Source organism: Streptomyces prunicolor (assembly GCF_045162825.1).
Taxonomy (GTDB): Bacteria; Actinomycetota; Actinomycetes; order Streptomycetales; family Streptomycetaceae; genus Streptomyces; species Streptomyces prunicolor.
In genome coordinates, this window is sequence record NZ_CP108676.1 from 3,645,963 (window position 1) to 3,703,633 (window position 57,671).

Genomic DNA, 57,671 nt, shown 5'->3' on the forward strand with positions numbered 1-57,671 from the left:
GCCTTGAGACCCCGGTCGCCCTTCCACTGCGTGATGCAACGGGCGGCCGTCCACGGGACGATCGCGTCGACGCCGGTCTCGGTCATCGTCTCCACGGCCAGCTCGCCGCGGTCGCCCTTGGGGAGGGCCTGGACGACGGTGATGCGGGGCTGCGGCGCGGGCTCCTCACTGACCGACTCCAGGTCCATGACGACGAGCCGGTCCTTGCCTTCGGCCGCTTTGACGACGCCTTCCATCCACCGGCCGCGTCCGTCGGTGAGGACGACGTCCTCACCGGCCCGCATCCGCCGCACGGAAACCGCGTGCCGCCCTTCGGGGCCGTCGAGGACGATCTCACCGCCGCTGAAATCCGGGATCTTCAGGGGGTCGAGGATGAACACCGGCGCGGTCATCGCAGGCCGCCACCGGTCGACAACGCTGTCCGGGCGGAGGCCAGTTCGGCGACCAGGACCTCGACCAGCTGGCCGGCGGGCAGCTCGCGGGCCATGCGGTGGCCCTGGCCCGCCCACAGCGCCATGCCCTGCGGGTCGCCGGACGCGGCGGCCTTCTTGCGGAGCGGGGAGGTCAGGTGGTGGATCTCGGGGTACGCGGCGGGGGCGTAGGGGCCGTGCTCGCGCATGAAGCGGTTGACCAGGCCGCGGGCCGGGCGGCCGGAGAAGGCGCGGGTCAACTCGGTACGCGTGAACAGGGGGTTGGTGAGCGCCTGCTTGTGCAGCGCGTGGGCGCCGGACTCCGGCGCGGCCACGAACGCCGTGCCGAGCTGGGCCGCGCTCGCGCCGGCCGCGAGGGCCGCGGCGATCTGGCTGCCGCGCATCAGACCGCCGGCGGCGACGATCGGGAGGTTCACGGTCTCGCGGATCTGGGCGACGAGGGAGAGCAGGCCGAGGCCGGCCCCGTCGTTCTCCGGGAGGTCGCGGTGGGTGCCCTGGTGGCCGCCGGCCTCGACGCCCTGCGCGATCACCGCGTCGGCACCGGCCCGCTCCACGGCGAGGGCCTCCTCGACGGTGGTGACGGTGACGAGGGTGAAGGTGCCGGCCCGGCGCAGCGAGTCCAGCACCTCCGGGGTGGGGATGCCGAAGTGGAAGGAGGCGACCTTCACCGGGTTGTCGAGCAGGACGGACAGCTTGGCGTCGTAGCCGTCCTCGCGGCCGCTGTCCGGGTCGCCGAGTTCCGTCTCGTACCACGTGGCCTCGCCGGCCAGCTGGTGGGCGTAGACGTCGACGGCGGCCCGATAAGGCGGCGCGGCGACAGCCGCTCCAGTGGAGCCGGTGCTTGCACCGGGGTACTCCGGCTGCGGCATGAACAGGTTCACGCCGAAGGGGCGGGTCGTCAGACTCCGCAGCTGCTTGATCTCCTGGTACATGCCGTCGGCCGTTTTGTACCCGGCGGCGAGGAATCCCAGCCCGCCGGCCTCGGACACGGCGGCCGCGAGACGCGGGACGGAGACACCGCCCGCCATCGGGGCCTGCACGATCGGATGAGGGAAGAGATCGGTCAGTGCGGAGGACATGACGGCATGTTGTCACGTCCTCCGAACAAGTCCGAATCCGGCCTTGGCACTGGCACATGCCATTGGTTTCAGCCGGTTCGGCCGTGGAGGACGAGGCCGTTCGGACCGGAGCCGGATCAAAGAGAGGGCCCGGGGGCGGCTGCCCCCGGACCCTCTCAGCGACCGTTGAAAGCGTCCTTGAGGCGTGAGAACAGCCCCTGCTGACCCGGCTGGAACGTCCCCATGGGCCGCTCCTCGCCGCGCAGCTTCGCCAGTTCGCGCAGCAGACGTTCCTGCTCGACGTCCAGCTTGGTCGGGGTGGTGACCTCGACGTGCACGATGAGGTCGCCCCGGCCGCCGCCGCGCAGATGCGTGATGCCTCTGGTGTGCAGCGGGATCGACTGGCCGGACTGGGTGCCCGGGCGGATGTCGACCTCCTCCATGCCGTCGAGCGTCTCCAACGGCACCTTCGTGCCGAGGGCCGCCGCCGTCATCGGGAGGGTGACCGTGCAGTGCAGGTCGTCACCACGCCGCTGGAACATCGCGTGCGGCAGCTCGTGGATCTCGACGTACAGGTCACCGGCGGGGCCGCCGCCGGGGCCGACCTCGCCCTCGCCCGCGAGCTGGATCCGCGTGCCGTTGTCCACACCCGCCGGGATCTTGACCGTGAGGGTGCGCCGCGAGCGGACGCGGCCGTCACCGGCGCACTCCGGGCACGGCGTCGGCACGACCGTGCCGAAGCCCTGGCACTGGGGGCAGGGGCGGGAGGTCATGACCTGGCCCAGGAAGGACCGGGTCACCTGCGAGACCTCACCGCGACCGCGACACATGTCACAGGTCTGCGCGGAGGTGCCGGGGGCCGCGCCCTCGCCGTTGCAGGTGTTGCAGACGACGGCCGTGTCGACCTGGATGTCCTTCGTGGTGCCGAAGGCCGCCTCGTCGAGCTCGATCTCCAGCCGGATCATGGCGTCCTGGCCGCGGCGGGTGCGCGAGCGCGGTCCGCGCTGCGACGCCGTACCGAAGAACGCGTCCATGATGTCCGAGAAGTTCCCGAAGCCACCGGCTCCGAAGCCCGCGCCCGCGCCGCCCGCCTGCGAGAGGGGGTCGCCGCCGAGGTCGTAGACCTGCTTCTTCTGCGGGTCCGAGAGCACCTCGTAAGCGGCGTTGATCTCCTTGAACCGCTCCTGGGTCTTCGGATCCGGATTCACGTCCGGGTGCAGCTCGCGCGCGAGCCTACGGAAGGCCTTCTTGATCTCATCCTGCGACGCGTCGCGACGCACGCCGAGAACGGCGTAGTAGTCCGTGGCCACTTAGGACTCCGCCAGGATCTGTCCGACGTACCGTGCCACTGCGCGTACCGCTCCCATCGTTCCCGGGTAATCCATGCGGGTCGGTCCGACCACGCCGAGCTTGGCGACTGCCTCGCCGCCCGAACCGTAGCCGACCGACACCACGGAAGTGGAGTTGAGTCCCTCATAGGCGTTCTCGTGACCGATCCGTACGGTCATGCCCGAATCCCCCGCCTCACCAAGCAACTTGAGGAGGACGACCTGCTCCTCCAGTGCTTCCAGGATGGGGCGGATGGTGAGGGGAAAGTCATGTCCGAAGCGGGTGAGATTGGCGGTGCCGCCGATCATCAACCGCTCCTCGGTCTCCTCGACGAGGGTCTCCAGGAGGGTGGAGAGCACCGTCGCGACCGTGCCGCGGTCCTCGGCCTCGAAGGCCTCCGGCAGGTCCTGCACGAGCAGCGGTACGTCCGCGAAGCGGCGGGCCGCGATCCGGCTGTTGAGCCGCGCGCGTAGATCCGCGAGCGAGCTCTCCCCGAAGGGCGCCGGGCAGTCGACCATGCGCTGCTCGACCCGCCCGGTGTCGGTGATCAGCACGAGCATCACGCGCGCGGGGGCCAGCGACAGCAGCTCCACGTGGCGGACGGTCGAGCGGGTCAGGGACGGGTACTGCACGACGGCGACCTGCCGGGTGAGCTGCGCGAGCAGCCGCACCGTACGGCCCACGACGTCGTCGAGGTCCACAGCACCGTCGAGGAAGTTCTGGATCGCCTTGCGCTCCGGGCCGGTCATCGGCTTGACGCCGGCGAGCTTGTCGACGAACAGCCGATAGCCCTTGTCCGTCGGAATGCGCCCGGCGCTGGTGTGCGGCTGGGCGATGTACCCCTCGTCCTCCAGGGCCGCCATGTCGTTGCGCACCGTCGCCGGGGAGACGCCGAGGCTGTGCCGCTCGGTGAGCGCCTTGGACCCGACCGGCTCCTCGGTGCCGACGTAATCCTGGACGATGGCGCGCAGCACCTGAAGCCTGCGTTCGCTGAGCATCGCGCACACCTCCAGTTCTGGTCGCCGTTTTGATACCGGGCTGCCCTTTCCTGGCACTCTGTGCGCGTGAGTGCCAGCGTTCCCCGGCCCAGTGTACGGCCGTGAGGTACACCCCGGGCAAGGCCGGTCCTGCGATGTCACGCCCTGAGTGCCGTCACCGCTAGCGTCGCTGCATGACGGTGACTTGGGAAGAGGCGGGGTGGGAGCGGCTGGCGGCCGGGGTGGGCCGGTGCCGGCTGCCTGGCTGGGACTGCACGGTCGGGCTGGTCGTGGGGGCGGGCTCGGCGCTGATGATCGACGCGGGGTCGAGCCTGGCGGAGGGCGCACGGTTGCGCACGGAGGCGCGGGCGCTCGCCGGGCACGCTGTGACTCATCTCGCGCTCACCCACGCCCATTTCGACCACGTCTTCGGGGCGGCGGAGTTCGCGGACGCGGAGGTGTACGGCGCGACGGGCATGGAGCGGGTACTGACGGACGAGCGGGAGGAACTACGCACGGATGCGATCCGGAACGGCCTCCACGCGCGCGTGGCCGACGAGGCCGTAGCCGCCCTGACGTACCCGCGTCACCTGGTGTCGGACGAGTGGACGCTCCCCCTGGGCGACGACCGACAGGTCCTGCTCGCGAACGTCGGCCCCGGACACACGGCCCACGACCTCGCGGTCCTCGTCCCCGGCTCCCCGCCGGTCGTGTTCTGCGGCGACCTGGTCGAGGAGTCCGGCGAACCGCAGGCGGGCCCGGACGCCGTACCGTCCCACTGGCCCGCCGCCCTCGACCGTCTCCTCTCCCTGGGCGGCGAGGACGCGCTGTACGTCCCCGGTCACGGAGCGGTGGTGGACGCGGCCTTCGTGCGGGCCCAACGGGACGCGTTGGCAACGCGTTTCGGCGTGTCGTGACGACGGTCGCCCCGGTTCTCCTATCGTCATCCGAATGCGCCAGTACTCCGCCGATCTGACCCCGCCGTGGAAGAAGCCCAAGCCGGCCCCCGAGGTCCCCGCGGAGCCGGGCCTGGTGGTCGAGGAGCCGGGCACCGGTTTCTGCGGCGCGGTGATCCGCTGCGAGGCCGGCACGGTCACCCTGGAGGACCGCTTCGGCAAGCACCGGGTGTTCCCGATGGAGCCGCGCGGCTTCCTCCTGGAGGGCCGCGTGGTGACCCTGGTCAGGCCGGCGTCGCCGAGTGCGCTACGGCCCACTCGTACGGCGTCCGGTTCAGTCGCCGTCCCCGGTGCACGCGCGCGTGTGGCTCGCGCCGGGCGGATCTACGTGGAGGGCCGGCACGACGCCGAACTCGTCGAGCGGGTGTGGGGCGACGACCTGCGTATCGAGGGCGTGGTGGTCGAGTACCTGGAGGGCGTCGACGATCTGCCCGCCATTGTCGAGGAGTTCGCCCCGGGCCCGGACGCCCGCCTCGGCATCCTGGTCGACCACCTGCTCCCCGGCACCAAGGAGTGGCGCATCGCCCAGTCGGTCACGAGTGAGCACGCGCTGGTCGTCGGCCACCCGTACATCGACATCTGGGAGGCCGTGAAACCGTCCTCCGTGGGCATCGCCGCGTGGCCCCGCGTCCCGCACGGTCAGGACTGGAAGACGGGCGTGTGCCGGGCGCTGGGTTGGCCGGAAAACACCGGTGCGGTGTGGCAGGCGATTCTGGCCAGGGTGGGGTCTTACAAGGATCTGGAGCCGGAACTGCTGGGGCGGGTGGAGGAGTTGATCGACTTCGTCACGGCACCCGAGGGCGGCTGACGGGGGCGATCCGATCAGTCCACCAGATCCCGCACCACCGCGTCCGCCAGCAACCGCCCCCGCAACGTGAGCACCGCACTCCCCGCCTCGTACGGCCCCGCCTCCAGCAGCCCGTCCCCCAGCGCCCGGCGCGAAGCCGCGAGCCCCTCCGGTCGGAGCAGGTCCAGCGGTGCGCCCTCCCGGAGTCGTAGTTCCAGCAGGATGCGTTCCACCCGGCGGTCCTCCGCCGAGAGGATCTCCCGGCCCGCACCCGGTGAGCGGCCGGCCGCCAGCGCCCCCGCGTACGCGCCCGGGTGCTTCACGTTCCACCATCGGACCCCGCCGACGTGCGAGTGCGCTCCGGGGCCCGCGCCCCACCAGTCGGCGCCGCGCCAGTAGAGCTCGTTGTGGAGACAACGGCCGGAATTCGACGTTGCCCAGTTGGACACCTCGTACCAGTCGAAGCCCGCCGCCGACATCACCTCGTCGGCGATGAGGTAGCGGTCGGCGTGGACGTCGTCGTCCGTCATGGGGACCTCGCCGCGGCGGATGCGGCGGGCGAGCTGGGTGCCCTCCTCGACGATCAGGGCGTACGCGCTGATGTGGTCGGGGCCCGCGCCGAGGGCGGAGTCGAGGGACGCGCGCCAGTCGTCGTCGGTCTCGCCGGGGGTGCCGTAGATCAGGTCGAGGTTGACGTGGTCGAAGCCGGCCGCGCGGGCCTCGGCTACGCAGGCCTCGGGGCGGCCGGGGGTGTGGGTGCGGTCCAGGACTTTCAGTACGTGCTGTTTCGCGCTCTGCATGCCGAAGGAGACGCGGTTGAAGCCGCCGTCGCGGAGGGCCACGAGGTAGGCGGGGTCCACCGACTCCGGGTTCGCCTCGGTCGTGATCTCCGCGTCCGGTGCCAGGCCGAACTCGTCGCGGATCGCGCCCAGCATCCGTACGAGATCGCCCGCCGCCAGCAGCGTGGGAGTGCCGCCGCCGACGAAGACCGTGCGGACCTGGCGCGGGTCGTCGCCGAGAACCTTGCGGGCCAGGCGGACCTCGTCGATCAGGGTGTCCGCGTAGTTGTCGCGGGAGGCCAGCACTCCGCCCGTGCCGCGCAGCTCGGTCGCCGTGTAGGTGTTGAAGTCGCAGTAGCCGCAGCGGGTCGCGCAGTACGGGACGTGCAGGTAGAACCCGAGGGGGCGGTCGGCCGATCCGGCGAGCGCCTGTGCGGGCAGGGAGCCGTCTTCGGGGACGGGATCGCCGTCGGGGAGTGCGGAAGGCATGTCTTCCATTGTCCAGCACCCGCACGACTCTCTACTCCGCCTGTCCGCTCCGCCTATTCCGCCTATTCCGCCTGGAGGACCAGCAGCGCCATGTCGTCCTCCGGGGGACAGCCGCCGAACTCGTGCACCAGGCGTTTGATGCGCTCCGCGATCAGCTCGGCGCTCAGCCCCGCGCACCCGGCGAGCGCGGTCGCCAGCCCGTCGCCGTCGTCGAACTGGACCGCCCCGGAGCGCCGCTCGGTCACCCCGTCCGTGACGCACAACAGGCTGTCGCCGGGCCGGAGTTCGAAGGTCTCGCTGGTGTACGTCACGTCCTCTATGACCCCGAGGAGGGTCTGCGGGCGGGCTGCCGTACCGACGCTGCCGTCCGGGCCGAGAAGCAGGGGCAGCGGGTGTCCGGCGGAGGCGAGGGTGCAGCGGACGCCGCCCTCGAAGGGGACCAGCTCGCCGTAGAGGAGGGAGAGGAAGCGGGGGCCGTCGCCGACCGGGCCCGGCATGCCGCCCGCTGCCACGAGGGCGTGGGCCGCCGCGTCGGCGGCCTCGGTGGCGTCGTCGAGGAGGAGCTGGTTGAGGCGGTCGAGGACGTCGGCGACGCCGTAGCCCTCGCGGGCGAGGAGCCGTAGCCAGGGGCGGGCCAGTCCGATCACCACGGCGGCCTCGGGGCCCTTGCCCTGGACGTCGCCGAGGGCGAAGCACCAGCGGCCGTCACTGGCCGGGAAGAGGTCGTAGAAGTCGCCGCTGGGGCCGCCCTTGTCGCACGGTTCGTAGACGAGGGCGCTGTGCACGCCGGGGATCTCGGCGACGGCGCCGGGCAGCAGGCCGCGCTGGAGGACGCGGCTGATGGTGGCCTGGCGGGCGTACTGGCGGGCCGCGCCGATCGCGAGCGCGACGCGGCGGCTGAGGTCCTCGACCAGGCCGGTGACCTCGTCGGGGAAGTGCGGCAGCCCGGATCGTCCGATGACGAGTGTGCCGAGCGGACGGCCGCCCGCGATCAGGCGGTACGACAGTGCCGCGCCGTGGGTGCCGTGCGGGCCCAGCGCGTCGGCGGGCCAGGGGTAGGTCACGGGCCGCAGGGAGTCCGGTGGGCGGGGCGGGTCCTTCTCCAGGGCGCGGCGCAGCTCCTCGATGCGGTTCTCGCTGCCGTGCCAGACGCGGGCGAGCCGCGGTCCGCCGCTGGTTCCGGCGCCCTCGCCCCAGCCGCCGCCGCGGCCCATCGCCTCGTCCTCCAGCCATACGGCGCACCAGTCGGCCAGTCTCGGCACGATCAGCTGACCGGCGAGCGCGGCGACGAGATCCTCGTCGAGCTGACCGGCGAGGAGGTCGGAGGCCTCGGCGAGGAAGGAGAGGGCGCCGCGGCCGAGCCAGTCCCGGTCGCGTTCGGCGCGCTGGGGTTCGGGGGCGAGGATCTCGGCGACGCGGAGGCCGCGCTCCACGGCGTAGGTCTCCAACTCCTCGGCGGCCGGGGTGCCTTCGGCGGGCAGCCGGGCCCATACGGTCTTGGTGCCGGTGCGGTAGGTGACGCCCCAGGCCTCGGCGAGCGTGGAGACGAGCCGCAGGCCGCGCCCGAACTCCGGGGTCTCGTACGCCGGTTCGGCGCTGTTGTCGCGCGGGGCGCGGGAGGGGTGGTGGTCGGCGACCTCGACGACGATCGAGTCCGTCTCCTCCAGTCGGCACACCAGCTCGACGTCCGTGCCCGCGTGCACGACGGCGTTGGTGACGAGTTCGCTGACCACGACCATCGCGTCGTCGGCGAGCCGGTCGGTGAGGAACTCGGTGCCGGGCAGGCCGAGTTCGGCCCACTCGCGGAGCGCGGAGCGCACCAGGCCACGGGCGGAACCGGGCGCCAGGGGGCTTCCGGACAGGGTGGCGCGCACCGTCGCACGCGGGTCCACGCCGTGGTGTGCGCGGTGGTGCGCGGGCGCGTCGGGAGGACGCGAAGTGGTCTCCCGTTGCGTCGGTATGGCCCCCATGCACAGCTCCCCGAGCAGTTCGGACGATTACGCCTCGGTCGATGCGGACAGAGTGACAGACTGACCGCGGCCATAAGCGCCGAGTTACCGAAGTGGGCCGCCATGAGTGAGAACAGTGCTACGCGTGTGCTCGAAGACGGTCACAAAGACGACTGGATTCGAGCATCCGATCTCCGTCCGCTGCTCGCCGTGATGACGGCCGCCCGCGACGGCGACTTCACGAAGGCGCCGGAGACGGGCCACGGCATGGTGGCCGAACTGACCGCCGCCTTCAACCAGATCATGGACCGCAGCACCCACTTCAACTCCGAGACGCAGCGCGTCAAACGGGAGCTGATCCGCCACGGCCGCCTCGACGAACGCCTCTCGGCCAGCCCCGGCCAGGGCAGTTGGACCTCCCGTGTCAACGACGTCAACCAGCTCCTCGACGCCCTGGTCGCCCCGGCCGCCAACGCGACCCGCGTCCTGGACGCGGTGGCGGGCGGCGATCTGACCCAGCGGGTCGATCTGCACGACGGCAGCAGGCAGTTGCGCGGTGATCTACGACGGCTGGGCCGCGCGGTGAACAAGATGGTGGACCAACTCTCCCTGTTCACCGGGGAGGTGACCCGGGTCGCCCGCGAGGTCGGCACCGAGGGCAGACTGGGCGGACGCGCCAAGGTGCAGGGTCTGTCGGGCAGTTGGCGTGATGTGACCGAGGCGGTCAACACGATGGCGTCCCGGCTGACCGCGCAGGTACGGGACATCGCCCTCGTGACGACGGCGGTGGCGCGGGGTGACCTGACCCGTACGGTCACCGTCGAGGCGACCGGTGAGCTGCTCGAACTGAAGCTCACCGTGAACACGATGGTCGACCAGCTGTCCGCGTTCGCCGACGAGGTGACGCGCGTCGCCCGCGAGGTGGGCACCGAGGGGCAGTTGGGCGGGCGGGCGCAGGTGCGAGGCGTGTCCGGGGTCTGGAAGGACCTGACCGACAACGTCAACTTCATGGCCTCGAACCTGACTTCGCAGGTCCGCAATATCGCCCAGGTGACGACAGCCGTGGCCAACGGCGACCTGTCGCAGAAGATCACGGTGGACGCGCAGGGCGAGATCCTCGAACTGAAGTCGACCATCAACACGATGGTGGACCAGCTCTCCGCCTTCGCCGACGAGGTCACGCGCGTGGCCCGCGAGGTCGGCACCGAGGGCAACCTGGGCGGGCGGGCCCAGGTGCGAGGTGTCTCCGGGGTCTGGAAAGACCTCACCGACAACGTCAACTTCATGGCGGACAACCTGACTTCACAGGTCAGGAACATCGCCCTCGTGTCGACCGCCGTCGCACAGGGCGACCTCGGCAAGAAGATCACGGTGGAGGCCAAGGGCGAGATCCTGGAGCTGAAGTCCACGATCAACACGATGGTCGACCAGTTGTCGGCCTTCGCGGACGAAGTGACGCGCGTCGCCCGCGAGGTCGGCACCGAGGGCAACCTCGGTGGCCAGGCGCAGGTGCGAGGCGTCTCCGGCGTCTGGAAAGACCTCACCGACAACGTCAACTTCATGGCCCTGAACCTGACTTCGCAGGTCCGGAACATCGCCCAGGTCACCACCGCCGTGGCCAACGGCGACCTGTCGAAGAAGATCACCGTCGACGCGCGCGGCGAGATCCTCGAACTCAAGGACACCGTCAACACCATGGTGGAGCAGCTGCGCGCCTTCGCCGACGAGGTGACCCGGGTGGCCCGCGAGGTCGGCACGGATGGCCGACTCGGCGGTCGCGCCCAGGTGTTGGGCGTCTCCGGTGTCTGGCGCGACCTGACCGACAACGTCAACTACATGGCCGACAACCTGACTTCGCAGGTCCGGAACATCGCGCAGGTCGCGACCGCCGTGGCGCAGGGCGACCTGTCGAAGAAGATCGACGTGGACGCGCGCGGCGAGATCCTGGAGCTGAAGACCACCATCAACACGATGGTCGACACCCTCTCCTCCTTCTCCTCCGAGGTCACGCGCGTCGCCCGCGAGGTCGGCTCCGAGGGCCAACTCGGCGGCCAGGCACGGGTGGAGGGCGTCTACGGCACCTGGAAGCGCCTGACGACGAACGTGAACGAACTCGCGCTCAACCTGACCACACAGGTCCGCGCGATCGCCGAGGTGGCCTCGGCGGTGGCGCAGGGCGACATGTCCCGCTCGATCACGGTGGAGACCCAGGGCGAGGTCACCGAGCTCAAGGACAACATCAACCTGATGGTGGCCAACCTCCGCGAGACGACCCGCGCGAAGGACTGGCTGGAGTCCAACCTGGCCCGGCTCGCGGCCCTGATGCAGGGGCACCGGGACCTGATGGAGGTCGCCGACCTGATCCTGCGCGAGCTGACCCCGCTGGTGAACGCGCAGTACGGGGCGTTCTTCCTGGCCGATCCCGACGAGGACAGTCTGCGAACGGCCATTCCCGCCAAGGGACTCGCGTTCATCGCCGGGTACGGGTCGGCGCAGGCGGCGACGGTGGACACGGGCGGGATGCCGGTGCACGGTCTGGTGCGGCAGGCGGCGCGGGAGAAGAAGCGGATCCTGGTGGAGGAGGCACCGCCGCACTACATCAAGATCAACAGCGGGCTCGGCGAAGCCTCCCCGGCGAGCGTGGTCATCATCCCGATCATCTTCGAGGACAAGCTCCTCGGCGTGATCGAACTGGCCTCCTTCTCCCGCTTCTCCGACGTCCACCTGGCGTTCTTCGACCAGTTCGTGAACACGATCGGCGTCGCGATCAACACGATCATCGCCAACTCCCGCACGGAGTCCCTGCTCGGCGAGTCCCAGCGGCTGGCGATGCAGTTGCAGGAGCGCTCGGACGAACTCCAGAAGCAGCAGGCCGAGTTGCAGCGCTCCAACGCCGAACTGGAGGAGAAGGCCGCCCTGTTGGCGACCTCCTCGCAGTACAAGTCGGAGTTCCTGGCGAACATGAGCCATGAGCTGCGCACCCCGCTCAACTCGCTGCTGATCCTGGCCCGGCTGCTCTCCGACAACCCGGACGGTCATCTCTCCGACCAGGAAGTGCAGTTCGCGAGCACGATCCACCGCTCCGGCTCGGACCTGCTCCAGCTCATCAACGACATCCTCGACCTGTCGAAGATCGAGGCCGGCCGCATGGACGTACGCCCCAAGCGGCTCCCGCTCATCAAACTCCTCGACTACGTCCACGCCACGTTCCGCCCGCTCACCCTGGACCGGGGGCTCTCCTTCGAGGTGTCGGTCGGCGAGGACGTACCGCGCGAACTCTGGTCCGACGAACAGCGGCTCCAGCAGATCCTGCGCAACCTGCTGTCCAACGCCATCAAGTTCACCGCCACGGGCCGCGTCGAACTCCGCGTCAACCGGGTCAAGGACCCCGAACACCGCTACTCCGACACCAGCGACGAGGTCATCGTGTTCGCCGTCTCCGACACCGGGATCGGGATCGCCCCGGAGAAACTCCCGGTGATCTTCGAGGCGTTCCAACAGGCCGACGGCACGACCAACCGCAAGTACGGAGGTACCGGGCTGGGGTTGTCGATCAGCCGCGAGATCGCGGGCCTGTTGGGCGGCCGTATCGTCGCGGAGAGCGAGCCGGGGCGGGGGTCCACCTTCACTCTCTACGTCCCCGTCGTCAGCCCCAGCCACGCGGCGACCGGGCGGACCTCCGAGGACCGCGAACTGCCCGCGATCGCCGAGCAGTTGTCCGTCGAGCCGTTCACCGGGCACGAGGTGGACGACTCCTGGCCGACACCCACCAAGCTGGAGGCGTGGAAGGCCGGGCGGGCGGGTCAAGTGCTGCCGGGGCGGCGGGTGTTGATCGTGGACGACGACATCCGCAACGTCTTCGCGCTCACCCACGTGCTGGGCCGGGTCGGGATGCCGGTGCTCTATGCGGAGAACGGGCGCGAGGGCATCGAGACCCTTGAGCGCAATCCCGACGTCGAACTCGTGCTGATGGACATCATGATGCCGGAGATGGACGGGTACGAGACCATCGCCGCCATCCGCCGTGCCCCGCGCTGGACCGGTCTGCCCATCGTCGCGCTCACCGCGAAGGCGATGCCGGGCGACCGGGAGAAGTCGATCGCACGGGGCGCCAATGACTACGTACCGAAGCCGGTGGATGTCGATCAGTTGCTGACCGTCGTCTGCGCGCTGCTGGATCCCGAGGCCGCGTCCGAGGACATCGCGGTGGCGGATCCGGGTACTTCAGGTTCAGGTACTTCAGGTTCGAGTACTTCAGGTTCAGGTACTTCAGGTGAGTCGGCGGTACCGCCGACGACCGAGTGAGGCACGGTCATCATGAGCGCTGAGGCAACGACCGGCGAGCGCGCCAGCATCCTCCTGGTCGACGACATGGAGGACAACCTGGTCGCCCTGGAAGCCGTCCTGGGGTCCCTCAACGAGCCGCTGGTACGGGCTCGTTCGGGCGAGGAGGCGATGAAGGCGCTGTTGCGGCAGCGGTTCGCCGTGGTTCTCCTCGACATCCGGATGCCGGGCATGGACGGGTTCGAGACCGCCGCGAACATCAAACGGCTCGACCAGACCAAGGACGTGCCGATCATCTTCCTGACCGGCACGGACTCGGACGCGGGGTATGCGTTTCGTGGCTATGCCACGGGTGCCGCCGACTACTTGACCAAGCCGTTCGATCCTTGGGTGCTGCGGGCGAAGGTCACCGTTTTTCTCGAACTGCACCGGAAGAACCAGTTGTTGGAGCGGATGCTGGCGCGTGAGCAGGGGCAGTTCGATGAACTGGCGTTGCGGCTCAAGGAGATTGAGGCGCGGATGGCTGCGAGTTCGGTAGACGAGGTGCAGGAACTTCGATACCAGGTGCGGGAGTTGGGGCAGCTGGTGAGAGACATGCGGCGGAGTTCGGCCCAGTAGGCGCGTTGTTCCGTGCGCGTCCGGTGGGGGCTGGGCGCGCAGTTCCCGCGCCCCTGGGGAGTTGGGCCCGGCCCCCGCCGAACAGTTACGCCTCGCGCGAGCCCGCGTACATCTCGTCGATCAGGTGCTTGTACTCCCGTTCCACCACCGGGCGCTTGAGCTTGAGGCTCGGGGTGATCTCGCCGTGTTCCACGTCGAGGTCCCGCGGGAGGAGGCGGAACTTCTTGATGGTCTGCCAGCGCTGGAGACCCTCGTTGAGTTCCTTGACGTAGCCCTCGACCAGGGCGACCGTCACGGGGGCGGCGACGACCTCGGCGTAGGACTTGCCCTCCAGGCCGTTCTCCTTGGCCCATTCCAGGATGGACGGTTCGTCGAGGGAGATGAGGGCGGTGCAGAAGTTCCGGTCGGCGCCGTGGACCAGGATGTTGGAGACGTACGGGCAGACGGCCTTGAACTGGCCCTCGACCTCGGCAGGCGCGATGTACTTGCCGCCGGAGGTTTTGATCAGGTCCTTCTTGCGGTCCGTGATGCGCAGGTAGCCGTCGGGGGACAGCTCGCCGATGTCGCCGGTGTGGAACCAGCCGTCGGACTCCAGGACTTCGGCGGTCTTCTCGGGCAGCCCGTGGTAGCCCTCCATGATGCCGGGGCCGCGCAGCAGGATCTCGCCGTCGTCCGCGATGCGCACCTCCGTGCCGGGCAGCGGCTTGCCGACCGTGCCGGTGCGATAGGCCTCGCCGGGGTTCACGAAGGAGGCCGCGGAGGACTCGGTCAGGCCGTAGCCCTCAAGGATGTGGATGCCGGCGCCGGCGAAGAAGTAGCCGATGTCGGGCGCGAGCGCGGCCGATCCGGAGACGCAGGCGCGCAGCTTGCCGCCGAAGGCCTCGCGGATCTTCGCGTAGACCAGCGCGTCGGCGACCTTGTGCTTCGCGGCGAGACCGAAGGGCGCGGTGGCCGTGCCGGTGCGGCGGAAGTTGTCCTGGGTGACCTTGGCGTACTCGCGGGCGACCTCGGCGGCCCACTGGAAGACCTTGTACTTGGAGGCGCCGCCTGCGCGTGCCTTGGCGGCGACGCCGTTGTAGACCTTCTCGAAGATGCGCGGGACGGCCGCCATGTACGTCGGCTGCACGATCGGCAGGTTCTCGATGATCTTGTCGACACGGCCGTCGACTGCGGTGACGTGCCCGACCTCGATCTGGCCCGAGGTCAGCACCTTGCCGAAGACGTGCGCGAGCGGGAGCCAGAGGTACTGCACGTCCTCGGGGAAGAGCAGTCCGGTCGCCGAGATCGCCTTCGCCAGGTACGACCAGTTGTCGTGCGGGAGGCGGACGCCCTTGGGGCGGCCGGTGGTGCCGGAGGTGTAGATGATCGTCGCGAGCTGGTCCTTGGTGATGGACCCGACCCGCTCCTTGATCAGGTCCGGGTTCTTCTCCAGGTACGCGGCACCGCGCTGCTCCAGCTCGGCGAGGCTGAGCACCCAGTCGCCCTCTTCGGCTCCGGTCTCCACGCCGGTCGGGTCGATGACCACGACATGCGTCAGCTCGGGCAGGTCGGCGCGCCTCTCCCGCGCCTTGGCGAGCTGCGCCGCGTCCTCCGCGATCAGGATCCTGCTGTCGGAGTCGGCGAGGATGAACGTCGACTCGTCGGCGTTGGTCTGCGGATACACCGTGGTCGTGGCGGCACCGGCGCACAGGATGCCCAGGTCCGCGAGGATCCACTCGACGCGGGTGGCGGAGGCGAGGGCGACACGCTGCTCGGGCTCCACGCCCAGTTCGATCAGACCGGCCGCGATGGCGTAGACCCGCTCGGCGGCCTGCGCCCAGGTCAGCGACTTCCAGTCGTCGGGGCCCTCACCGGAGGCGGCCGGTACCGGGTAGCGGTAGGCCTCGGCGTCCGGCGTGGCCGCCACGCGCTCCAGGAAGAGGCCCGCCACGGACGGCGGACGGTTCTCGATCAGGGTCTGTGTGTCGCTCACGACATCCTCCGGGCCCGCGACAGTGCGGCTACTGGCTTGTTGCTGCGGCGGTCGACTCAATACTGAGGCGGTTGGCTCACTGCGGCTGGTGGCTCATGTGGCTGTTGTTTAACTCACGAGTAACTATCGAGCAGTGATCAGAGTAAGCCGCGACCGGCCGGTGCGTAAGGGGCGGTGGACGGCCACTTCGAACAGAGCCATGACCACTTCGCGCAGACCCAAGGCATAGGGCCCGCCACGCGAAAGCGCAACGGGCCCGGTGAATCGCCTGACTGTCGTCCGAAATTTCGGTGTACGGGGTCGCTACTTCCCGCGCTCGGCGCCGCCTACTTCTTGCCCTTGCCGCTGCCGGCGTTGTCATCGCTGGACAGCACCGCGATGAAGGCCTCCTGGGGAACCTCCACGGAACCCACCATCTTCATCCGCTTCTTGCCCTCCTTCTGCTTCTCCAGCAGCTTCCGCTTACGGGAGATGTCACCGCCGTAGCACTTGGCGAGGACGTCCTTGCGGATGGCGCGGATGGTCTCGCGGGCGATGACCCGGGAGCCGATGGCGGCCTGGATGGGAATCTCGAAGGCCTGCCGCTGGATCAGCTCCCGCAGCTTGGCGACCAGCCGCACGCCGTACGCGTACGCCGCGTCCTTGTGCGTGATCGCCGAGAAGGCGTCCACCTTGTCGCCGTGCAGCAGGATGTCGACCTTCACCAGGCTGGAGTCCACCTCGCCGGTGGGCTCGTAGTCGAGCGAGGCGTAGCCGCGGGTCTTGGACTTCAGCTGGTCGAAGAAGTCGAAGACGATCTCCGCGAGGGGCAGCGTGTAGCGGATCTCGACGCGGTCCTCGGAGAGGTAGTCCATGCCGAGCAGGGTGCCGCGCCGGGTCTGGCACAGCTCCATGATCGCGCCGATGAACTCCGACGGCGCGAGGATCGTCGCGCGTACGACGGGCTCGTAGACCCTGTCGATCTTCCCTTCGGGGAACTCGCTCGGGTTGGTGACGACGTGCTCGCTGCCGTCCTCCATCTCGACCCGGTACACCACGTTCGGTGCGGTCGCGATGAGGTCGAGCCCGAACTCGCGCTCCAGCCGCTCCCGGATCACGTCCAGGTGCAGCAGCCCGAGGAAGCCGACGCGGAAGCCGAAGCCCAGCGCCGCCGAGGTCTCCGGCTCGTAGACGAGCGCGGCGTCGTTGAGCTGGAGCTTGTCGAGGGCCTCGCGCAGCTCCGGGTAGTCGGACCCGTCCAGCGGATACAGGCCCGAGAAGACCATCGGCTTGGGGTCCTTGTAACCGCCGAGCGCCTCGGTCGCGCCCTTGTGCAGGGTGGTGATCGTGTCACCGACCTTGGACTGGCGGACGTCCTTCACACCGGTGATCAGATAGCCGACCTCGCCGACCCCGAGCCCGTCCGCGCCGAGCATCTCCGGCGAGTTCGTCCCGATCTCCAGCAGCTCGTGCGTGGCGTTCGTGGACATCATCCGGATCTTCTCGCGCTTGGTGAGCTGTCCGTCGATGACCCTGATGTACGTCACGACACCGCGGTAGGAGTCGTAGACGGAGTCGAAGATCATGGCGCGGGCGGGCGCGTCCGCGTTCCCGACCGGCGCCGGGACCTCCTTGACCACCTTGTTCAGCAGTACGTCGACACCGATACCGGTCTTGGCGGACACCCGCAGCACGTCGTCGGGGTCGCACCCGACGAGGTTGGCCAGCTCCTCCGCGAACTTCTCGGGCTGCGCGGCCGGCAGGTCGATCTTGTTCAGTACGGGGATGATCGTGAGGTCGTTCTCCATCGCCAGGTAGAGGTTGGCGAGGGTCTGGGCCTCGATGCCCTGGGCGGCGTCCACGAGCAGCACGGTGCCCTCGCAGGCGGCGAGCGACCGCGAGACCTCGTACGTGAAGTCGACGTGTCCCGGGGTGTCGATCATGTTGAGGATGTGCGTACTGCCCTTGTCGGCCCCCTCCGTGGGGGCCCACGGCAGACGCACCGCCTGGGACTTGATCGTGATGCCACGCTCGCGCTCGATGTCCATGCGGTCGAGGTACTGAGCACGCATCTGCCGGCTGTCGACCACTCCGGTCAGCTGGAGCATCCGGTCGGCGAGCGTGGACTTGCCGTGGTCGATGTGCGCGATGATGCAGAAATTGCGGATCAACGCCGGGTCGGTACGGCTCGGCTCGGGCACATGGCTGGGGATCGCGGGCACGCAGGGTCCTGATTCTTGAGGCGTCCGCAGTGTCTGCGGTCTCGGGTCGGATCGATACGTAGGCTCCATCGTCCCACGCGTGGGAGGTGCGGTCCGGTTTGGGCCGGTGCGGGTGGGTAACCACGGGGGTTTTCGCGGGTCGGTTCGGTGGCGGGTTCGGGGGCGGGTTCGGGGGCTCAGGGACTGCTCGGGGAGCGGGAAGAGTGGTCGGGTAGGTCTGGGGCCGCTCGGGGAGCGGGGAGCGGTTCGGGTAGGCCTGGGACTGCTCGGGAGCCGGGTCAGGGGCCTGGCCTGGGCCGACAGACGAAGGATGCGGTCCGGCTCGGGAGGGTTCGAGAGGTTCGCCGGAGGCCTTCGGGGACCGGCCGGATGCCTCTCGGGGACCGGTTTGGGTGGGCCGGTGGGCGGCTGGTAGCCTGAGTGGCTGCGCCTCATCCCTGACCGGTATCCCCGCTCGGTGCGAGGCGCACCCCAAGAAAAATCATCGGCCCGGGACCCGTGCGGCCCCGTGCCAGAACCTGCAAAGGCTCATTCGTGGCGAACATCAAGTCCCAGATCAAGCGGATCAAGACCAACGAGAAGGCTCGGCTGCGCAACAAGGCCGTCAAGTCCTCCCTGAAGACCGCGATCCGCAAGGCCCGCGAAGCCGCTGCCGCGGGTGACGTCGAGAAGGCCACCGAGTACCAGCGCGCTGCCGCGCGTCAGCTCGACAAGGCCGTCGCGAAGGGCGTCATCCACAAGAACCAGGCCGCCAACAAGAAGTCGGCGCTTGCTTCCAAGGTCACCGCGCTCCAGGGCTGATCCTTCCGCACTTGCCTCGGCCCGCGCTCGCGCGGACCGGACCAGTAGCAATCCACCGTGAGGACAACGTCGAGCCCTCTACCTCGATTCACGGACAGACATCGTGGTCGCCACGCCACGTACAGTGCCCCCGGACCCACTTCGGGGGCATTGCTGTTTCCCGGCCCTGTCGCATCCCAGCCCTGTCGCATCCGGCTCTGTCGCATCCCGGGGAGGGAGCTGATCCCCGGGGACGAAGAGCCGGGGGCAGCGTCGGCCGGGGGCAGAACTGGGGCAGCGTCGGTCAGGTCTGTCCCCGGGACCGGGCCGCCCGGGCGATCGCGACGACCGCCTTCTCCAACGCGTACTCCGGATCGTCCCCACCGCCCTTCACTCCCGCGTCCGCCTCGGCCACCGCCCGCAGCGCGACGGAGACCGCGTCCGGTGTCCACCCCCGCATCTGCTGCCGTACCCGGTCGATCTTCCACGGCGGCATCCCCAGCTCACGCGCCAGATCCGCCGGCCGTCCACCCCGCGCGGACGACAGCTTCCCGATCGCCCGCACCCCCTGCGCCAACGCGCTGGTGATCAGCACCGGCGCCACCCCGGTGGACAACGACCACCGCAACGCCTCCAGCGCCTCCGCCGCCCGCCCCTCGACGGCCCGGTCCGCGACCGTGAAGCTCGACGCCTCGGCCCGCCCGGTGTAGTACCGCCCGACGACCGCCTCGTCGATGGTCCCCTCGACGTCGGCGACCAACTGGGAGACGGCGGACGCCAGCTCCCGCAGATCACTGCCGATGGAGTCGACGAGCGCCTGGCAGGCCTCCGGCGTGGCCGATCTCCCGGTCGCCCGGAACTCACCCCGCACGAAGGCCAGCCGGTCCGCCGGCTTCGTCATCTTCGGGCAGGCCACCTCCCGCGCCCCCGCCTTGCGCGCGGCATCGAGCAACCCCTTGCCCTTGACCCCACCCGCGTGCAGCAACACCAGGGTGATCTCCTCGGCGGGCGCGTCGAGATACCCCTTCACATCCTTGATCGTGTCCGCGGACAGATCCTGCGCATTGCGTACGACCACTACCTTGCGCTCCGCGAAGAGCGACGGGCTGGTCAACTCGGCGAGCGTGCCGGGCTGCAACTGATCGGAAGTCAGGTCACGTACGTCCGTGTCGGCGTCGGAGGCCCTGGCAGCGGCCACCACCTCCCGCACGGCACGGTCGAGCAGGAGGTCCTCCTGGCCCACGGCAAGCGTCACCGGGGCGAGAGGGTCGTCATTCGCAGTCTTCCTGGACATCCCGTAAAGCATCGCACGCGCCACTGACAACGCGTCCCGGGTGGCGGGGGGTGTGGGGAGCGAGCGGCTTCTGGGTGGGGGTGGATGGGCTCTGGGTGGGGTGTGCGTGGGTGCTGGGTGAGGTGCGCGCGGACTCTGGGCGGGGGTCGCGCGGACTCTGGGCGGGGGTGCATGTCGGCGATGGGTGAGGTGCGCGCGGGCCCGAGATCGGGCGGCCGGAACCGGGATGAGGCCGGTAGTGGATTCGGGACTGCTACGGCTCCTCGCGCCAGCCGTCCCACTCCCCCGCGAACGCGTCCAGCTCCGCGGGGTCGAGCCGCCCGTCCTCGTCCCGCAGAACAAGCAGCCACTGCGCGTCCTCGGCATCGTCCTCACCGGCCAGCGCGTCCCGCACCAATCGCGGTTCCTCATCCAGCGCGAACCGCTCCCCGATCACCTCGGCCGCTTCCTGAGCCGCGTCTCGGTCGGGCAGTACCAGCACATGTCTCACATCGCTCACGGGGACATTTTCCGGTACGGCCGCGTGCTCGCGCACACTCCCCCCAGGGCTAGGCGGACTTACGCATCGTCGGCACCGCCCCCAGTTCGATCCCGAACCGTTCCCGGTACACCGCCAACACCTCCTCGTCCGTGGCCAGTTCGCGTGTGTCCCGCGTGCCGTCCGCCCCCGTCACCGTCAGACCGCGACCGCTGAGCGTGACCCGACCCCCGTCGTCGGTGAGCCGTGAGCAGACCAGTGACCGGGTGAAGTGCGACGCGGGCGAGGTGCTGTGCCACCACGCTCCGGCCACGAAGTCACCGAGCACCCGGGGCCGCGTCTCCAGGCGGTACTCGGGCTCGCCGTTCCGGAACACGTCCAGGTCCGCCGACTCCCCCGAGCTCTCTCCGGACGCCCCGCCCTGCACGTCGGCCGCAGCCGGTCCCGACGCGACAACCCTGAACGTGCCGCCGGGATCCTGCTGTTCACCCCGCTCCTCGTAGGCCAGCGGATAATGGCTGTGCGTCCCGAACCCCACGTCGGCCAACCACACACCCCCGTCCACCGTCCTCACCCGCAGCGCGAGATGGTCGTACGGAATCCCCAGCCGCCCCGCGTCCCCGTACACCCGCGCCGCGAGCAACGCGACCTCGAAGCCCAGCGCGCCGAGCAACGCGCCGAACAGTCCGTTCAGTTCGTAGCAGAACCCGCCCCTGCCCGCGCCCACCACCTTCTCCAGCAGCCGGTTCTCCTCCAGCACGATCTCCTCCCCCAGATGGATCGACAGGTTCTCGAAGGGCACGGTCTGCAGATGCCGCAGATGCAACTCGCGCAGGGCATCGGCTGTGGGCGACGCCGGGCGCTGGACTCCCAGCCGGCGGAGATAGGCATCAACCTGTGCGGGATTCATGGCCTCAGTCTCGCGCGAGTGGCGGTTCAAAGGCCGCGGCGCCGGTTGCGCGTCACCGTCAGCTGGTCGCCCCCTCTCCTTCCCGGCCCCCCCTTCCCCCCCACCCCACCCCCGCCCCGCCCCCGCCCCGCCCTCAGTCCGGTGTCACCCGGAGCTCGTCCCCCGCGCCTCCGACCGCCAACGCCCCGTCCACGTCCGTCCGCAGGACCACCGCGCCCATGGCCCGCAGCGCCGCGACCGTACTGGGGGCGGGGTGCCCGTAGACGTTGTGTTCACCGCAGGAGATCAGCGCCAGCCGCGGAGCGACCCTGCGCATCAGGTCCGGGTCTTGGTAGGCCGAGCCATGATGGGCGACTTTGAGTACGTCCACGCCTCCCAGTAGCGCGGCCGCCGGTGACCTCAACAGCTCCTGCTGGGCCGGGGGTTCGAGGTCCCCGAGCAGCAGCAGTCGTAGCCCGGCCGTCCTTACCAGCAGGGCGACGCTCGCGTCGTTCGGCCCGTCCGGGTCCGGCGCCGGGCGCGGTGGGGGCCACAGCACCTGCCAGGAGAGCGGACCGGTGCGGCGCTGTTCACCGGCCACCGCACGGGTGATCGGGATGTGTTGTTCCGCCGCCGCCCTCCGTACGAACTCGGCCTGGTCCGCGGGCTCTTCGAAGGACGTCGTCTCGATGGCGCCCACCGCGCGGCCCCGCAGCACCCCGGGCAGTCCCGCCACGTGGTCGGCGTGGAAGTGGGTCAGGACGACGAGCGGAATCCTGGTGATGCCGAGTGTGCGCAGACACTGGTCGACCAGTTTCGGATTGGGTCCGGCGTCCACGACCACGCCTGTGCCCTTGCCCGCTGCGAGCACCGTCGCGTCGCCCTGCCCGACATCACACATCGCGAACCGCCAACCCGGCGGCGGCCACCCCGTGATCACCCGGGTCAACGGCGCCGGCGCCACCACGATCAGCAGCAGCAACAACCCGCAGACCCCGCACAACCAGGGGTACTTCAACAGCCTCCGCCCGACCAGCACGAGGGCCGCGACCGCGAGCGCGAGGAGCAGTGCCCCGGTCCAGCTGCCCGGCCAGTCCACTCCCCCACCGGGCAACGCCGCGCCGGTCCGGGCAACGTCCGCGATCCACCCGGTGGGCCAACTCGCCCCCCAGGCAAGGACCTTGGCCACCGGCATCGCCACCGGCGCCGTCGCCAGCGCCGCGAAGCCCAGCACCGTGGCCGGCGCGACGGCGATCTCCGCGAGCAGATTGCACGGCACCGCCACCAGGCTCACCCGCGCCGACAGCACGGCCACGACCGGCGCGCACAACGCCTGCGCGGCGGCAGCGGCGGCCAGCGCCTCGGCCAACCGCGGCGGAACCCGGTGCCGACGCAGCGTTCCGCTCCAGCGCGGCGCGAGCGTGAGCAGGGCACCGGTGGCCAGCACGGAGAGCAGGAAGCCGTAGCTGCGGGCCAGCCAGGGGTCGTAGAGCACCAGTAGCAGTACGGCCGTCGCCAGGGCCGGGATCAGTGATCTGCGGCGCCCGGTCGCCAGCGCGAGCAGCGCGACGGCACCGCAGGCCGCGGCTCGCAGCACGCTCGGGTCGGGCCGGCACACGACGACGAACCCGAGCGTGAGTACCCCGCCGAGCAGTGCGGTCGCCCGGAGGGAGATGCCGAGACGCGGTGCCAGACCCCTGCGTTCGATGTGCTGGGCGAGGCCGGGTGGGCCGATGAGGAGGGCGAGCAGGATGGTGAGGTTGCTTCCGGAGACGGCGAGGGTGTGCGCGAGGTCCGTCGCCTTGAACGCCTCGTCCAACTCGGGTGTGATCCGCGCGGTGTCCCCGACGACCAGCCCCGGCAGCAACGCCCGCGCGTCGCCCGGCAACCCGTCGGTGGCCTCACGCAGCCCGGCCCGCAACCGCCCCGCGAACCGCTGTGCTCCGGACGGCCCCTCCACCACCTCCGGCACCGGCTGGTTCCGTACTCGCAGCACGGCCGCGACCCGGTCCCCGCTCGTCAGCGAGGGCGCCAACCGCGCGGTCACCTTCACTCGCGTGGACGGAAGCAGCCCGAGCCAGGGCGAACTCTCCGGACCACCACCAGAACCCCCCGTCGCGCGCCCTCCCTTGGCGGACGAGCCCGGGTCGACGATCAACAACACCGGCGCCCGCGTCTCCACGACCGTCCCGTCCATCTCCTCGACCCGCCGCACCTCGGCCTCGATCAGCACGGAGACCGGAGCCGCGTGATCCCCGCTGATCCGGGGCCGGGTCAACCGTGGATCGGAACCGACCTCCACCTCCGTGGTCACGGTCGCGTACTCCCGCGCCAGTTCGGGCACCGGCCCGCGCCGCAGATCGGCCCCGTGCAGCCCGGCGGAGGCGGCGGCCGCGGCGATGGCGAGGAGCAGGGCGGCGATCGAGACATGGGGCCATGCGGCCTGCCGCCATGAGGGTGCGGGGTGCACTCCCTCCGGTGAGAGGTCAGGGGGAGTGTCCCGTGAGAGGTCAGGGTGAGTGTCCCGCCGAGAAGGAGTACGACCGCCGGCCGTGCCGTCCCGCCGCCGCGTCACCAGCAGCAGCACGAGCGCCACGGTCAGCGCGGCGACGGCGACTCCTGTGACCCAGCCGGGCGACGCGTCCAGTGCCAGTGCCGCCGTCGCCCAGGCCGCGAGCGCGGGCGGTACGAGTCGTAGGTCCGTCGGTCCTTCCTGTTGGGGGTGCGCAACGCCCCGCCGGTTCCCGGAGTCGGCGTGCACGGTTCGGCGGGCCGGCGTGGGGACGTCGTCCTGTGCCGTGCGACGAGGGGGCGCGGGCTCGGGCGGATCGACGTGGGCGGAGGGCGTGGCCGCACCGGATCCCGTGGTCATGGCTGCACCAGGTCCCGCAGATCGGCGAAGCGACGGTCACCGATGCCGTTGACCTGGCGCAGCTCGTCCACCGAGCGGAAACCGCCGTGCTGGGTGCGGTAGTCGATGATGTGCTGGGCCAGCACCGGTCCCACACCGGGCAGGGTGTTGAGCTGGTCCGCGGTGGCCGTGTTGAGGGACACCGGAGCCGTCGGAGCCGCTCCCGCAGCGGAGCCCGCCGAGCCCGCGATCCCCGTGCCGTTCGCACCGCCCGCACCAGGCGCCGCCGCGGGGGCCGGACCGCCGACGACGATCTGCTCCCCGTCCACGAGGAACCGAGCCCGGTTGAGCCCGTCGGTGTTCGTGCCCGGACGCACCCCACCCGCCGCCCGCAACGCATCGGTCACCCGCGAACCGGCCGGAAGCCGATGAACCCCGGGCTCCCGGACCTTGCCGCTGACGTCCACGACGATCTCGGTACCGGCGGCCGCACCCGAAGCACCTCGCGCTCCGACCGACGAGGCACGCGGCTCGGCCCCTGTCCCCGCAGCCCCACCCCCACCGCCGCCCCTCTCCACATCTCCATAGGGAGCCGCCGCCACCACCTCCGGGGCACGCACGGGCTGGGTCCGGCCCACCCAGAAGTGCTGCACGGCGAAGACCGCGGCCACGACGAGCAGGACACCGAGCGCGACCACGTTCCGCCGCTCCAGCCCGCACCGCGTCTGCACCCACACCGGCATCCGCTCCCGCAGAGCCGCCCCAGCCCGCTCCCGCCAAGCCCCGGCCACACGATCCCGCCCGACGCCTACCTCTCCGGTGCCACTGAAATCCCCACCGTCGCCGCCCGCTCCGGCCCCTCCGGCGTACGAGAAGTCATCAGCCTCCAGGGCAACACCCACCGGCACCCCCACCCGAACCCCCCGTTGCCCCGACCCCAGCCCAGGCCCAAGCCCAGGCCCAAACTCCGGCTCCGGCTCCGGAACAGCCCACGGCCCGGCATCAACAGGCACTGGAGAACGAAGCCCCGCCGCCCTGACCACAGCCGGAGCAGCCCGCCCCCTCGTCTCGCGCACGGGCGGAACAAGCGCCTCTACGACTTCACCCGGCGGCCCGTTCCCCAACTCCCCCCGCTCCCCGGCACGTTCACCAGGTTCGCCAAAGAGCAGTTCCGCCCGTCGCCGAAGTTCCTCTGCCGAAGCCTGCCGATGTGCCCGCCCCCGTGCAGGTGTGCGGCGATGCCGAGTTCGGCCGTCGGAGGACGGGGGGCGGCCCGGGCCGCTGGTCGCAGTCGCTGTGTGTGAGCGTGATCGAAGTGCCATGCGCCGAGGATCGGACATTCCGCGACGTCGCGATGATCTTGGTCAATTCCCGGGGACGACCGCCCAGTTGTGGATAACTCCGTCACCCACACGGGCGCCGCCCGCCCAAAACACCGCTCAGGCACCGCCCCCGGCAAACCCCGTCACCGAGGCGAAACCACAGCCCCCAACAACCCAGGCCCGGTATGCGCCCCGATCACCGCCCCGACCTCGCTCACATGCAGATCGGCCAGCCCCGGTACCCGCGCCCGCAACCGATCCGCGAGCGCCGACGCCCGCTCAGGCGCCGAGAGATGGTGGACGGCGATGTCGACCTGCGCGCTTCCCGCCCGGTCCGCCGCGAGCTCCTCAAGGCGGGCGATCGCCTTCGACGCCGTCCGTACCTTCTCCAGGAGTTCGATGCGCCCGCCCTCCAGCTGGAGCAGCGGTTTCACGGCGAGCGCGGAGCCCAACAGGGCCTGCGCCGCGCCGATTCGGCCGCCCCGGCGCAGATAGTCGAGGGTGTCGACGTAGAAGTAGGCGGAGGTGCCGGCCGCCCGTTTCTCCGCGGCCGTGACCGCCTCGTCCACCGTGCCGCCGGCCTCCGCCGTCTCGGCCGCGGCGAGTGCGCAGAAGCCGAGCGCCATCGCGACCATCCCGGTGTCCACGACCCGCACCGGCACCGGTGCCTCACGCGCGGCGACGACCGCCGCGTCGTAGGTGCCCGAGAGTTCGGCGGAGAGGTGGAGGGAGACGATGCCGGTGGCGCCGGACTCGGCGACCTTGCGGTAGGTCTCGGCGAAGAGCTGGGGGCTGGGGCGCGAGGTGGTGACGGGGCGTCGCTTCTGCAGGGCCTGGGCCAGGGAGCGGGTGGAGATCTCGGTGCCCTCTTCGAGCGCTCGGTCGCCGAGGACCACGGTCAGCGGCACCGCTGTGATGCCGTGGCGCTCCATCGTCAGCGGCGGCAGGTAGGCCGTTGAATCGGTGACGATCGCGACATGGCGGGACATGAGCTGGAGGTTACCTGCCGTAGCGGCCGGGCGGCAGCCCGACCCCTTTCACCTGGGCCGGAACCGGCCGGATCACACCATGCCGCACGTTCACACCGTGCCGCGCCCTCACACCGTGCCGTCCGGTCAAGTCGTGCTCTCCGGACGGGGTTTCTTCTGCCAGGGGTAGACGGGGCGCCGTCCCGGCGGGGTGATGGCGGACGGGGCCGGTTCCTCGGCGGCGGGGCGGGAACACGGGGGTTCCGGCCAGGTCTGCCGGCCCGTCGTGGCGTCGGCGGGCGGGGCCTCGGGCCACGGAGGTGTCGTGTGCTCGGCCTTCGTCCAGTGCCGCAGGGCACCGGCCTCCATGTCTATCTGGGCGCTCAGCGTGTCCAGGTCGTCCTCCGCGAAGCGGCCGGCGCGGTCGCGGGCCGCCCAGCGCAGCGAGTCCGCCGACTTCGTGATGCGCTCGGTGCGCTCGCGCAGCGCGGGCAGCCGCTCGGCGAGCGTCCTGCAGTCCGGCTCGGACTCCAGACGCCTGAGCTCGCCGTCGAGTTCACGGCCGTGCGCGCTGAGCCGCTCGAAGAGGCCCAGGGACTCCTTGAGCGACTCGTCCTCGGTCACGCCCGCGTGCAGCGCGTCCTGGGTCGCGCGCATCGATGTGCGCAGCGCGAGCCGGAGTTGGGCCACCTGCCCCTGTGGGCCGGGCTGGGCGAAGGACTTGGCGCGCAGGGTGTGGTCCTCGACCGAGCGCCGGGCCTGCGCGACCGTGCGGTCGACGCCGCGCTTGGCCGCACCGACCGCCTTGACCGCCGCATAGCCACCTACGACCATGAACAGCAGGAAGAGAAGGGCGAAGACTGCGATCACGGCTTCCAACGCTCCTCCACCGGCTCCGGGCGGCACACGCCGCGCCGCTCTTCAACGGTAAACGCTACGGGCAGGTCCGGAGTTCCACAGGAACCCTGGACCTGCCCGTAGGGGACTACCCCGAGACACTCGCACCGACCCCGGCGAAGAACCGCATCAGAACTACGCCGGAACGATGTTCACCAGCTTCGGCGCCCGCACGATGACCTTGCGGATACCCGCGCCCTCCAGCGCGGCGACGACCTTCTCGTCGGCCAGCGCGACCTTCTCCAGTTCGGCGTCGGAGATCGTCGGCGGGACCTCCAGGCGGGCCTTGACCTTGCCCTTGATCTGCACGACGCAGGTCACGCTCTCGTCCACGACGTACGCCGGGTCGGCGACCGGGAAGTCCTGGTGGACGACCGTGTCGGTGCGGCCCAGCTTGCGCCACAGCTCCTCGGCGATATGCGGGGCCAGCGGCGCGATCAGCAGCACCAGCGACTCGGCGACCGGGCGCGGCACGGCGCCGCCCGCCTTGGTCAGGTAGTTGTTCAGCTCGGTGACCTTGGCGATCGCCGTGTTGAACCGCAGGCCCTCCAGGTCTTGGCGCACCCCGTCGATCGCCTTGTGCAGGGCGCGCAGGGTGTCCTCGCCTGGCTCGGTGTCGACGACCGTGACCTCGCCGGTCGTCTCGTCGACGACGTTGCGCCACAGCCGCTGCAGCAGCCGGTACTGGCCCACCACCGCGCGCGTGTCCCACGGCCGGGACACGTCCAGCGGGCCCATGGCCATCTCGTACAGGCGCAGGGTGTCGGCGCCGTACTCGTCGCAGATCTCGTCCGGAGTGACCGCGTTCTTCAGGGACTTGCCCATCTTGCCCAGCTGCCGGGAGACCTTCTCGCCCTGGTAGTAGTAGGCGCCGTCGCGCTCCTCCACCTCGGCGGCCGGCACCGGGAAGCCGCGGCTGTCCTGGTAGACGTAGGCCTGGATCATGCCCTGGTTGAACAGCTTGTGGAACGGCTCCGGGGACGAGATGTGCCCCAGGTCGAACAGCACCTTGGACCAGAAGCGCGCGTACAGCAGGTGCAGTACGGCGTGTTCGGCGCCGCCGACGTACAGGTCGACGCCGCCGTGCGGCATGCCCGCGCGGGGGCCCATCCAGTACTGCTCGATGGCCGGGTCGACCAGCTTCTGGTCGTTGTGCGGGTCCAGGTAGCGCAGTTCGTACCAGCAGGAACCGGCCCAGTTCGGCATGGTGTTGGTCTCGCGGCGGTACTTCTGGGGGCCGCGGCCGTCGCCCAGGTCCAGGGTGACGGCGACCCAGTCCTCGTTGCGGGACAGGGGCGTCTCCGGGGACGTGTTCGCGTCGTCCGGGTCGAAGGTGCGCGGCGAGTAGTCCTCGACCTCCGGCAGCTCCAGGGGCAGCATCGACTCGGGCAGCGAGCGCGCGATGCCGTCCTCGTCGTAGACGATCGGGAAGGGCTCGCCCCAGTAGCGCTGGCGGCTGAACAGCCAGTCGCGCAGGCGGAAGTTGACGGTGCCCTCGCCGATGCCCTTGCGGGCCAGCCACTCCGTGATGCGGGCCTTGGCCTCGGCGACCGGCAGGCCGTCCAGGGAGATGTCGCCGTTCGAGGAGTTGATGATCTTCGCGTCGTACGACCCGAAGGCGTTCTCCCATGTCGACGTGTCGGTGCCGCGGCCGTCGGTGGGCTCGACGATGCAGGTGATCGGCAGCTCGAAGGCGCGCGCGAAGTCGAAGTCGCGCTGGTCGCCGCAGGGGACGGCCATGATCGCGCCGGTGCCGTAACCCATCAGTACGTAGTCGGCGATGAAGACGGGCAGCCGCTCGCCGTTGACCGGGTTGGTCGCGAACGCGCCGGTGAAGACGCCGGTCTTCTCCTTGGCCTCGGTCTGCCGCTCCACGTCGGACTTGGTGCCGGCCTGCGCGCGGTACGCGGCGACGGCCTCCGCCGGGGTGGCGTGCCCCCCGGTCCACACGTCGTGCGTGCCCTCGGGCCAGGCGGCCGGCGTGAACTTGTCGACCAGCGGGTGTTCGGGCGCCAGCACCATGTAGGTCGCGCCGAACAGGGTGTCGGGGCGGGTGGTGAAGACGGTGATGTTCTCGCCGTCCACGGGGAAGTCGACCCGGGCGCCCTCGGAACGGCCGATCCAGTTGCGCTGCTGCAGCTTGATGGCCTCGGGCCAGTCCAGCGCGTCCAGGTCACCCAGCAGCCGGTCGGCGTAGGCCGTGATGCGCATGTTCCACTGGCGCAGCTTGGCCTTGAAGACGGGGAAGTTGCCGCGCTCGGAGCGGCCGTCGGCGGTGACCTCCTCGTTGGCCAGGACGGTGCCCAGGCCGGGGCACCAGTTGACCGGCGCGTCGGAGGCGTACGCCAGGCGGAACTCGCCCAGGACGTCGGCACGTTCGGTGGCGCTCAGCTCGGGCCACGCGCGCGTGTGCCCCGGTACGGCTCGCTCACCGGTCTCGAACTGGGCGATCAGCTCGGCGATCGGGCGGGCCCTGTCGGCCTCGTCGTCGTACCAGGAGTTGAAGATCTGGACGAAGATCCACTGGGTCCACTTGTAGTACTCGGGGTCGATCGTGGCGAACGACCGGCGCTTGTCGTGGCCCAGGCCCAGCGCGCGCAGCTGGGACGTCATGTTCGCGATGTTGGCCTCGGTGGACACGCGCGGGTGCGTGCCGGTCTGCACGGCGTACTGCTCGGCGGGGAGGCCGAAGGCGTCGAAGCCCAGGGTGTGCAGCACGTTGTGGCCGGTCATCCGCTGGTACCGGGCGAAGACATCGGTGGCGATGTAGCCCAGGGGGTGGCCGACGTGCAGGCCCGTACCGGAGGGGTACGGGAACATGTCCATGATGAACTTCTTGGGGCGGGCGGCCAGTTCGGGGTCGCCGGCCAGGTCACCGGTCGGGTTCGGCGCCTCGTAGGTGCCCTGGGCTTCCCAGAAGTCCTGCCAGCGTGCCTCGATGTCCGCGGCCATGGCGGCCGTGTAGCGGTGCGGGGCGACCACCTCGGCGGCGGCAGCGGGGTTCGTCTCGCTCATGATCCTCAAAGCTCCATCGATCGTCTCTGCCGGCGGCTGCGACATTCAGGCTGTGACATCCACCATGTGACATCCAGCAAATGAAAAATCCCCTCGCACAGGAGGGGACGCCGCGCCGATTCCGACCTCACCGTTCGCCGGTGGTCGGGACTGATCAGCGCGGCTCGCTAAGCAGAAGGCGTACAGCACGCATGGCATGAGGGTACCGCAGCCCTTGAGCACAACGCGACGCGCTTCCGTATCACCCTTGGCACCCTGTCCACAGCGGCGTGGACCGACCCCAGTTCGAGGACTACCTTCGCGTACCACCCACTACAGGACATGACTGCAAGCGCATAGTCGTTTGATAACAACGCAATAACTCAAACCTCGTACCCACCGGTATGGAGCCACTTAGAGTTCGGCAGCGGGACCGCTTTCCCGATACTGCTCGGAGTTGCCCCCATGAACCCTCGTCGTAGTACCAGTTCGCTCCCCAAGCCGGGCCGCTCGGCCTATGGCGTGGTGAGCCTCGTCGTCCTGATCTTCATACCCGTGTTCGTGCTGGCCGGAGGCAGCCAGGTACAGGACTTCCTCAACTTCGGTGCGGGCGTTCTCTCGCTCGTCTCCCTCTCCTGCTCGGTGATCTGGGGGCTCGTCGCCCAGGACCGGGTCATCCTCAACATCCGCCAGCGGATCGTGGCGCAGGGCATCCACCGGGTGACCGCCGTCGGCTCGATCGCCTTCCTCGTGATCCACATCACGGTCAAGCTGGCGCTCGACCACACCGTCCTGATCGCCGCGCTGATCCCGTTCAGCCTCGGCGTGAAGGGCAGCGCCGGGCTGATCGGCCTCGGCTCCCTCGGCGGCCTGCTGATGATCTTCGTGGGCATCACCGGCGCCCTGCGCAACCAGTTCGCGTCCCCCGCGCCGGTCGCCGCCCGCTGGCGCGCGATGCACATGCTGGCCTACCCGGCCTGGTGCGCGGCGCTGATCCACGGCCTGTTCGCGGGCCGCGCGGCGAAGCCGTTCTTCATGATCTCGTACGAGCTGTGCCTGGTCGGGGTCGCCGCCGCCCTCGCACTGCGCTCGGCGCCCCGCCCGTTCAAGCGCAGGTTCGCCGACAAGGTCGCCAGGCTCCTGGGCAACGAGGAGCGGCCGGGTCTGGACGAACTCGACGCGAGCCGCGGTCGCGTGGGCGAGTCGTCGCTGCCGGGCTTCGAGAAGCGCGAGAGCCGGCGGCCGGCGCAGCCCTCGTTCACCGAGACCGGGTCGATCCCGCGCGTGGACTCCAACGCCATGTATGAGACGAGGTCGATGACCCCGGAGGCGGCCAAGAACGATTTCGCCGCCGCCTACCGCACCGCCGACCCGTCCACCGGTCAGATGCCGTACGTCGACCAGACCTCGCGCATGAACATGCCGATGGACATGCAGAACACGCAGGCGGTCCCCCGCGCGGACAACGGCGGCAGCACCTCCGGCAGCTGGCCGGTCCCCTCGCCGCCGCCGGTCGGCGAGGCGCCCCCGTCGGCGTACGACCCGCTCCAGGACACCGGGTACAACAACATCCCGACGTACAACAACAACGCGAACACGGGCGGGTACGGCGAGGGATACGTGTACGACACCGGTGAGTCGAACGGGGCCTCCGGTACGTACAACCCCAATGACACGTACAACAGCGGTCCCGCCACTGATCAAACGCCCAACGCTTCGTACGACTTCGACGCGCAGGGCGGCTCGGGCGAACCTTGGAACACGCCTTCCGGAGGCTATAGGTGAACGAGGCCCTGCCCGACGTCCCAGAAGTCCGCGTGGTCGGCCTTCCGCAGCTCACGTCAGGCTTCGACCTTGTCGAGAGACTCGACCTGCCCATGCACCTGAAGGTGCACGGGCCGCTCGAACCAATGGGCGGGGAGCAGCTCGCGAAGCTCTCCGAGGCCATCAACCTGAAGGGCCGCGGCGGCGCGGGCTTCCCCTTCCACAAGAAGCTGCGGTCGGTCGCCGAGGCGGCGATCAAGCGCGGTGTACGACCGGTCGTCGTCGTCAATGGCAGTGAGGACGAGCCGGCCTGCCGCAAGGACACGGTGCTCATCAACCGTGCCCCGCACCTCATCCTGGACGGCGCCCTCCTGGTCGCCGAAGCTCTGGGTGCCCGCACGCTCGTGGTGGGGGTCACCCGTGAGTCGACGCAGCGCTCCATGGAGGCCGCGCTCGCGGAACGCGGCCTGAGCAACACGCGCCGCTCAGCCCTGAAGGCGTTCGTCCAGCGCAACCCGATCCGCATGGTCACCGGCGCCGCCGCGTCCCTGATCCGCTCGATCGACGGCGGCCCGGCGATCCCGCCCGGCCGCAAGGTCAGCGCCTCCCAGAACGGCGTCGGCGGCGTCCCGACCCTGCTCTCGAACGCCGAGACCTTCGCCCAACTCGCCATCGCCGCCCGCATCGGCCCCGAGCGCTACGGCAACACCGGCCTCTACGACGAGCCCGGCACCGTCATGCTCACGGTCTCCGGAGCGGTCGCCCGCCCCATGGTGATCGAGGTCCCCACGGGTGTACCGCTGCGCTACGTCCTGCAGTTGGCCGGCGCCCCGCCGGTCCCCCAGGGTGTGCTGACGGGTGGTTACCACGGCAAGTGGATCGACGCGGCGACGGTCAACGAGGCGATCGTCTCCCGCAACTCCCTGGACGCGGTGGGCGGTGCGCTCGGCGCGGGCGCCATCATGCCGATCACCCAGGAGACCTGCCCGCTGGGCGAGTCACTGCGCGTGGCCCAGTGGCTGGCCGACGAGAGCGCGGGACAGTGCGGTCCCTGCTACCTCGGTCTGCCCGCCGCCGCGCGCGGCATGGAGGACATCCTCAACGGCGGCGGCCCGGCCGCCCTGGAGGCGCTCAAGCAGGTCGCCAAGGCCGTGAAGCGGCGCGGCGCGTGCTCGCACCCGGACGGCTCCGCGATGTTCCTGGAGTCGACCATCAAGGCGTTCACGGACGACCTCGCCGCCCACGTCCTCGGGAACGGCTGCGGAAGGCCCGTGGAGGGCGTTCTGCCGCTCTTCGAGGCCGGCCAGCTCCCGGCGGGCATCACCAGCGGCGCGGAGGCCGAGGAGAGCGGTCCCAGCCGTCAGAAGATCTACGTCGACTGGACGCTGTGCCGGGGCCACGGTCTGTGCGCGGACATCCTCCCGGAGGTCTTCGAACTCGGCGCCGACGGCTTCCCCACCGTCGCGCAGGCGCAGGTGCCGCGGTACGCGGAGGCGAAGGCGCTCCGCGCGGTGCGCCGTTGCCCGGCGCTCGCCCTGCGCCTGGAGGAGGAGACCGCGCGGGACAAGGGCCCGTCCCGCAACCTGCCGGTCCTCTCCCAGGGCCGCGGCCGGCGGGCGCTGGGCCGCTGAGCACACGAACAGCGGGCCGCCCTCTTCTTAAGAAGGGGCGGCCCGCTGTTCCATGAACGGCGCCAACTCCCCCTGAACACACCGAAGGCGGGTCATCCTCTCGGATGACCCGCCTTCGACTTCTGTGGAGCTAAGGAGAATTGAACTCCTGACCTCCTGCATGCCATGCAGGCGCTCTACCAACTGAGCTATAGCCCCTCGCAGGGTGCTACCGGGTCTCCCCGGCGGCGACGCCAACATTACCGGTGGACCCGGTGCACCACCAAATCGTTTCGGTCGGCGTGACGGTGACCGTGATCGCCGGGACCTCCTCGCGGGGCCCCGGCCTCAGTCAAGCGGTGACGAACGAATAGAACCGTTTCAAAGTGCAGTGCTCTTCCAGGAGTCGACCGTAGATCGGCTCACCCTCGAGTTCGCGGTACGTCTCGATCGGGTCGCCTTTTATGATCAGCGCCCGCGCGCACTCCTCGCACCAGTACTGGTAGTCGGGATTCACCGGTTCCATGTCACGGACGATCGGCGTCCCACTGCCGCACCAGTCGCACTTTCGCCTGTGTGCACCCATCGATCAGCTCCAGCTGTGGCCGCAGGCCGTGCACACGTAGGAAACTCCGCCGTTGTCACCAAGGACTTGGGCCACGTGGGCGGAACCGCAGGAAGGGCAGCTCAGGCGGGTGATCGTATCCCGTATCAACGCCGCATCGAAGAGGTGGTCGACCTCCTCGATGATGCTCGCAGGCATCGCTACTCCCTCCCGTCGGGCCGCGCCCCCTTCCGGCCGTTTGATTCTGCCACGGCCGGACCAATACGGTCAGCGACGCCTCAGTACCAGTCCGGACACGGCACCCACCGCGGCCGTCCCCGCCAGCGCGAACACGCACGCCAAAAGCGCCTTCGCAGAGGTATACGCCCCCGGGGCCCCAAGTGACTCAAGCCGGTTCAAGAACAGTGTGCCGAAAACCGCGACCCCGATCAGCTGACCCAGCTGCGCGACCGTGGACAGCAGTCCGCTGGCGTCCGCCGCGTCCTCGGGCCGCACGGTCGACAGGGCCCGGGTCAGCGTCGGACTGAAGGCGAGCGCGAGCCCCGCCCCCACGCCGACGTACGCCACGTACAGTACGGCCCCGCCGCGGTCACCGCCTTCGAACGCCAGGCCGACTCCCAGGACGGCCGGCACCGTGATCACGAAACCGAGCGGGGTCAGCGCCCGCTGCCAGGCCGCCGGCCACCTGCCCCAGGTCAGTCCGACCGCCCCGAAGACGACCGCGGTCGGCGCGAAGGTGAGACCGGCGCGCAGCGCGCTGAAGCCGAGGCCGCCCTGGACGTGCAGAGTGAGCGCGAACAGGAAACCGGCGTTGATGGCCATCACGGCCAGGATCCGGAAGACGGCGAGACCCATACCCGGGTGACGCAGCACACGCGGTGCGATCAGCGGGGCTCCACCGCGCCGGGCGAGCCGGGACTCGTACACGCAGAACGCCGCGAAAAGCACCGCCGAAGCGATCAGCGACAGCCACGACCACAGCGGCCAGTCCTCCTCCTGCCCCAGCACCAGCGGCACCGTCAGCAGCGAGACCGCCGAGGCGAGCAGCACAAGACCCGGCACGTCGAAGGCCCGTGCGCGCTCCGGCTCCGCCCCGGCGCCCCTCGGCAGCACGCGCCTGCCGACGAACAGGAGTATGACACCCACGGGCACGTTGACGAGGAACACCGGCCGCCAGCTGGTACCGAACAGGTCGGCGCTGACGAGGACACCGCCCAGGATCTGTCCGGCCGCGGCGCCGACGGCGATGACCGCCGAGTAGACGCCGAGCGCCCGCATCCGGGCCTCGCCGACGAAGTGCCGCTGGATCAGGCTGAGCACCTGAGGAATCATCAGCGCCGAGCCGGAACCCTGGATCAGGCGGAACACGATCAGCTCGGTCGAGCCCTGGGCCAGCCCGCAGGCGAGCGAGGCGGCGGTGAACAGGGCGAGCCCGGCGAGGTGGACCCGGGCGTGACCGAGCCGGTCGCCGAGCCGGGCGCCGGTGATCAGCAGCACCGAGTACGTGATGGTGTATCCGGCGATCACGAGCTGCAAGTCGGCGCCGGACGCGTGGAGTTCGGTGCCGATGGTGGGGGCGGCGACGTTCACGATGAACACGTCGAGCAGCGCCATGAACAGGGCCGCGAGCAGCACCGCGAGCATCGGCCCACGGCGATTGTCAGTGCCAGGGTCTTTACTGGTGGCAGGAGTTGGAACGGGTGCGGAATCCGGTTCCGTCCGGGGTGATGTCGTCATGCGGTCGAGCGTGGGGGCGCTCCGGTACGGGTGCCGAGAGCCCGCTGATGCTGGTACCGGCAGCACCTGGCAGGGACCGAGTCGGGCGTCGAACATGGGGGATGTGACGATGGGGATGGGGACGACACAGCGCCGCCGGCCCGAGCTGGCCGCGTTTCTGCGCAGCAGGCGCGCCCGGGTGACACCGCACGACGTCGGTATGCCGCCGGGCTTTCGACGGCGTACGCCGGGGCTGCGCCGCGAGGAGGTCGCGCAGCTCTCCGGAGTGGGCGTCACCTGGTACACGTGGCTCGAACAGGGGCGCCCGATCAACGCGTCGGCCCAGGTGCTGGACGCCGTGGCGCGCACGCTCCGGCTCGACGCGCCGGAGCGCGAGCATCTGTACCACCTGGCCGAGGTGCCGTACGCGCATCCGCCGGAGGTGATCCCGCGGTCGGTGGGGCCGGAGATCCAGGGCATCCTCGACGCCCTCGATCCGCGCCCGGCGGTGGTCTACAACGCGCGGTACGACATCCTCGCCACCAACTCCCCCTACCGGACGGTGTTCTGGCTGGATCCCCTGCCGCCGGGCCCGATGCCGAACGCGTTGTGGAAGCTGTTCACGGTCCCGGAGGAGGAGTGTCCGCTGCTCTACCGGGAGACGGAGCTGCCGGTGATGGTGGCGACGCTGCGCTCGGCCTACGGAGTGCATACCGGCGAGCCCGTCTGGGAGGAGTTCATACGGGGGCTGTCGGCGGCGAGTCCGCTCTTCGCGCGGCTGTGGAAGAGCGGGGACGTGGCGGAGCCGGGGCGGCGGGTGAAGACGTTCCGGCATGAGGAGGTGGGCGAGATGCGGATGACCTCGGTGTCGTTGTCGGTCAACGGCATGCCGGAGTGCCGGATCGTGGTCTACACCCCGGCCGACGAGGAGACTCGGCTCCGTACTGAGGCGCTGACAGCGACGAAAAAATCCCACCCCTGAAAGGGATGGGATCTCATCGATTCGATCGTGGACGACTCTCGATCCTTGACAACTCAAGAGTGTTCATCTGTGGAGCTAAGGAGAATTGAACTCCTGACCTCCTGCATGCCATGCAGGCGCTCTACCAACTGAGCTATAGCCCCTTACGTTCTTCCCGCTCGGCGGGGCGAACAAGAAGAACTTTAGCCTGCGACCTGCCGGAAAGTGAAATCCGGGGTCGGGGCCCTGGAGGGCCGCTCAGTCGTCGTCGCCGAGCACCGGTTCCGGGAGCGTGCCGGCGTTGTGTTCCAGCAGGCGCCAGCCGCGGGCGCCCTCGCCGAGCACCGACCAGCAGCAGTTGGAGAGGCCGCCGAGACTCTCCCAGTGCTGGGACTCCAGACCGAGGAGACGTCCGATGGTGGTGCGGATCGTGCCGCCGTGGCTGACCACCACGAGGGTGCCGTCCTCGGGCAGCTTCTCGGCGTGCCGCAGCACGACGGGAGCGGCCCGGTCGGCGACCTCGCTCTCCAGCTCGCCGCCGCCGCGGCGCACCGGCTCCCCGCGCTTCCACGCGGCGTACTCCTCGCCGTGGCGGGCGATGATCTCCCGGTGCGTCAGCCCCTGCCAGACGCCCGCGTAGGTCTCCCGCAGGCCCTCGTCGTGGGTGACGTCGAGGTCGGTGAGGGCGGCCAGCTCGGCGGCCGTGTTCGCCGCCCGCTTCAGGTCGGAGGCGACGATCGCGTCCGGCTTGAGGGAGGCCAGCAGCCGGGCGGCCCGGCGGGCCTGGCCGATGCCGGTCTCGGTGAGCTCGACGTCCGTGGTGCCCTGGAAGCGGCGCTCCACGTTCCACGCGGTCTGCCCGTGCCGCCACAGGATGACGCGGCGGCCCCGGCCCGCCTTGCGGCCGTCGGCCCCGGCGCTCACCGCACCTCCCCGAACTCGGAGGCGTCCTCCTCGGCCTGCAGCTTGGCCTGCTCGGCAGCCTTGCCGCGGGTGGCCTTCGCCTCGGCGGGGAGGTCCAGCTCGGGGCAGTCCTTCCACAGCCGCTCCAGGGCGTAGAAGACGCGCTCCTCGCTGTGCTGGACGTGGACGACGATGTCGACGTAGTCGAGCAGGATCCAGCGGGCGTCACGGTCGCCCTCGCGGCGCACCGGCTTGGCGCCGAGTTCCTTGTTCAGCCGCTCCTCGATCTCGTCGACGATCGACTTGACCTGACGGTCGTTGGGAGCGGAGGCCAGCAGGAAGGCGTCCGTGATCGACAGCACATCGCTGACGTCGTAGGCGATGATGTCGTGCGCGAGCTTGTCGGCGGCCGCCTGGGCGGCGGCGGAGATGAGCTCGATGGAGCGGTCAGTGGCGGTCACTACGCGGCTTTCGGTCGGCGGTCAACAGACCTCAAGGGTCTCACGGACCGCGGACGGCCCCCCACGTGAAAAACGGAGCACGCCCCGGAGACCGGCCGGGACACCGGCTCCGGCCTCCGGGGCGTGCTCTCCGTCACGACCACACCGCTACGACGGCACGGCTACGGCGTCACGAGGACGACGACGGCTTGTAGTCGGTGCCGAGGATCACCGAGACGTCCGCGTTCGCCGAGACTGTGCCCTTGGTCACGGTGCTGGTGGGCAGGCCCAGGGTCTTGGCGACCTCGGTGGCGTTCTCCTTGTCGGCCGCGTCGGAGTACGTGATCTTGGACGTGGCCGAGGCCGTGGACGCCGTGCCGGCCTCCAGGAAGGTGAAGCCGCCGTTGAGGAGGACGACGCGGGCCTTCTCGGTGTCGTCCTTGACGCCGGTGGCGTTCTGGACGGCGACCCGGACCGCCGAACCCTCGTCGGGGCTTTTCGCGGTGCCGCCCAGGATGTCCTTGACGACGCTGGCGGAGGCCTGCGCGGTCAGGGTGCCGTCGTTCTGGACGGGCAGCAGGGCGGTCTTGTAGTCACCGCTCTTGGCGAGGTCGGCGAGCTTGGCGAGGAAGGTGCCGAGGTCCTTGTCGGTGAGCGGGGGGTCCAGGATCTGGGCCAGGGTCTGCACGGTGGTGGTCGCCGCCGTCGGGTCGGAGGTCAACTGGCGCAGCACGCCCTGCATGACCTGGCCGAACCGCTCCAGCTGGGCGTTCTGGGCCTCACCGGAGGCGCGGTAGGTGGCGTAGGCGACGGCCATCTTGCCGCTGAGGGTCTGGTCCTTGCCCTTGTGGACGAGGGGCGCGGCGTTCTTCTTCGTCGCGGCCGGGTCGGGCACGTCGGCGTTGGTGTCGAGGTCGATGTTGCCGACGAGGTCGACCAGGTTCTGCAGGTAGGGGGTGTCGAGGCGCCAGGTGCCCTCGATGTCGGTGCCGAGGACGGTGTTGAGCTGGTCGACGGTCCCTGAAGTGCCGTCGTCGTCGACCGACTTGGCCAGCGTCGTCGTGTTGCCGTCGTCGTCCGTGAGGGCCAGGGAGTTGGGCAGCAGCACGGTGGTGCCCTGCTTCAGGGTGGTGTTGTCGACGAGCAGCACCGAGGAGGTGCCGCCCTTCGAGGTGTTGTGCAGGTGGACGACGATCACGTCGCGGTTCTGGGCGCCGGCGGCCGTCGTGGTGCCCGACTTCGAGGCGGACGAGGACACTCCGGGGAGCTTCCCCGCGTACCAGAGGTAGCCGACACCGCCGGACGCGACGAGCGCGAGGACCACGACGAGGGCGACCATGCGGCCGCGGGCGCGGCGCTTGGCCTCCTCGCGGCGCTCGGTGCGGTTCTCGGTGAAGTTCAGCCAGTCGATGACGTCCTCGGAGTCGTCGGTCGGCTCCTCCACGAAGGCGAACTGCTCGGTGCGGTAGTCCCGTTCACCCGTCTCCGGGGTCTTCGGGTCTTCGGCTTCCGTGTCCTCGGCCGGACCGGCCTGTTGCGGGATGTAGGCGGTCTGCTCGGCGACCCGGGGCTGCTGTCCGCTGGTCGCGGTCTGCCCGTAGGGGTCGTAGGCCGTCGTCGTCCCGGTGGCGTACGGGTCGTAGCCGGACTGGGGCGCCTGTTGGCCGGTGTCGTAGGGCTGCTGGGTGCCCGTGTCGTACGGGGACGGCTGCTGCTGGGTGCCGGTCGCGTACAGGTCGTAGGCGTAGCCCTGTTGTTGCTGCTGCCCGTACGGGTCGTACGGCTGCTGCTGCGGGGGCTGTTGGGTCTGCTGGGCCGGGACCTGCCGGTAGACAGGCTGGTTGTACTCGTCGTAGCCGACGAGTTCGTACTGGTCGCCGCCGTACCCGGCGTCGTATCGGTCGTTCACCGGTGCCCCTCTCGGCTCACTCGCCGCGGTACAGCTCGCGCTTGTCGATATAGCGCACGACTCCGTCGGGCACCAGGTACCAGACGGGGTCTCCCTTCGCGACTCTCGCACGGCAGTCTGTTGAGGAGATGGCCAGCGCGGGAACCTCGATCAGCGAGACGCCGCCCTCCGGGAGGCCCGGGTCGGTCAGCGTGTGGCCGGGGCGGGTGACCCCGATGAAGTGCGCGAGGGAGAACAGCTCCTCCGCGTCCCGCCAGGTCAGGATCGCGCCGAGGGCGTCGGCGCCGGTGATGAAGAAGAGGTCCGCGTCCGGGTTGAGCGCCCGCAGGTCGCGCAGGGTGTCCGTGGTGTAGGTGGGACCGCCGCGGTCGATGTCGATACGGCTCACCGAGAACTGGGGGTTCTCGGCGGTCGCGATGACCGTCATCAGGTAGCGGTCCTCGGCCAGCGCGACCTTGCGGTCGGTCTTCTGCCACGGCTGACCGGTCGGGACGAAGATCACCTCGTCCAGATGGAACTGCGCGGCGACCTCACTGGCCGCCACGAGGTGCCCGTGGTGGATCGGGTCGAACGTTCCGCCCATGACGCCGAGACGGCGCTTGCCGGGGTTCGACGGGCCGTTGTTGCGCGGGCCGTTCGCCATTCGGATCTCCGTGCCGCGCGTCGTGTCGTTCGCCGGACCGGTAGGCATGTCCTGCTCTCCCATGCGTGCAGACCCTACCGGCCCGGTGTGAAGGCCCCGAGACCCGTCCGGCGGACAGAACGGGCAGAACCTAGCGGTCGCGGTTGAAGCGGGTGGTGATCCACAGCAGGAGCATGAGGAGGAGGAACGCGCCGCCACCGGTGATGATCGGCTGGAGGCTCTCGTGGTTGCCCCCGCCCTCCCCCTCGGCGGCAAGAGTGACCAACTGGGCAGCAGTGCCGTGGATGCTCATCTTCAGCAGAACCTATCCGGTGTGGGCGGGATAAAGATGTCGGCCCATGGTAAGCGGGCGCCCCGGCGGCGATCACGCCGACTCCGCCATTGGGAACGCGACATGGGCGTCGGCAGGGAACTCGACGGGCGTCTCAGTCGTCCTTCTGTTTGTACCCGCGCAGCAGGAACCACGCGGTCAGGATGCAGCCGAGGAACATCACGATCAGTACGACCCTGAGCAGATCCCCCGACCCTTGCCGGGGGGCCGCGCTCGCGGCCTCTGCGAGCCAGGCGGCTGCGGAATGGGGCTCCATGCGTTGACTCCTTCGCTGTACTGCCCGTCAACGGTATCTCCGCCTAGGCTGGGCTCTGCTTCGGGGGCACTCAGGGCACTCACACGCACATGGGGGACCACATGTCCGAAGACGGCCAAGAGCAGAACGCGCACGAGAACGTGCCGAGCAGGCAGCGCCGGCGCTTCCCGGGGATCTCCTCGCGTGCGTACGAGCACCCGGCCGACCGCTCCGCCCTGGTGGCGCTGCGCAAGCTGACCGGGTTCGACACGGTGTTCAAGGCGCTCAGCGGGCTGCTGCCCGAGCGCAGTCTGCGGCTGCTGTTCCTGTCCGACTCGGTGCGCGTGTCGGACCAGCAGTTCGCGCACCTCAACGACATGCTGCGGGACGCCTGTTACATCCTGGACCTGGAGAAGGTCCCGCCGATGTACGTCACCCAGGACCCGCAGCCCAACGCGATGTGCATCGGCCTGGACGAGCCGATCATCGTCGTCACCACCGGCCTGGTCGAGCTGCTCGACGAGGAGGAGATGCGGGCGGTCGTCGGCCACGAGGTGGGCCACGCGCTGTCCGGCCACTCCGTGTACCGCACGATCCTGCTGTTCCTGACCAACCTGGCCCTGAAGGTCGCCTGGATCCCGCTGGGCAACCTCGCGATCCTGGCGATCGTGACGGCGCTGCGCGAGTGGTTCCGCAAGTCGGAGCTGTCCGCCGACCGCGCGGGTCTGCTGGTCGGCCAGGACCTGCGGGCCTCGATGCGCGGCCTGATGAAGATCGCGGGCGGCAACCACCTGCACGAGATGAACGTGGACGCCTTCCTCAAGCAGGCCGAGGAGTTCGAGTCGGGCGGCGACCTGCGCGACTCGGTGCTGAAGATCCTGAACGTGCTGCCCCGCTCCCACCCGTTCACCACCGTGCGGGCGGCCGAGCTGAAGAAGTGGGCCGCGTCCCGCGAGTACCAGCGGATCATGGACGGGCACTACCCGCGGCGCAGCGAGGACAAGGACACCTCGGTCTCGGACTCGTTCCGCGAGTCGGCGGCGAGCTACGCGAGCAACGTCAAGAACTCCAAGGACCCGCTGATGAAGCTGGTCAGCGACTTCGCCGGCGGCGCGGGCGACCTCGGCGGCCGGGTGCGGCGCGGCTTCGGCGGCTTCGCGAGTTCGACCCCGCAGGACGAGCCGCCGACGGGCTCGGCCAACGGCACGGAGCAGCCGCCCACGGACGACACCCCGCCGCGCGACTGAGGACCGACCTCGCTCATCCATCACGTACGGCGGCCGTGCACGACCACCACCGAGCGCGGCCCCCGGCGTGGAAATTCAGGGAACTCACACCTTCGGCTGCGCGCTCGTCGCCAGTGATCCGCACAGTGCCGTCGCGCTGCCCGTCGCGTACGGGTCCGTGCCGGCCGGGCCGCCCGCCTTGGCGGTCTGGCCGGCGAGCAGCGGGCGCAGATGGGTCACTGAGTCCTCGGCGCAGGACAGCGGCCCGGCCTGGACGTAGGAGACGACGAGCTGGGCCTGGTGCATGCGCAGGTCGTCGCGGTCGAAGCGGAAGTGCAGTTCGCGGCGGACGGTGAACAGGGACACCTGGGCCTGGCCGCCGGAGCCTACCGAGGCCGCCGAGCCGGTGGACCGCAGCGCGTAGACGAAGGTTCCGTCGGCGGTGACTTCGAGGGTGGACGAGTCGATCTCGGTGGCCTGCAGGGTGCCCTGGACACGGATCTTGCTGTCGGCCAGCTGGACGCGTGAGGGGTCGAAGCGAACCAGCCATCCGGTGGGCTCGTGGCGGCCGTCGGCGGTCGGGTGCTCGAAGCTCTGGTCGAACTGGTCGAGTTGGTCCGGGTCGACGAGGACGCGCGCGGGGCGGATCTGTCCGCCGGTGAGGACGGCCGGGTAGAGCGAGGACTCCACGATGTAGTCCTTGGCGGTGCTGAGGGCGGCGATGACCTGGCTGTCCGAGAAGTGCGAGGTGCGCCGCGCGGCCGGCAGCGGTAGGCCCTCGGCGCCGACGGAGAACTGCGCGGCGGGGCTGTGCGCGTAGAGGTCCTCGGCGTCGGCCGCCCCCGGCACCTTGCCCTGGGGGGACAGCGGGATGACGGTCATCCGCAGCGGCTCGGCGGGCTGCTGGGCCGTGGGGGTCGTGTACGGATGCCGTACACCCATGTAGATCGCGGTGCCGAAGGCGACGGCGATCAGCATGACCAGGATCAGGGCCTGGCGGGAGAGACCGCGGCGCAGGGCCGGGCGGCGGCGGACGGCGGGTGCGTGGTCGGCCATGCGCTCCTGCGCGGAGAACTCCTGGAGCCGGGCAGCGCGGACGAACGACTCGTCGAAGACGACGGATCGGTACTCGTCCTCACCACCACCGGGAGCGCCCTCGGGCATCCCCTCGGGTGGGTCTCCTGGACCGCCCATACTTTCAGAGTAGGTCTCTGGAGCCTCAGGTAAACGCCCTGCTACACGACAAGTTCTGACAGGTTCTCACCGAGCCCCTCACAGATCGCTCAGGGCGTGCGCGGTACCGCGGACAGCGGTGGCTGGGAGTTGTCGGCGGAAGCGGAGGGTGCCGCCGCCGTGGCCTGCTCCACTCCGGTGGAGGCCGGTGGCGGGACGCGGTCCCGGCCGCCCGAGGACGCGCCGCGGTAGACCGCCGAGAAAGCCAGGGCGACCATGCCGATGCCCATCACGAGGGCGAGCAGCCAGGCGACGGGGCGGTGCCAGCGGACCTGTTTGCCGTAGGTGCCCGGGGCGCCGTAGCGGCCCTCGACGAGATCGGCGTCGTCCAGGTCGTCGAGTTCCGGATCATGGCCGAATTCGCGTCCGTAGGCGTCCTCGAAGGGGTCGTCGTCGCCTCGTGCGCGTCTGCCGTGCTGAGCGCGGCGGGATTCGGCCTCGGAGGCCTCGGCTCTCGCCTGCGCGGCGGCAAGGAGGCGCTCGACCGCGGTCGGCTCGTGTACTACGGCCGCCCGTATGAAGGCCTCGTCGAAGACCACGGATGCGAACTCTTCGTCCGACATTCCGCGGTCGTGGTCGTCGTCGGGCTCCCAGCCGTCAGGAAACGGCCTGCCCCCCACGTCCTCCGGCACCTCTCCAGAGTAGACCTGGGGGGTCAATTTGGGCAGCCGGTAGGGAAATTCATCCGTTGTGTGAGACGTCTCTCCCCCGACGAGGCGTTATGCCTACCGCATATGCCGAACGGCGGGGCCTCAGCGGCGGATGTGCCCGTCGCCCGTGACGATGTACTTGGTGCTCGTCAGCTCCGGCAGGCCCATCGGGCCCCGCGCGTGCAGCTTCTGGGTGGAGATGCCGATCTCCGCGCCGAAGCCGAACTGGCTGCCGTCCGTGAAGCGCGTGGAGGCGTTGACGGCGACGGTGGTGGAGTCGACCAGCTGGGTGAAGCGGCGGGCGGCCTGCTGGGAGCTGGTGACGATCGCCTCGGTGTGGCCGGAGCTCCAGAGCCGGATGTGCTGGACGGCCTTGTCGAGCGAGTCGACGACGGCGGCGGCGATGTCGTAGGAGAGGTACTCGGTGTCCCAGTCCTCCGGGGTGGCCTCGACGACCGTGGCCTCGGAGTCCTTGGCGTAGGCGAGCACGCGCTCGTCGGCGTGCACGGTGACGCCGGCCTCGGCGAGGGCGTCCAGGGCGCGCGGCAGGAACTCTGGGGCGATGTCCTGGTGGACGAGGAGGGTCTCGGCGGCGTTGCAGACGCTGGGCCGCTGGGCCTTGGAGTTGATCAGGATGTCGATCGCCATGTCGAGGTCGGCGTCGGCGTCGACGTAGACGTGGCAGTTGCCGACGCCGGTCTCGATCACGGGGACGGTCGACTCGTTGACGACGGTCTGGATCAGGGAGGCGCCACCGCGCGGGATGAGCACGTCGACGAGACCCCGGGCGCGCATCAGTTCGCGGACGCTCTCGCGGTTCTCGCCGGGCACCAACTGGACGGCGTCGGCGGGCAGTCCGGCGCCGCCGACCGCGTCGCGGATGACGCGCACGAGGGCGGTGTTGGACTCGTAGGCGGAGGCGGAGCCGCGCAGCAGCACCGCGTTGCCGGACTTCAGGCACAGGGCGGCGGCGTCCACGGTCACGTTCGGGCGGGCCTCGTAGATGATGCCGACGACGCCGAGAGGGACACGGACCTGGCGCAGGTCGATGCCGTTCGGGAGGGTCGAGCCGCGGACGACCTCGCCGACCGGGTCGGGCAGCGCGACGACGTCCCGTACGTCCGAGGCGATGGCCCGAACGCGCTCGGGCGTGAGCGTCAGCCGGTCGATGACCGTCTCGCTGGTGCCGGCCGCGCGGGCCTTGGCGATGTCCTTGGCGTTGGCCTCGACGATCTCGCTCGTACGGACCTCCAGCGCGTCCGCGATGGCGAGCAGCGCGTCGTCCTTCTCGGCGCGCGGCAGCGGCGCGAGGTCGGCGGCGGCGGACTTGGCGCGGTACGCGGCCTGCGTGACCGGGGACAGGGAGTCGTACGGCGAGAGCGTGGTCATGAGGGAAGGGTAGTGCGCCCTGCGGGGGCGTCCACCGGCTATCCCAAAGCGCGAGACAGGCGCGGAAGGCGCCGAAGACGGCTCAAAACAGACCCTGAGGTTCCTAGAACGGGTGTACGCCCACCGGGGTCGCGGGCAGCGGGCCGTATCCCTCGGAGATGCGCTGGTGGTAGGTCTCGCGGTCGATGACCTCCAGGCCGACGATCTCCCACGGCGGCAACTTGGCGGTCTGGCGGTGCTCGCCCCACAGGCGCAGCGCGACGGCGGCGGCGTCGTGCAGGTCGCGGGCCTCTTCCCAGTAGCGGATCTCCGCGTGGTCGTTGGCGTAGCGGCTGGTCAGCAGAAAGGGGTGGTCGTGGGCGAGCTGTTCCAGACCGCGCCGCACCTCCTTCAGCGGGGCCTCGCCGCCGGAGACACTGAGGGTGACATGCCACAGCCGGGGCAGGTCCTTGGGTTCCTCGCCCTCGTACCGGGCGCCGGCCGCGACGCTCGTCAGCGTGCGCTCCTCGCCGGGCGCGCGGGAGGTGACACCACCGCGGGACGCCGCCGCCCCAGGGCGCACTCGTCTCACGACGGCCTCCTTACGCAACGGTCGAGCTGCGGTGCTCGCGCGGAATTTGTCCCTGAGACAAAGTTGAGCAGGCCGAAGGCGTCCGCGTGGCGCTTTTACGGAAGGTCCACCTCACGGCTGTCGCCGGGGGCGGGCGTTCCCGCCCTTTTCGACCGGGAGGCCTGGAGGCGACCGGGGGTCCGGCCCGCCGCGCAGCGGCTGTCGGACTCAGCGTCCCCCGGGTGAGCACAGCACGGAAGGTCCACCTCACGGCTGTCGCCCGGGGCGGGCGTTCCCGCCCTTTTCGACCGCGGGCCCGGGGCGGACGGTTCGGTTGTTCCACGGGGCAGGACCAACAGGTGTTCTACGGGTGCAGGATCACCAGGTCGTCCCTGTGTACGACTTCCCTCTCGTACGACGGTCCCAGCTCCCGCGCCAGTTCCCTGGTGGAGCGGCCGAGCAGCTGGGGGATCTCCTTGGCGTCGAAGTTGACGAGCCCCCGGGCCACCGCGTGCCCTTCGCCGTCCCGGAGTTCGACGGGGTCGCCCGCGCTGAACTCGCCCTCGACGGCGGCGATTCCGGCCGGCAGCAGTGACATACGGCGCTGTACGACCGCGCGTACGGCACCGTCGTCGAGGGTCAACGAGCCCTGGGGCGTGGACGCGTGCTGCAGCCAGAGCAGCCGGTCGGCGGACCGCTTCCCGGTGGCGTGGAAGTACGTCCCCGTGTCGCCGCCGCTCAGCGCGTCGGTGGCGTGCACCGCGCTGGTCAGGACGACGGGGATACCGGCGGCGGCGGCGATACGGGCCGCCTCCACCTTGGTGACCATGCCGCCGGTGCCGACGCCGGCCTTGCCCGCGCTGCCGATCTCGACGTGCGCGAGGTCCTGCGGTCCCCGGACTTCCGCTATCCGCGAGGTGCCCGGCTTGCTGGGGTCGCCGTCGTAGACGCCGTCGATGTCGGAGAGGAGGACCAGCAGGTCGGCGTGGACGAGGTGGGCGACAAGGGCGGCGAGCCGGTCGTTGTCGCCGAAGCGGATCTCGTCCGTGGCGACGGTGTCGTTCTCGTTGACGATCGGGAGGGCACCCATGGCGAGGAGTTGGTCGAGGGTGCGGGAGGCGTTGCGGTGGTGGGAGCGGCGGCTCATGTCGTCGGAGGTGAGCAGGACCTGTCCGACGCGGATGCTGTACCGGGCGAAGGAGGCGGTGTAGCGCGCGACGAGGAGGCCCTGTCCGACGCTGGCGGCGGCCTGCTGGCGGGCGAGGTCCTTGGGGCGGCGGCGGAGTCCGAGCGGGGCGAGTCCGGCGGCGATGGCACCGGAGGAGACGAGGACGACCTCTTTCTCTCCCCCGCTGCGGCTCTTGGCGAGGACGTCGACGAGTGCGTCGACGCGGTCGGCGTCGAGGCCGCCGGCCGCGGTGGTCAGTGAGGAGGAACCCACCTTGACGACGATCCTGCGGGCCTCGGTCACGGCCTGCCTTGCCCCTGCCACGTGCGCGTTCCCCTCGGGTAGGTCCGGCTGGCAATCTACGCGAACCGGGTTGCCCTGTGCACGTTCGTCCAGGTTGCGGACAGGAGGGTTGAGTTCAGAGTGCGGGTGCGTCGTAGCTGGTCGCGCCCCGCGGCGGAGCCGCTAATGTCACAGCCCCGCGCCCCTTTAAAAACGCGGGCCGACCGGTGCCTTTCAGGGGCGCGGGGAACTGCGCGACCAGCCACGACGAACCCGCACCCGACGTACTTTCCGCGCCACCCGACGCAAGAACACACTCGCTCCCCCCTCCCGATACCCCTCCACCTCACGCGCCTCCCGCGGCTCCGCAAGGTAGACCGAGTCCGGCAGCCCCGCCGCCGCGGAGCGGAAGTGCGGATACGCCAGGTACACCCGACGCCCCCGCTTCTCCACCACCGCATCGGGGCGCTTCTTCGACTTGACGAACTCGGCCACCGCCAGCAGGAGTTCGGGACGTTCCTCCGCCACCAGCTGCAGTCGCAGCCGTTCGTCGACCTTGAGGCGTACGGCCACCTCGGGCGTCCAGTGGGCGGCCATCAACGGCTTGGCCAGCTCGAACTTGTGGCGCCGTACCCGCTCGCTGTCCCCCACGTACTTCGGGCCGAACTGCGGAAGCAGGGTGACCAGGAACGGCCGGACCATCAGCTTGTCCCGCTCCACCCCCGGCGGGACCATCTCCGCGATGAGGTTCATCAGGGCCCGCGCGGAGTCGAAGCGCAGGGTGTAACTCCCGCTCTTCGTCACGTGTTTGCCGTCGTCCCGGCCGACCAGGTAGTAGCAGATGTGGTCGGCGATGACGGAGACCCCGTCGGCCCGGAGATACGCCTCCATCGTGAACAGCGCGTCCTCGCCGGTGAACAGCGACTCGTCGAACCGCATACTGTGCCGCTCCAACAGCGCCCGCCGGAACAGCTTCTGGGCGCTCAGCGTGAACTTGATGTTGGAGTGGAAGACGTCGGTGCGCTCCAGTGTCTGGACCCACGCAGCCTTGGGCGGGACCCGGTTGATGCCCTCGACCTTGCCGAGCACCACGTCCGTGCCGTTGCGGTCGGCCATCGCGACCATGCGCTCCAGCGCCTCCGGGGCGAGCCGGTCGTCGGCGTCGAGGAAGAAGACGTAGCGCCCGCTGGCCTTGCCGAGGCCGACGTTGCGTGGGGAGCTGGGGCCGCCGGAGTTCTCCTGGTGGATCACGGTGACGTGGGTCGCGGCGCGGGCCGCGAACTCCTCCAGGTACTCCCCCGTGCCGTCCGTCGAACCGTCGTCCACGGCGATGACCTCGATGCGGGCCGGGTCCAGCGTCTGCGCCTCGACCGAGCGCAGGCACTCGATCAGGTACGGCATCGCCTCGTACGCCCCGACGACCACGGTCACATCAGGCTGCGTCACGGTCACGCGTCCCCCTTCGTCCATGGAGTGTTTCCCCCGCATCTGCTGAAGCGCCATCTACAAGACGGCCGACCGCGTGGATCGGTTGTCCTCCGTCAGCAGGGGATACGCAAAAGAGCCCGGTTTTCGAGGATCACTCCCCAAAAACCGGGCTCTTCTTGACCAAGTACTGACTCGCGCGGGTCAGCTCGTGAGTTCGGCCTCCGTTGTCGCCACCCGCTCCTGCCCGACATTCCGCGTCTCGGACTTCAGCGCGAGGTTCTCCACCGCGGTGTTGAACTGCTCGATGGACGTGGGCTCGTCGGGACCGAGCAGGTACTCCTTGAGTTCCTTGCGGTCCTCGGCCATCGGGTCGGCGTCCGGGGTGCGGACCGCCGCGAGCAACTCGCCCAGTTCCGCAGCCTTGTTGGAGAGGATCACGGCCGCGCGCACCGCCGTGTTCTGCCGCTTGAACTCCTCCACGCCCAGCTTCGCCGAGTCCGTGACCGCGTACGGCTTGCCGCTCGCGATGAAGTCGGAGACCACGCTGGAGATGTCGGAGACCATCGCGTCGGACACGTTGAAGCAGTCGTACAGGCGCGGCTCGGCACCCGAGATGACGCGGTGCTCGAAGGTGCCGACGGAGGTCCAGTACGCGTCGTTCCACTCGGCGCGCAGCCGGGCGATCTCCTCGTACTTGGCCAGGTCGACCACGCCGTCACGGGTCAGCTCGGCCTCGTCGCCCTTGTCGGCGGGTCCACCGGACAGCTCGCTGATCCGGGCCTCGATGCGGGCCAGGTCGGCCTTGGCCTTGGTCCGGGCGGTCGTGTCGGCCTGGAAGCGCGGGTCGCTCGCGCGCTCGATCGCCGCCCTCTCGACCAGCGCGGTGACCTTGCGGTGCGCGGAACCGGCCGCGGCGCTGACCGTGCCGGTGAAGGGGTGCGGCTTGTACAGCACACGCACCGGCGGGTCGGCCTTGAGCAGCTTCTTCACGATGTTCTCGCCGGCCAGCAGGAGAGAGGTGTTGCCGGGGTCGTTGTCCCAGCCCTCCCAGGTCGGCGCGTAGAGCACGGTCGGGATACGGCCCTCGGGGACGCCCTGCCAGGTCTGGATCGGGGCGAGCTGGGGACGGCCGACCTCGACGATGTCGTCGTCGCGGACACCGACGTCGGCGATGGCGTAGCGGTCGCGGCCCGCGCGGCCGGCGGTCCACACCTCGTCGTAGACCTTGCTGAACGGGTTGACGCTGGCCAGCTTGTCGCTGTCGCCGTGGCCGATGAAGACGTGCTTCATGGTGGGGACGCGCAGCAGGTGGATGTTCTTGCCGACGTTGGCCGCGTACAGCGCGACGCGCACGCTCGACAGGTCCATGTTCATCAGGTGCACACCGCCGGGCACGCAGATGACGGGGGCCTTGGTGGGGGCGAGGTTCTGAAGTATGACGCGCTCGCGGAGCAGGACCAGCGGCCGGGTGTCCAGCTGCTCCATGGTCTCCAGCCACATGTTGACCTGGTACGCCGAGTCCTTGGAGCCGGAGAAGCAGAGCACCGTCTGCGGCTTGTACTCGTGCAGCCAGTCGTCGACGGCTTCGAGGATGACCTCGGGCGTCGGCGGGATCTTCGTACCCCTTATGTACGGCAGCAGCGCGACGACGTAGAGGGTGCCCAGGAACAGGGTGACGCCGATGCCGATGAAGGCGGCGACGGCCGAGTCCAGCTGCGCGGAGATCAGCAGGCCCACGACGGCGAACAGGTCGAGGTGGAGCATCTTCTCGGCGGAGCGCTCCAGCAGGCCGAACGGCGGGGCGTCCGGGATGTTGATGCGTGCGCCCAGGTCGACGTTGCGGGTGGCGACCGGCATCCGGCGGCGGTTGCGGATCAGCGTGACGACGGCGCCGTGCGGGGCCTGGAGGCCGTAGAAGGCGATGAAGCAGGCGATCGCGCCGTAGAAGATCAGGTGGTCGGAGAGGTCCATGCGGGCCAGCAGCAGGATCAGCAGCAGCTGGCGGATCAGGAAGCGGATGGAGAGGCCCGCTCTGACCTTGCTGAGGCGGTTGATCAGGTAGCTGGCCTGGCGGTGGAGGTAGTGGTCCGCGACGTATGTCACGACGGTCGCGGCGGCGAAGGCGGGGACGCTCGGGATGAGGGCGGCCAGCATGAGGGCCGGGTATCCCAGCATCATCAGGGCGGCGGCGGCCAGCTCAGCCGCGCTGCCCACCCGGGCCACGCGAATAGCGGTGGAAATCACTGATAAACCTGCTCTTGGGGGTTTCGAGTAATTTACCGGGATCTCAGAAGCAGGCTTAATTAAACGCCGTCCTGGACGTCCAGGACCGAGGCGAGGGCGGCCTCGAAGCCGGAGGCCTTGGCCGCACCGGCCGTCGGGTCCTGCTGGCGGACGTCGATGACATGGCCGGTCAGCTCGGACAGCAGCACGTCGAGCGAGGTACGGGCCACGGCCTCGGAGGAGAGCAGCGTGCCGGTGGGCTCCTGGCCGAAGGCCTTGGTGCGCATCGGGGTGGCGGTGCGCTCCGGGTTGATGCAGTTCACGCGGATGCCGTCGCCGGCCCACTCGTCCGCCAGGGCCTGCGTGAGGTTGACCATCGCGGCCTTGGTCGAGGAGTACAGGCTGTACTCGGCGCGGCCGCGGGTGTAGCTGCTGGAGGTGTAGAGCAGCAGCTGGCCCTTGGTCTCGGCCAGGTACTTGTACGCGGAACGGGCGATCTGCACGGGCGCCAGGTAGTTGACCTTCAGCGCCTCCTCGATCGTCGCGTTGTCCGTCTCGGCCAGCTTGCCGATACGCAGCACGCCCGCGGTGTTGATGACGTAGTCGATGCGCCCGGTCTCGCCGTACGCCTTGGACAGCGCGTCGTCGACCTCCTCGGGGTTCTCGACGTGCGTGCCGGTGGTCGAGCGGCCCAGCGCGTACACGGTCGCGCCGTAGCCCTCGGCGACCTCGGCGATGTCCTTGCCGATGCCGTACGAGCCGCCGAAGACGACCAGGGTCTTGCCGGTGAGCAGCTCGCGGTAGGCGGCCTCGTCGACCTGCTCGGGCGCGGCGGTGGAGGCGAGCTGGAAGAGCTTGTCGGCGATGAAGACGTCGACGGGCTGGGTGACCTTCATGTTGTACTCGTCGCCCGCGACGACGTGGATCGGCACGTCCGGCAGGTACTTCAGTACGACCGAACAGTCGTCCGTGGCCTGGAAGTTGGGGTCACCGGCGGCGACCTCGTAGGCGCGGCGGATCGTGGACAGCTTGAACGCCTGGGGCGTCTGGCCGCGGCGCAGCCGGGAGCGGTCGGGGATCTCGGTGATGAACTCGCCGTCGTCGCCGTGCGTGCGGGTCACGATGATGGTGTCGGCGGACGGGATGGCCACGTCGACGGCCTGGAAGCGCTCCAGGGCGATCACACAGTCGTCGATCACGCGCCGCGAGAGCAGGGGGCGCACGGCGTCGTGGAAGAGGACGTTGCGGTCCTCGCCCTCGGCCAGGCCCTCGCCGAGCGCGGTGATGGCGCGCTCGGTGGTCTCGTTCCTCGTCGCGCCGCCCTCGATGATCCGGGTGACCTTCTGGAAGCCGGCCTTGGCGACGATCTTCTCGATGTCCGGGACGTAGCCCGGCGCCATCAGGACGATGATGTCGTCGATCGAGTCGGCGTTCTCGAAGGTGGTCAAGGTGTGCTCGATGACTGCCTTGCCGGCGATCTTCAGCAGCTGCTTGGGGATCGAGAGACCCACCCGCTGGCCGGTACCGCCGGCCAGGATCACTGCGGTGGTGCGGGGCTTGGCTATGTGCGACACAGGTGACCTTGACCTACCTCGGGACAATGGGGAACTCGCAAATGGTCCCACTCGCGGTTACCGCAGTGCAAGGCGAGTGACCTCCACCGCATATGTGCGCGACACCTGTCATTCATCTTGCACTGCCGGTAACCGAACGATGACGCGCTCAGCGGCGCCGCAACTTCTTCAGACAACGGTGACCGAGAACCCGTACGAGTTCCTTCGACGAGGTCTGGTGAACCGTTCGCGCCTTCGCCGGCGTGGTATGCCGCACGGGCGCCGCCGCGACCGCCGCGAGCGCCCCGTAGAGCGCCTGCGCGGCCACGTCGGGTGCGATCCGCGGCGCCCCGGACACCTTGGCCACAGCCTCCGGCACGGCCGAAAGCAGTGCCGTGTCCCCTACGACCCGTACGCCCGTGGCGGCGATCGTCCCGGCCATCTCGGCGCCGATCGCGCCCGCGGCCTCGATCGCCCACTGAGGCGTGGTGATCTTCACGTCCTGCGGAGTCGGGCTGCACGCATTCTTCATATGCATGACCGCGCCGTTGCGCACGAGCTTGGAATACAGCTCGTCGGGGAGTCCATTGCCGCGGAATTCGACGTTGAGCTTCCGCAGCATTTCGGTCTCGGCGAGGGTGAGAGAACGGTTCGCCGCGTCCGGAACCGGCCGCAGGAGATGCGCGGGCAGTCCGAGCAGCGCCTCGAAGGTGCGCAGCAGCCCGTCCCGGTCACTGTCGTCGACCACGACGACGGTCACCCGCTCGGGACCCACCGCCCGCGTCCACCGCTCCACCAGCCGGTCGTGCCGGTGACGGCGCCAGAAGCTGGGGTTGGGCTGCTCGTACGGTGCCTTGCGGAGCATGTGCTCCAGCCAGTTGTCGTAACCCATGCGCAGGCCGTTCTGCACGTACTGCTGCCACTGCGAGGGCATGATCCTCGCCAGCGGGCGCAGGGTGATCAGGATGTGCACGCGCTCGCCGCCGAGCTGTTCCACGATCCGGGCGACCGTCTCGTCGTCCTCGGCGTCGGCGAAGAACTCGCTGCTGATCACCGAGGTGCGGTCGCCGGTGGCCCGCACGGCGTCGAGGAGACGCGTCCAGTGTTTGTCGGTGGGCACGGTGTCGCCCATCATCGCGGGCCGGGCGCAGGCGGCGAGGGCCGCTTCCATCGGGTGCCTGCTGTGCGCGGGGAAGTCGACGCCGTGTGCGGGCATCGCGTCCTTCGCGGCGAACAGCGCGCCCTGGATGGCCGTGGTCCCGGTCTTGTGCGGGCCGATGTGCAGCAGCCGGGTCCCGACGGGCAGCGCTTCCTTAATACAATCCGTCTCCATGGTTAACGGACGGTAAGAGTTGTTCCTGAGTTAGACCTGAGAGGAGCCTGGGACACAGATGAGTCCCAGGCTCCCGCCACACAGGGTTCATGTTTCCAAAAAGTGTGACACTTTCACGAAAAGTGTCACACTTTTTCCACCCCGGGTCGGCCCGCCTCCACCCGGAGTGCCGCGTATGTGCTCGGCGTCGCCGTGGGCTTGAGCACGGTGTCCACGACCCGCACCTGCGCGTCGATGCCGTCCTTGCGGATGTCGAACAGGTGGTAGCCGCGGTGGGCGTCGATCACCTTCCAGTGCGGGTTGTCCGCCATCAGCGGGTCCCACTGGGCGTGGAAGGCGGCCTGGTCCTGGTCGCCGTTGCTGGAGATGGACGTGCCGACGAACTCGGCGCCGACGACGTCGGAGTCCGGATCGGCGAAGTCCTCCTTCAGATCGCTGATCATCGTGAGGTGCCGGTCGCCGCTGAGCACCACGGGGTTGCGGACGGACTTGAAGTCCTCCAGCAGGGCGTTGCGTTCGACCTGGTAGCCGTCCCAGGCGTCGTAGAACCACTGCTTGCCCGCGCCGAGCAGGATGTCGGTCTCGGCCATCATGATCTGCGAGGCGATGACGTTCCAACGGGCGGGCGAGTGCCGCAGCCCTTTCAGCAGCCACGCCTTCTGCTCGGCGCCCATCATGGTCATCGCCGGGTCCTCGGCGCCGGCCTGCGTGGTGGCCTGGTCGCTGCGGAACTGCCGGGTGTCCAGGACGTTGAGCCGCATCAGCCGACCGAATTCGAGCCGCCGGTACATCTGGATGTGCGGCCCGTTCGGCACGGCGCTCGCGCGCACCGGCATGTGCTCGTAGTACGCCTGGAAGGCCGCGGTCAGCCGCGCGACGAACGCGTCGTGCGACTGCTGGGCGGGGTCCTGCGGGACCTCCCCCGCCCAGTCGTTGTCCACCTCGTGGTCGTCGAAGGTCACGACCCAGGGGGTGTTGGCATGCATGGCCAGCAGATCCGGGTCGGTGCGGTACTGCGCGTACCGATTCCGATATTGAACGAGGCTGTACGGCTCCCCGCTCCCCTCGTGCCGACGCGGACCGCCACCCGACGGCGCCGACTCATAGATGTAGTCACCGACGAAGAGCACGAAGTCGGGGTCCTGGGACAGCATGTCGGCGTACGGCGTGAAGTAGCCGTTCTGCCAGTTCTGGCAGGAGGCGAGCGCGACGCGCAGCCGGCCGCCGGAGCTGTTCGCGTGGGGCGCGGTGCGGGTGCGTCCGGTGGCGGAGATCTGCCCGCTGACACGGAAGCGGTACCAGTAGTCACGGCCGGGCCGCAGCCCCCGTACATCTACGTGAACGCTGTGCCCGTACTCGGGCCGCGCAGGCGCGATGCCACGGCGCAGGTGCTTTCTGAACCGCGCGTCCTCGGCGATTTCCCACTCCACAGGGACGACCTGATCCGGCATCCCACCCCCGTTGAGCGGGTCCGGGGCGAGCCGCGTCCACAGCACGATGCCGTCGGGCAGCGGGTCGCCGGAGGCGATACCGAGGCTGAACACACCGTCGGGCAGCGGGGTTTCGGCAGCTCGGGCCGAGGTCGGCAGCCAGAGCTGGGCGGAAGCGGCGGCCCCCAGCACCGCCGCACCGGCCGCGAGAAAACGTCGTCGATCGGGTGATACGGCTCCGGTCATCGGTGAACTCCCTTGCGACGTTGGCCTCTTGGGTCACTTGGAAGCCTCACAGTGCGCGGAGTCCCGCCCGTTGAACAGTAAGTATCGCGTCCATGACAAATGAGCGCACAGCAAGAGACCCGTTACTCCGGGAGCAACGGGTCTCGGCCAGATTGGTCACGGGGATGGATGATCTTGAGGCCGGACGGGGGACGGGGGTGGGTGAGTGGTGGGCGGGGCGAGCGGGCGGCACGCCTGACGGACAGTCACCCCGCCCGCCGGACACTCACCGCCCAGCCCCAGCCGCCCGAAAGCCGCCCCGCGCCGCGCCTCAGAACGGCTTGAAGTCGTTGAACTCCTGGGTCGCCTCGTCCCGCTCCGCCTGGGTGTCGCGGCGGCGCTGAGCCGCCGGGCGCGGGGCCTCGAAGCGGTGGTCCTCACCACGCCGGCCCAGCATCTCCGCGCCGGCCATCACCGTCGGCTCCCAGTCGAAGACGACCGCGTTGTCCTCGGGGCCGATCGCGACGCCGTCGCCGGAGCGGGCGCCCGCCTTCATCAGGGACTGCTCGACGCCGAGGCGGTTGAGGCGGTCGGCGAGGTAGCCGACGGCCTCGTCGTTGCTGAAGTCGGTCTGGCGGACCCAGCGTTCGGGCTTCTCACCGCGCACGCGGAAGAGGCCGTCCTCCTCCTGCACGACGGTGAAGCCGCTGTCGTCGACCGCCTTCGGGCGGATGACGATCCGGGTCGCCTCCTCCTGCGGCTTCGCGGCACGCGACGCGGCAATCAACTCCGCGAGCGCGAAGGAGAGTTCGCGGAGTCCCGTGTGCGCGACCGCCGACACCTCGAAGACGCGGTAGCCGCGCGCCTCCAGGTCGGGGCGCACCATCTCGGCGAGGTCCTTGCCGTCCGGTACGTCGATCTTGTTCAGGACGACCATGCGCGGACGGCGGTCGAGGCCGCCGTACTGCTTCAGCTCCTCCTCGATCATGTCGAGGTCGGAGATCGGGTCGCGCTCGGACTCCAGCGTCGCCGTGTCCAGGATGTGGACCAGCACGCTGCAGCGCTCTACGTGGCGCAGGAACTCCAGGCCCAAGCCCTTGCCCTGGCTGGCGCCGGGGATGAGGCCGGGGACATCGGCGATCGTGTAGACCGTCTCGCCGGCCGTGACCACGCCGAGGTTCGGGACGAGGGTCGTGAAGGGGTAGTCGGCGATCTTCGGCTTCGCCGCGCTCAGCACGGAGATCAGCGAGGACTTGCCGGCGCTCGGGTAGCCGACCAGGGCCACGTCGGCGACCGTCTTCAGCTCCAGGACGATGTCCTGGAGGTCACCGGGGACGCCGAGGAGTGCGAAGCCCGGGGCCTTGCGGCGGGCCGAGGACAGCGCCGCGTTGCCGAGGCCGCCCCGGCCGCCCTGCGCGGCGACGTACGACGTGCCGTGGCCGACCATGTCGGCGAGCACGTTGCCCGCGCCGTCCATCACGACCGTGCCGTCCGGCACCGGCAGGACCAGGTCCGTACCGTCCTTGCCGGAGCGGTTGCCGCCCTCGCCGGGCTTGCCGTTGGTGGCCTTGCGGTGCGGGGAGTGGTGGTAGTCGAGCAGC

At 69.9% G+C, this 57,671-nt stretch carries 45 protein-coding genes and 2 tRNA genes (2 of these 47 cut by a window edge); 9 read left to right on the top strand and 38 right to left on the bottom strand.

Annotated features, from left to right (window positions below; genetic code table 11):
* From OG588_RS16340 to hrcA, 4 genes are all read right to left on the bottom strand, one after another.
* Positions 1-392: the 5' portion of a 16S rRNA (uracil(1498)-N(3))-methyltransferase gene (locus OG588_RS16340; protein ID WP_405947941.1), read on the bottom strand. 367 nt of this gene lie to the left of the window's left edge; only the first 392 of its 759 coding nucleotides appear in the window; the start codon lies at positions 390-392; the stop codon falls past the left edge of the window.
* Positions 389-1,510, bottom strand: coding sequence for a nitronate monooxygenase (locus OG588_RS16345; RefSeq protein ID WP_405947942.1), 1,122 nt, complete (start codon positions 1,508-1,510; stop codon positions 389-391). Before OG588_RS16345 ends, OG588_RS16340 begins: the two co-directional genes overlap by 4 nt.
* A gap of 155 nt (positions 1,511-1,665) precedes the next feature.
* Positions 1,666-2,799: a molecular chaperone DnaJ gene (gene dnaJ / locus OG588_RS16350; protein ID WP_033285943.1), complete on the bottom strand. Its 1,134-nt coding sequence runs from the start codon at positions 2,797-2,799 to the stop codon at positions 1,666-1,668.
* The gene (hrcA, locus tag OG588_RS16355) at positions 2,800-3,816 is read right to left on the bottom strand and encodes a heat-inducible transcriptional repressor HrcA (RefSeq protein WP_327404159.1); all 1,017 of its coding nucleotides are present in this window, start codon (positions 3,814-3,816) and stop codon (positions 2,800-2,802) included.
* 173 nt (positions 3,817-3,989) lie between these two features.
* Here hrcA and OG588_RS16360 point away from each other — a divergent pair, with 173 nt between their 5' ends.
* Entirely contained in the window at positions 3,990-4,712 is a 723-nt protein-coding gene (locus OG588_RS16360) for an MBL fold metallo-hydrolase (RefSeq protein ID WP_405947943.1), read from the top strand.
* A gap of 34 nt (positions 4,713-4,746) precedes the next feature.
* A complete protein-coding gene (locus tag OG588_RS16365; protein ID WP_405947944.1) occupies positions 4,747-5,559 on the top strand; it encodes a DUF3097 domain-containing protein in 813 nt (270 codons plus the stop codon).
* Positions 5,560-5,573: 14 nt separating this feature from the next.
* Here OG588_RS16365 and hemW read toward each other — a convergent pair whose 3' ends face one another.
* Together hemW and OG588_RS16375 are read right to left on the bottom strand one after the other, a co-directional pair.
* Positions 5,574-6,806 (bottom strand): radical SAM family heme chaperone HemW, encoded by a 1,233-nt coding sequence (hemW, locus tag OG588_RS16370; RefSeq protein WP_405947945.1) that lies wholly within the window; start codon positions 6,804-6,806, stop codon positions 5,574-5,576.
* A 62-nt stretch (positions 6,807-6,868) separates the two neighbouring features.
* Positions 6,869-8,776: a SpoIIE family protein phosphatase gene (locus tag OG588_RS16375; RefSeq protein ID WP_405947946.1), complete on the bottom strand. Its 1,908-nt coding sequence runs from the start codon at positions 8,774-8,776 to the stop codon at positions 6,869-6,871.
* A 102-nt stretch (positions 8,777-8,878) separates the two neighbouring features.
* Here OG588_RS16375 and OG588_RS16380 point away from each other — a divergent pair, with 102 nt between their 5' ends.
* Both OG588_RS16380 and OG588_RS16385 read left to right on the top strand, forming a co-directional pair.
* Entirely contained in the window at positions 8,879-13,060 is a 4,182-nt protein-coding gene (locus tag OG588_RS16380) for a HAMP domain-containing protein (protein ID WP_405947947.1), read from the top strand.
* A gap of 12 nt (positions 13,061-13,072) precedes the next feature.
* On the top strand, positions 13,073-13,657 hold the full coding sequence (locus OG588_RS16385) for a two-component system response regulator (RefSeq protein ID WP_405947948.1): 585 nt from the start codon (positions 13,073-13,075) through the stop codon (positions 13,655-13,657).
* An 85-nt stretch (positions 13,658-13,742) separates the two neighbouring features.
* Here the strand turns inward: OG588_RS16385 and OG588_RS16390 are convergent, their stop codons facing one another.
* Both OG588_RS16390 and lepA read right to left on the bottom strand, forming a co-directional pair.
* Positions 13,743-15,629, bottom strand: coding sequence for an AMP-dependent synthetase/ligase (locus OG588_RS16390; protein WP_405947949.1), 1,887 nt, complete (start codon positions 15,627-15,629; stop codon positions 13,743-13,745).
* Between the two features lie 326 nt (positions 15,630-15,955).
* Positions 15,956-17,830: a translation elongation factor 4 gene (gene lepA, locus OG588_RS16395; RefSeq protein ID WP_405947950.1), complete on the bottom strand. Its 1,875-nt coding sequence runs from the start codon at positions 17,828-17,830 to the stop codon at positions 15,956-15,958.
* 534 nt (positions 17,831-18,364) lie between these two features.
* Here lepA and rpsT point away from each other — a divergent pair.
* On the top strand, positions 18,365-18,631 hold the full coding sequence (gene rpsT, locus OG588_RS16400; RefSeq protein WP_019064182.1) for a 30S ribosomal protein S20: 267 nt from the start codon (positions 18,365-18,367) through the stop codon (positions 18,629-18,631).
* 283 nt (positions 18,632-18,914) lie between these two features.
* Here rpsT and holA read toward each other — a convergent pair whose 3' ends face one another.
* The 8 genes from holA to leuS all read right to left on the bottom strand — a co-directional run bounded on the left by holA (position 18,915) and on the right by leuS (position 30,324).
* A complete protein-coding gene (gene holA, locus OG588_RS16405) occupies positions 18,915-19,904 on the bottom strand; it encodes a DNA polymerase III subunit delta (RefSeq protein WP_405947951.1) in 990 nt (329 codons plus the stop codon).
* A 253-nt stretch (positions 19,905-20,157) separates the two neighbouring features.
* Positions 20,158-20,403 carry a hypothetical protein gene (locus OG588_RS16410; RefSeq protein ID WP_366091589.1) on the bottom strand — a complete coding sequence of 82 codons (246 nt, stop codon included), beginning with the start codon at positions 20,401-20,403 and terminating at the stop codon, positions 20,158-20,160.
* Between the two features lie 49 nt (positions 20,404-20,452).
* Positions 20,453-21,292: an arylamine N-acetyltransferase gene (locus OG588_RS16415; protein WP_405947952.1), complete on the bottom strand. Its 840-nt coding sequence runs from the start codon at positions 21,290-21,292 to the stop codon at positions 20,453-20,455.
* Between the two features lie 133 nt (positions 21,293-21,425).
* Complete coding sequence (locus OG588_RS16420) at positions 21,426-24,143, bottom strand: ComEC/Rec2 family competence protein (protein WP_405947953.1); 2,718 nt, start codon at positions 24,141-24,143, stop codon at positions 21,426-21,428.
* On the bottom strand, positions 24,140-25,024 hold the full coding sequence (locus tag OG588_RS16425; protein ID WP_405947954.1) for a helix-hairpin-helix domain-containing protein: 885 nt from the start codon (positions 25,022-25,024) through the stop codon (positions 24,140-24,142). The genes OG588_RS16420 and OG588_RS16425 overlap by 4 nt, the downstream gene beginning before the upstream one ends.
* 563 nt (positions 25,025-25,587) lie before the next feature.
* Positions 25,588-26,433 (bottom strand): DegV family protein, encoded by an 846-nt coding sequence (locus tag OG588_RS16430; RefSeq protein WP_266856636.1) that lies wholly within the window; start codon positions 26,431-26,433, stop codon positions 25,588-25,590.
* Positions 26,434-26,559: 126 nt separating this feature from the next.
* Positions 26,560-27,291 (bottom strand): hypothetical protein, encoded by a 732-nt coding sequence (locus OG588_RS16435; protein WP_405947955.1) that lies wholly within the window; start codon positions 27,289-27,291, stop codon positions 26,560-26,562.
* Between the two features lie 153 nt (positions 27,292-27,444).
* The gene (gene leuS, locus OG588_RS16440) at positions 27,445-30,324 is read right to left on the bottom strand and encodes a leucine--tRNA ligase (RefSeq protein WP_405947956.1); all 2,880 of its coding nucleotides are present in this window, start codon (positions 30,322-30,324) and stop codon (positions 27,445-27,447) included.
* A gap of 444 nt (positions 30,325-30,768) precedes the next feature.
* Between leuS and OG588_RS16445 the strand changes: the two genes are divergently transcribed.
* Both OG588_RS16445 and OG588_RS16450 read left to right on the top strand, forming a co-directional pair.
* The gene (locus OG588_RS16445; RefSeq protein ID WP_405947957.1) at positions 30,769-32,088 is read left to right on the top strand and encodes a cytochrome b/b6 domain-containing protein; all 1,320 of its coding nucleotides are present in this window, start codon (positions 30,769-30,771) and stop codon (positions 32,086-32,088) included.
* A complete protein-coding gene (locus tag OG588_RS16450) occupies positions 32,085-33,698 on the top strand; it encodes an NADH-ubiquinone oxidoreductase-F iron-sulfur binding region domain-containing protein (protein ID WP_405947958.1) in 1,614 nt (537 codons plus the stop codon). The genes OG588_RS16445 and OG588_RS16450 overlap by 4 nt, the downstream gene beginning before the upstream one ends.
* 125 nt (positions 33,699-33,823) lie before the next feature.
* Here the strand turns inward: OG588_RS16450 and OG588_RS16455 are convergent.
* From OG588_RS16455 to OG588_RS16470, 4 genes are all read right to left on the bottom strand, one after another.
* Positions 33,824-33,896: transfer RNA gene (locus tag OG588_RS16455), tRNA-Ala, on the bottom strand.
* Between the two features lie 133 nt (positions 33,897-34,029).
* Entirely contained in the window at positions 34,030-34,263 is a 234-nt protein-coding gene (locus OG588_RS16460) for a hypothetical protein (protein ID WP_003976229.1), read from the bottom strand.
* A gap of 3 nt (positions 34,264-34,266) precedes the next feature.
* Complete coding sequence (locus OG588_RS16465) at positions 34,267-34,440, bottom strand: hypothetical protein (protein ID WP_019063265.1); 174 nt, start codon at positions 34,438-34,440, stop codon at positions 34,267-34,269.
* Positions 34,441-34,509: 69 nt separating this feature from the next.
* Positions 34,510-35,886, bottom strand: coding sequence for an MFS transporter (locus OG588_RS16470; RefSeq protein ID WP_405947959.1), 1,377 nt, complete (start codon positions 35,884-35,886; stop codon positions 34,510-34,512).
* Between the two features lie 208 nt (positions 35,887-36,094).
* Here OG588_RS16470 and OG588_RS16475 point away from each other — a divergent pair, with 208 nt between their 5' ends.
* Positions 36,095-36,940 (top strand): helix-turn-helix transcriptional regulator, encoded by an 846-nt coding sequence (locus tag OG588_RS16475; protein WP_405947960.1) that lies wholly within the window; start codon positions 36,095-36,097, stop codon positions 36,938-36,940.
* Between the two features lie 70 nt (positions 36,941-37,010).
* Here the strand turns inward: OG588_RS16475 and OG588_RS16480 are convergent.
* From OG588_RS16480 to OG588_RS16510, 7 genes are all read right to left on the bottom strand, one after another.
* A tRNA-Ala gene (locus OG588_RS16480) sits at positions 37,011-37,083 on the bottom strand.
* Between the two features lie 94 nt (positions 37,084-37,177).
* On the bottom strand, positions 37,178-37,843 hold the full coding sequence (locus tag OG588_RS16485) for a histidine phosphatase family protein (protein WP_019063262.1): 666 nt from the start codon (positions 37,841-37,843) through the stop codon (positions 37,178-37,180).
* Entirely contained in the window at positions 37,840-38,283 is a 444-nt protein-coding gene (gene rsfS / locus OG588_RS16490) for a ribosome silencing factor (protein WP_405947961.1), read from the bottom strand. Before rsfS ends, OG588_RS16485 begins: the two co-directional genes overlap by 4 nt.
* A 169-nt stretch (positions 38,284-38,452) precedes the next feature.
* Positions 38,453-40,171 carry an LCP family protein gene (locus OG588_RS16495; protein WP_405947962.1) on the bottom strand — a complete coding sequence of 573 codons (1,719 nt, stop codon included), beginning with the start codon at positions 40,169-40,171 and terminating at the stop codon, positions 38,453-38,455.
* 16 nt (positions 40,172-40,187) lie between these two features.
* On the bottom strand, positions 40,188-40,877 hold the full coding sequence (nadD, locus tag OG588_RS16500; RefSeq protein ID WP_026151393.1) for a nicotinate-nucleotide adenylyltransferase: 690 nt from the start codon (positions 40,875-40,877) through the stop codon (positions 40,188-40,190).
* Between the two features lie 67 nt (positions 40,878-40,944).
* Positions 40,945-41,106, bottom strand: a complete 162-nt coding sequence (locus OG588_RS16505) for a hypothetical protein (RefSeq protein WP_043676433.1) — start codon at positions 41,104-41,106, stop codon at positions 40,945-40,947.
* 133 nt (positions 41,107-41,239) lie between these two features.
* Positions 41,240-41,401, bottom strand: a complete 162-nt coding sequence (locus OG588_RS16510) for a hypothetical protein (RefSeq protein ID WP_033285921.1) — start codon at positions 41,399-41,401, stop codon at positions 41,240-41,242.
* A 101-nt stretch (positions 41,402-41,502) separates the two neighbouring features.
* Here OG588_RS16510 and OG588_RS16515 point away from each other — a divergent pair, with 101 nt between their 5' ends.
* The gene (locus OG588_RS16515) at positions 41,503-42,627 is read left to right on the top strand and encodes a M48 family metallopeptidase (RefSeq protein ID WP_366091577.1); all 1,125 of its coding nucleotides are present in this window, start codon (positions 41,503-41,505) and stop codon (positions 42,625-42,627) included.
* Between the two features lie 84 nt (positions 42,628-42,711).
* Here the strand turns inward: OG588_RS16515 and OG588_RS16520 are convergent, their stop codons facing one another.
* The 11 genes from OG588_RS16520 to obgE form a co-directional block, all read right to left on the bottom strand.
* Positions 42,712-43,800, bottom strand: a complete 1,089-nt coding sequence (locus OG588_RS16520) for a hypothetical protein (RefSeq protein ID WP_026151392.1) — start codon at positions 43,798-43,800, stop codon at positions 42,712-42,714.
* An 89-nt stretch (positions 43,801-43,889) separates the two neighbouring features.
* Complete coding sequence (locus tag OG588_RS16525; protein WP_393041791.1) at positions 43,890-44,498, bottom strand: hypothetical protein; 609 nt, start codon at positions 44,496-44,498, stop codon at positions 43,890-43,892.
* Positions 44,499-44,591: 93 nt separating this feature from the next.
* The gene (locus tag OG588_RS16530; RefSeq protein WP_266856657.1) at positions 44,592-45,878 is read right to left on the bottom strand and encodes a glutamate-5-semialdehyde dehydrogenase; all 1,287 of its coding nucleotides are present in this window, start codon (positions 45,876-45,878) and stop codon (positions 44,592-44,594) included.
* A 103-nt stretch (positions 45,879-45,981) separates the two neighbouring features.
* A complete protein-coding gene (locus OG588_RS16535; RefSeq protein ID WP_405953136.1) occupies positions 45,982-46,440 on the bottom strand; it encodes a hypothetical protein in 459 nt (152 codons plus the stop codon).
* A 352-nt stretch (positions 46,441-46,792) separates the two neighbouring features.
* Positions 46,793-47,899 (bottom strand): glutamate 5-kinase, encoded by a 1,107-nt coding sequence (gene proB / locus OG588_RS16540; protein WP_405953137.1) that lies wholly within the window; start codon positions 47,897-47,899, stop codon positions 46,793-46,795.
* Positions 47,900-48,112: 213 nt separating this feature from the next.
* Positions 48,113-49,330, bottom strand: coding sequence for a glycosyltransferase family 2 protein (locus OG588_RS16545; protein WP_405947963.1), 1,218 nt, complete (start codon positions 49,328-49,330; stop codon positions 48,113-48,115).
* A 177-nt stretch (positions 49,331-49,507) separates the two neighbouring features.
* On the bottom strand, positions 49,508-51,550 hold the full coding sequence (locus tag OG588_RS16550) for a hypothetical protein (RefSeq protein ID WP_405947964.1): 2,043 nt from the start codon (positions 51,548-51,550) through the stop codon (positions 49,508-49,510).
* A gap of 59 nt (positions 51,551-51,609) precedes the next feature.
* Complete coding sequence (locus OG588_RS16555; protein ID WP_405947965.1) at positions 51,610-53,103, bottom strand: SDR family NAD(P)-dependent oxidoreductase; 1,494 nt, start codon at positions 53,101-53,103, stop codon at positions 51,610-51,612.
* Positions 53,104-53,251: 148 nt separating this feature from the next.
* Complete coding sequence (locus OG588_RS16560; protein WP_405947966.1) at positions 53,252-54,415, bottom strand: hypothetical protein; 1,164 nt, start codon at positions 54,413-54,415, stop codon at positions 53,252-53,254.
* A gap of 125 nt (positions 54,416-54,540) precedes the next feature.
* Positions 54,541-56,091: an alkaline phosphatase D family protein gene (locus OG588_RS16565; RefSeq protein WP_405947967.1), complete on the bottom strand. Its 1,551-nt coding sequence runs from the start codon at positions 56,089-56,091 to the stop codon at positions 54,541-54,543.
* A 310-nt stretch (positions 56,092-56,401) separates the two neighbouring features.
* Positions 56,402-57,671 carry the 3' portion of a GTPase ObgE gene (gene obgE, locus OG588_RS16570; RefSeq protein WP_366091570.1) on the bottom strand. Its footprint extends 167 nt past the window's final position, so 1,270 of the gene's 1,437 nt are visible here — the last part of the coding sequence; its start codon lies off the right edge, out of view; its stop codon occupies positions 56,402-56,404.

Coding starts and splice junctions, on each gene's coding strand:
- OG588_RS16530 (WP_266856657.1), bottom strand. CDS start 45,878: ATGACCACGCTCTCGCCGTACGACTCCCTGTCCCCGGTCACGCAGGCC.
- OG588_RS16375 (WP_405947946.1), bottom strand. CDS start 8,776: ATGGGGGCCATACCGACGCAACGGGAGACCACTTCGCGTCCTCCCGAC.
- OG588_RS16445 (WP_405947957.1), top strand. CDS start 30,769: ATGAACCCTCGTCGTAGTACCAGTTCGCTCCCCAAGCCGGGCCGCTCG.
- OG588_RS16560 (WP_405947966.1), bottom strand. CDS start 54,415: ATGGAGACGGATTGTATTAAGGAAGCGCTGCCCGTCGGGACCCGGCTG.
- OG588_RS16470 (WP_405947959.1), bottom strand. CDS start 35,886: ATGCTCGCGGTGCTGCTCGCGGCCCTGTTCATGGCGCTGCTCGACGTG.
- holA (WP_405947951.1), bottom strand. CDS start 19,904: ATGTCCAGGAAGACTGCGAATGACGACCCTCTCGCCCCGGTGACGCTT.
- OG588_RS16520 (WP_026151392.1), bottom strand. CDS start 43,800: ATGGGCGGTCCAGGAGACCCACCCGAGGGGATGCCCGAGGGCGCTCCC.
- OG588_RS16465 (WP_019063265.1), bottom strand. CDS start 34,440: ATGCCTGCGAGCATCATCGAGGAGGTCGACCACCTCTTCGATGCGGCG.
- OG588_RS16360 (WP_405947943.1), top strand. CDS start 3,990: ATGACGGTGACTTGGGAAGAGGCGGGGTGGGAGCGGCTGGCGGCCGGG.
- OG588_RS16510 (WP_033285921.1), bottom strand. CDS start 41,401: ATGGAGCCCCATTCCGCAGCCGCCTGGCTCGCAGAGGCCGCGAGCGCG.
- leuS (WP_405947956.1), bottom strand. CDS start 30,324: ATGAGCGAGACGAACCCCGCTGCCGCCGCCGAGGTGGTCGCCCCGCAC.
- OG588_RS16380 (WP_405947947.1), top strand. CDS start 8,879: ATGAGTGAGAACAGTGCTACGCGTGTGCTCGAAGACGGTCACAAAGAC.
- OG588_RS16415 (WP_405947952.1), bottom strand. CDS start 21,292: ATGAATCCCGCACAGGTTGATGCCTATCTCCGCCGGCTGGGAGTCCAG.
- hemW (WP_405947945.1), bottom strand. CDS start 6,806: ATGCCTTCCGCACTCCCCGACGGCGATCCCGTCCCCGAAGACGGCTCC.
- OG588_RS16460 (WP_003976229.1), bottom strand. CDS start 34,263: ATGGGTGCACACAGGCGAAAGTGCGACTGGTGCGGCAGTGGGACGCCG.
- OG588_RS16515 (WP_366091577.1), top strand. CDS start 41,503: ATGTCCGAAGACGGCCAAGAGCAGAACGCGCACGAGAACGTGCCGAGC.
- OG588_RS16420 (WP_405947953.1), bottom strand. CDS start 24,143: ATGACCACGGGATCCGGTGCGGCCACGCCCTCCGCCCACGTCGATCCG.
- hrcA (WP_327404159.1), bottom strand. CDS start 3,816: ATGCTCAGCGAACGCAGGCTTCAGGTGCTGCGCGCCATCGTCCAGGAT.
- OG588_RS16345 (WP_405947942.1), bottom strand. CDS start 1,510: ATGTCCTCCGCACTGACCGATCTCTTCCCTCATCCGATCGTGCAGGCC.
- OG588_RS16505 (WP_043676433.1), bottom strand. CDS start 41,106: ATGAGCATCCACGGCACTGCTGCCCAGTTGGTCACTCTTGCCGCCGAG.
- OG588_RS16565 (WP_405947967.1), bottom strand. CDS start 56,091: ATGACCGGAGCCGTATCACCCGATCGACGACGTTTTCTCGCGGCCGGT.
- nadD (WP_026151393.1), bottom strand. CDS start 40,877: ATGGGAGAGCAGGACATGCCTACCGGTCCGGCGAACGACACGACGCGC.
- OG588_RS16475 (WP_405947960.1), top strand. CDS start 36,095: ATGGGGACGACACAGCGCCGCCGGCCCGAGCTGGCCGCGTTTCTGCGC.
- OG588_RS16385 (WP_405947948.1), top strand. CDS start 13,073: ATGAGCGCTGAGGCAACGACCGGCGAGCGCGCCAGCATCCTCCTGGTC.
- OG588_RS16365 (WP_405947944.1), top strand. CDS start 4,747: ATGCGCCAGTACTCCGCCGATCTGACCCCGCCGTGGAAGAAGCCCAAG.
- OG588_RS16430 (WP_266856636.1), bottom strand. CDS start 26,433: ATGTCCCGCCATGTCGCGATCGTCACCGATTCAACGGCCTACCTGCCG.